The sequence below is a fragment of the Streptomyces hilarionis genome (genome assembly GCF_024539675.1).
Classification (GTDB): domain Bacteria; phylum Actinomycetota; class Actinomycetes; order Streptomycetales; family Streptomycetaceae; genus Streptomyces; species Streptomyces hilarionis.
Map to the genome: position 1 here is coordinate 1 of NZ_JAHHIT010000004.1, position 56,479 is coordinate 56,479.

53 protein-coding genes and 2 pseudogenes (1 of these 55 cut by a window edge) are annotated in these 56,479 nt (G+C 74.1%); 29 read left to right on the forward strand and 26 right to left on the reverse strand.

The genetic code is table 11. From position 1 onward, the window contains the following. The first annotated feature begins 96 nt into the window (after positions 1-96). Genes KMS84_RS01650 through KMS84_RS01660 form a run of 3 tightly spaced genes read left to right on the forward strand, consistent with a single transcriptional unit; the run spans position 97 to position 5,332 of the window. Complete coding sequence (locus tag KMS84_RS01650; protein ID WP_256914172.1) at positions 97-885, forward strand: polysaccharide lyase family protein; 789 nt, start codon at positions 97-99, stop codon at positions 883-885. A gap of 11 nt (positions 886-896) precedes the next feature. After that, the gene (locus KMS84_RS01655; RefSeq protein ID WP_256914173.1) at positions 897-3,278 is read left to right on the forward strand and encodes an alpha-galactosidase; all 2,382 of its coding nucleotides are present in this window, start codon (positions 897-899) and stop codon (positions 3,276-3,278) included. Between the two features lie 11 nt (positions 3,279-3,289). Continuing rightward, positions 3,290-5,332, forward strand: a complete 2,043-nt coding sequence (locus tag KMS84_RS01660; protein ID WP_256914174.1) for a PQQ-dependent sugar dehydrogenase — start codon at positions 3,290-3,292, stop codon at positions 5,330-5,332. A gap of 74 nt (positions 5,333-5,406) precedes the next feature. Here the strand turns inward: KMS84_RS01660 and KMS84_RS01665 are convergent, their stop codons facing one another. The 4 genes from KMS84_RS01665 to KMS84_RS01680 all read right to left on the reverse strand — a co-directional run bounded on the left by KMS84_RS01665 (position 5,407) and on the right by KMS84_RS01680 (position 10,613). After that, a complete protein-coding gene (locus KMS84_RS01665) occupies positions 5,407-6,966 on the reverse strand; it encodes a mucoidy inhibitor MuiA family protein (RefSeq protein WP_256914175.1) in 1,560 nt (519 codons plus the stop codon). 8 nt (positions 6,967-6,974) lie between these two features. Continuing rightward, positions 6,975-9,116: a DUF4139 domain-containing protein gene (locus KMS84_RS01670; RefSeq protein ID WP_256914176.1), complete on the reverse strand. Its 2,142-nt coding sequence runs from the start codon at positions 9,114-9,116 to the stop codon at positions 6,975-6,977. Between the two features lie 104 nt (positions 9,117-9,220). Further along, a complete protein-coding gene (locus tag KMS84_RS01675; protein WP_256914296.1) occupies positions 9,221-9,754 on the reverse strand; it encodes a TetR/AcrR family transcriptional regulator in 534 nt (177 codons plus the stop codon). A gap of 22 nt (positions 9,755-9,776) precedes the next feature. Continuing rightward, on the reverse strand, positions 9,777-10,613 hold the full coding sequence (locus KMS84_RS01680) for an alpha/beta fold hydrolase (RefSeq protein WP_256914177.1): 837 nt from the start codon (positions 10,611-10,613) through the stop codon (positions 9,777-9,779). A 602-nt stretch (positions 10,614-11,215) separates the two neighbouring features. Here KMS84_RS01680 and KMS84_RS01685 point away from each other — a divergent pair. The 5 genes from KMS84_RS01685 to KMS84_RS01705 all read left to right on the forward strand — a co-directional run bounded on the left by KMS84_RS01685 (position 11,216) and on the right by KMS84_RS01705 (position 15,487). After that, entirely contained in the window at positions 11,216-11,575 is a 360-nt protein-coding gene (locus KMS84_RS01685; RefSeq protein ID WP_256914178.1) for a MerR family transcriptional regulator, read from the forward strand. A 132-nt stretch (positions 11,576-11,707) separates the two neighbouring features. Beyond that, entirely contained in the window at positions 11,708-12,133 is a 426-nt protein-coding gene (locus tag KMS84_RS01690) for an SRPBCC family protein (RefSeq protein WP_256914179.1), read from the forward strand. A gap of 197 nt (positions 12,134-12,330) precedes the next feature. Next, complete coding sequence (locus KMS84_RS01695; protein WP_256914180.1) at positions 12,331-13,980, forward strand: PP2C family protein-serine/threonine phosphatase; 1,650 nt, start codon at positions 12,331-12,333, stop codon at positions 13,978-13,980. Next, positions 13,977-15,059, forward strand: a complete 1,083-nt coding sequence (locus KMS84_RS01700; protein ID WP_256914181.1) for a cobalamin B12-binding domain-containing protein — start codon at positions 13,977-13,979, stop codon at positions 15,057-15,059. The genes KMS84_RS01695 and KMS84_RS01700 overlap by 4 nt, the downstream gene beginning before the upstream one ends. Next, the gene (locus KMS84_RS01705) at positions 15,056-15,487 is read left to right on the forward strand and encodes an STAS domain-containing protein (RefSeq protein WP_256914182.1); all 432 of its coding nucleotides are present in this window, start codon (positions 15,056-15,058) and stop codon (positions 15,485-15,487) included. Before KMS84_RS01700 ends, KMS84_RS01705 begins: the two co-directional genes overlap by 4 nt. A gap of 11 nt (positions 15,488-15,498) precedes the next feature. Here the strand turns inward: KMS84_RS01705 and KMS84_RS01710 are convergent, their stop codons facing one another. Both KMS84_RS01710 and KMS84_RS01715 read right to left on the reverse strand, forming a co-directional pair. Then, a complete protein-coding gene (locus KMS84_RS01710) occupies positions 15,499-15,885 on the reverse strand; it encodes a VOC family protein (RefSeq protein WP_256914183.1) in 387 nt (128 codons plus the stop codon). Next, positions 15,882-16,175, reverse strand: coding sequence for an ArsR/SmtB family transcription factor (locus KMS84_RS01715; protein ID WP_256914184.1), 294 nt, complete (start codon positions 16,173-16,175; stop codon positions 15,882-15,884). Before KMS84_RS01715 ends, KMS84_RS01710 begins: the two co-directional genes overlap by 4 nt. Before the next feature lie 156 nt (positions 16,176-16,331). On the opposite strand from KMS84_RS01715, the gene KMS84_RS01720 reads away from it, so the two are divergent. Further along, on the forward strand, positions 16,332-17,522 hold the full coding sequence (locus KMS84_RS01720; RefSeq protein WP_256914185.1) for a PP2C family protein-serine/threonine phosphatase: 1,191 nt from the start codon (positions 16,332-16,334) through the stop codon (positions 17,520-17,522). Positions 17,523-17,543: 21 nt separating this feature from the next. On the opposite strand, the gene KMS84_RS01725 is transcribed toward KMS84_RS01720, so the two are convergent. From KMS84_RS01725 to KMS84_RS01745, 5 genes are all read right to left on the reverse strand, one after another. Continuing rightward, positions 17,544-18,365 carry a class I SAM-dependent methyltransferase gene (locus KMS84_RS01725; protein ID WP_256914186.1) on the reverse strand — a complete coding sequence of 274 codons (822 nt, stop codon included), beginning with the start codon at positions 18,363-18,365 and terminating at the stop codon, positions 17,544-17,546. 276 nt (positions 18,366-18,641) lie between these two features. After that, positions 18,642-19,778, reverse strand: coding sequence for a C40 family peptidase (locus KMS84_RS01730; protein ID WP_256914187.1), 1,137 nt, complete (start codon positions 19,776-19,778; stop codon positions 18,642-18,644). Positions 19,779-20,000: 222 nt separating this feature from the next. Further along, positions 20,001-20,483: an RNA polymerase sigma factor gene (locus KMS84_RS01735; RefSeq protein WP_285893027.1), complete on the reverse strand. Its 483-nt coding sequence runs from the start codon at positions 20,481-20,483 to the stop codon at positions 20,001-20,003. A gap of 109 nt (positions 20,484-20,592) precedes the next feature. Then, a complete protein-coding gene (locus KMS84_RS01740; protein ID WP_256914189.1) occupies positions 20,593-21,258 on the reverse strand; it encodes a M15 family metallopeptidase in 666 nt (221 codons plus the stop codon). 217 nt (positions 21,259-21,475) lie between these two features. Next, positions 21,476-24,595, reverse strand: a complete 3,120-nt coding sequence (locus tag KMS84_RS01745) for an AfsR/SARP family transcriptional regulator (RefSeq protein WP_256914190.1) — start codon at positions 24,593-24,595, stop codon at positions 21,476-21,478. A gap of 512 nt (positions 24,596-25,107) precedes the next feature. Between KMS84_RS01745 and KMS84_RS01750 the strand changes: the two genes are divergently transcribed. From KMS84_RS01750 to KMS84_RS01760, 3 genes are all read left to right on the forward strand, one after another. After that, the gene (locus tag KMS84_RS01750; RefSeq protein WP_256914191.1) at positions 25,108-26,163 is read left to right on the forward strand and encodes a hypothetical protein; all 1,056 of its coding nucleotides are present in this window, start codon (positions 25,108-25,110) and stop codon (positions 26,161-26,163) included. 204 nt (positions 26,164-26,367) lie between these two features. Next, positions 26,368-26,859 (forward strand): hypothetical protein, encoded by a 492-nt coding sequence (locus KMS84_RS01755; RefSeq protein ID WP_256914192.1) that lies wholly within the window; start codon positions 26,368-26,370, stop codon positions 26,857-26,859. A 145-nt stretch (positions 26,860-27,004) separates the two neighbouring features. Beyond that, positions 27,005-27,472, forward strand: a complete 468-nt coding sequence (locus KMS84_RS01760) for a hypothetical protein (protein ID WP_256914193.1) — start codon at positions 27,005-27,007, stop codon at positions 27,470-27,472. Positions 27,473-27,548: 76 nt separating this feature from the next. Here the strand turns inward: KMS84_RS01760 and KMS84_RS01765 are convergent, their stop codons facing one another. From KMS84_RS01765 to KMS84_RS01790, 6 genes and pseudogenes are all read right to left on the reverse strand, one after another. Then, a complete protein-coding gene (locus KMS84_RS01765; RefSeq protein ID WP_256914194.1) occupies positions 27,549-28,967 on the reverse strand; it encodes a DEAD/DEAH box helicase in 1,419 nt (472 codons plus the stop codon). A gap of 196 nt (positions 28,968-29,163) precedes the next feature. Further along, on the reverse strand, positions 29,164-30,078 hold the full coding sequence (locus KMS84_RS01770) for a phosphatase domain-containing protein (protein WP_256914195.1): 915 nt from the start codon (positions 30,076-30,078) through the stop codon (positions 29,164-29,166). A gap of 2 nt (positions 30,079-30,080) precedes the next feature. After that, positions 30,081-31,289: an RNA ligase gene (locus tag KMS84_RS01775; RefSeq protein WP_256914196.1), complete on the reverse strand. Its 1,209-nt coding sequence runs from the start codon at positions 31,287-31,289 to the stop codon at positions 30,081-30,083. 93 nt (positions 31,290-31,382) lie between these two features. Next, the gene (locus KMS84_RS01780) at positions 31,383-32,249 is read right to left on the reverse strand and encodes an NAD(P)H-binding protein (RefSeq protein ID WP_256914197.1); all 867 of its coding nucleotides are present in this window, start codon (positions 32,247-32,249) and stop codon (positions 31,383-31,385) included. 99 nt (positions 32,250-32,348) lie between these two features. Continuing rightward, positions 32,349-33,089 carry a hypothetical protein gene (locus KMS84_RS01785; RefSeq protein WP_256914198.1) on the reverse strand — a complete coding sequence of 247 codons (741 nt, stop codon included), beginning with the start codon at positions 33,087-33,089 and terminating at the stop codon, positions 32,349-32,351. A gap of 487 nt (positions 33,090-33,576) precedes the next feature. Beyond that, positions 33,577-33,801, reverse strand: a pseudogene (locus KMS84_RS01790) (MFS transporter); the annotation flags it as partial. A 3-nt stretch (positions 33,802-33,804) separates the two neighbouring features. Between KMS84_RS01790 and KMS84_RS01795 the strand changes: the two are divergent. Beyond that, positions 33,805-33,987 (forward strand): annotated as a pseudogene (locus KMS84_RS01795) (ArsR/SmtB family transcription factor); the annotation flags it as partial. Between the two features lie 142 nt (positions 33,988-34,129). Here KMS84_RS01795 and KMS84_RS01800 read toward each other — a convergent pair. From KMS84_RS01800 to KMS84_RS01820, 5 genes are all read right to left on the reverse strand, one after another. After that, the gene (locus tag KMS84_RS01800; RefSeq protein WP_256914199.1) at positions 34,130-35,242 is read right to left on the reverse strand and encodes an ABC-2 transporter permease; all 1,113 of its coding nucleotides are present in this window, start codon (positions 35,240-35,242) and stop codon (positions 34,130-34,132) included. Between the two features lie 91 nt (positions 35,243-35,333). Beyond that, a complete protein-coding gene (locus KMS84_RS01805; RefSeq protein ID WP_256914200.1) occupies positions 35,334-35,471 on the reverse strand; it encodes a hypothetical protein in 138 nt (45 codons plus the stop codon). Between the two features lie 212 nt (positions 35,472-35,683). Further along, entirely contained in the window at positions 35,684-35,962 is a 279-nt protein-coding gene (locus KMS84_RS01810) for a GlsB/YeaQ/YmgE family stress response membrane protein (protein WP_256914201.1), read from the reverse strand. A 134-nt stretch (positions 35,963-36,096) separates the two neighbouring features. Then, positions 36,097-37,197 (reverse strand): AI-2E family transporter, encoded by a 1,101-nt coding sequence (locus KMS84_RS01815; RefSeq protein WP_256914202.1) that lies wholly within the window; start codon positions 37,195-37,197, stop codon positions 36,097-36,099. Between the two features lie 94 nt (positions 37,198-37,291). Then, a complete protein-coding gene (locus tag KMS84_RS01820; protein WP_256914203.1) occupies positions 37,292-38,284 on the reverse strand; it encodes an ArsR/SmtB family transcription factor in 993 nt (330 codons plus the stop codon). 142 nt (positions 38,285-38,426) lie between these two features. Between KMS84_RS01820 and lxmK the strand changes: the two genes are divergently transcribed. From lxmK to KMS84_RS01850, 6 genes are all read left to right on the forward strand, one after another. Continuing rightward, on the forward strand, positions 38,427-39,521 hold the full coding sequence (lxmK, locus tag KMS84_RS01825; protein ID WP_256914204.1) for a class V lanthionine synthetase subunit LxmK: 1,095 nt from the start codon (positions 38,427-38,429) through the stop codon (positions 39,519-39,521). Continuing rightward, positions 39,518-40,477 carry a T3SS effector HopA1 family protein gene (locus tag KMS84_RS01830; RefSeq protein WP_256914205.1) on the forward strand — a complete coding sequence of 320 codons (960 nt, stop codon included), beginning with the start codon at positions 39,518-39,520 and terminating at the stop codon, positions 40,475-40,477. The genes lxmK and KMS84_RS01830 overlap by 4 nt, the downstream gene beginning before the upstream one ends. 94 nt (positions 40,478-40,571) lie before the next feature. Then, the gene (locus KMS84_RS01835) at positions 40,572-40,736 is read left to right on the forward strand and encodes a hypothetical protein (RefSeq protein WP_256914206.1); all 165 of its coding nucleotides are present in this window, start codon (positions 40,572-40,574) and stop codon (positions 40,734-40,736) included. A gap of 68 nt (positions 40,737-40,804) precedes the next feature. After that, a complete protein-coding gene (locus tag KMS84_RS01840) occupies positions 40,805-41,878 on the forward strand; it encodes a hypothetical protein (protein ID WP_256914207.1) in 1,074 nt (357 codons plus the stop codon). Continuing rightward, positions 41,866-42,606, forward strand: a complete 741-nt coding sequence (locus tag KMS84_RS01845; protein WP_256914208.1) for an SDR family oxidoreductase — start codon at positions 41,866-41,868, stop codon at positions 42,604-42,606. The genes KMS84_RS01840 and KMS84_RS01845 overlap by 13 nt, the downstream gene beginning before the upstream one ends. Before the next feature lie 134 nt (positions 42,607-42,740). Next, positions 42,741-43,199 carry a hypothetical protein gene (locus KMS84_RS01850; RefSeq protein ID WP_256914209.1) on the forward strand — a complete coding sequence of 153 codons (459 nt, stop codon included), beginning with the start codon at positions 42,741-42,743 and terminating at the stop codon, positions 43,197-43,199. A 108-nt stretch (positions 43,200-43,307) separates the two neighbouring features. On the opposite strand, the gene KMS84_RS01855 is transcribed toward KMS84_RS01850, so the two are convergent. Further along, on the reverse strand, positions 43,308-44,069 hold the full coding sequence (locus KMS84_RS01855) for an alpha/beta fold hydrolase (protein ID WP_256914210.1): 762 nt from the start codon (positions 44,067-44,069) through the stop codon (positions 43,308-43,310). 63 nt (positions 44,070-44,132) lie between these two features. Between KMS84_RS01855 and KMS84_RS01860 the strand changes: the two genes are divergently transcribed. Beyond that, entirely contained in the window at positions 44,133-44,564 is a 432-nt protein-coding gene (locus KMS84_RS01860) for a MarR family winged helix-turn-helix transcriptional regulator (protein ID WP_256914211.1), read from the forward strand. Between the two features lie 125 nt (positions 44,565-44,689). Further along, on the forward strand, positions 44,690-45,883 hold the full coding sequence (locus tag KMS84_RS01865; RefSeq protein ID WP_256914212.1) for a PP2C family protein-serine/threonine phosphatase: 1,194 nt from the start codon (positions 44,690-44,692) through the stop codon (positions 45,881-45,883). Positions 45,884-45,922: 39 nt separating this feature from the next. Here KMS84_RS01865 and KMS84_RS01870 read toward each other — a convergent pair whose 3' ends face one another. After that, positions 45,923-46,288 (reverse strand): STAS domain-containing protein, encoded by a 366-nt coding sequence (locus KMS84_RS01870; RefSeq protein ID WP_256914213.1) that lies wholly within the window; start codon positions 46,286-46,288, stop codon positions 45,923-45,925. A 168-nt stretch (positions 46,289-46,456) separates the two neighbouring features. Between KMS84_RS01870 and KMS84_RS01875 the strand changes: the two genes are divergently transcribed. After that, positions 46,457-46,939, forward strand: a complete 483-nt coding sequence (locus tag KMS84_RS01875; RefSeq protein ID WP_256914214.1) for an ATP-binding protein — start codon at positions 46,457-46,459, stop codon at positions 46,937-46,939. Positions 46,940-47,047: 108 nt separating this feature from the next. On the opposite strand, the gene KMS84_RS01880 is transcribed toward KMS84_RS01875, so the two are convergent. Beyond that, positions 47,048-47,968, reverse strand: a complete 921-nt coding sequence (locus KMS84_RS01880) for an NADP-dependent oxidoreductase (RefSeq protein ID WP_256914215.1) — start codon at positions 47,966-47,968, stop codon at positions 47,048-47,050. A gap of 160 nt (positions 47,969-48,128) precedes the next feature. Next, positions 48,129-48,767, reverse strand: coding sequence for an HD domain-containing protein (locus KMS84_RS01885; protein WP_256914216.1), 639 nt, complete (start codon positions 48,765-48,767; stop codon positions 48,129-48,131). 135 nt (positions 48,768-48,902) lie between these two features. On the opposite strand from KMS84_RS01885, the gene KMS84_RS01890 reads away from it, so the two are divergent. The 7 genes from KMS84_RS01890 to KMS84_RS01920 all read left to right on the forward strand — a co-directional run. After that, positions 48,903-49,868: a GlxA family transcriptional regulator gene (locus KMS84_RS01890; protein WP_256914217.1), complete on the forward strand. Its 966-nt coding sequence runs from the start codon at positions 48,903-48,905 to the stop codon at positions 49,866-49,868. A gap of 160 nt (positions 49,869-50,028) precedes the next feature. Then, positions 50,029-50,691 (forward strand): hypothetical protein, encoded by a 663-nt coding sequence (locus tag KMS84_RS01895; protein WP_256914218.1) that lies wholly within the window; start codon positions 50,029-50,031, stop codon positions 50,689-50,691. Between the two features lie 63 nt (positions 50,692-50,754). Next, complete coding sequence (locus KMS84_RS01900; protein ID WP_256914219.1) at positions 50,755-51,522, forward strand: YcnI family copper-binding membrane protein; 768 nt, start codon at positions 50,755-50,757, stop codon at positions 51,520-51,522. Between the two features lie 244 nt (positions 51,523-51,766). After that, positions 51,767-52,474 carry a hypothetical protein gene (locus tag KMS84_RS01905; RefSeq protein ID WP_256914220.1) on the forward strand — a complete coding sequence of 236 codons (708 nt, stop codon included), beginning with the start codon at positions 51,767-51,769 and terminating at the stop codon, positions 52,472-52,474. 314 nt (positions 52,475-52,788) lie between these two features. Further along, a complete protein-coding gene (locus tag KMS84_RS01910) occupies positions 52,789-53,445 on the forward strand; it encodes a sigma-70 family RNA polymerase sigma factor (protein ID WP_256914221.1) in 657 nt (218 codons plus the stop codon). Positions 53,446-53,703: 258 nt separating this feature from the next. Next, positions 53,704-54,822 carry an FAD-dependent oxidoreductase gene (locus KMS84_RS01915; RefSeq protein WP_256914222.1) on the forward strand — a complete coding sequence of 373 codons (1,119 nt, stop codon included), beginning with the start codon at positions 53,704-53,706 and terminating at the stop codon, positions 54,820-54,822. A 185-nt stretch (positions 54,823-55,007) separates the two neighbouring features. Further along, on the forward strand, positions 55,008-56,479 hold the 5' portion of the coding sequence (locus KMS84_RS01920; RefSeq protein WP_256914297.1) for an FMN-binding glutamate synthase family protein. The gene runs 85 nt beyond the window's last position; 1,472 of the gene's 1,557 nt are visible here — the first part of the coding sequence; the start codon lies at positions 55,008-55,010; its stop codon lies beyond the right edge, outside the window.

Below are 56,479 nucleotides of genomic sequence, written 5' to 3' on the forward strand. Positions count from 1 at the left end.
CCCCACCCCCTGCCACCGCTCGTCCCTGCGCGCCCCGCCGACCGTGCGTCCGCGAGGGCGTGGCATCCCCCCCCCGCAGAACGAGGTGAGTCAGCCATGAGCACATCTCGCAGAAGCCTGCTCGGCGCGGCGCTCGGCGGCGCCGCGGCGACCACGGTCGCCGGTCTGCCCGGCACCGCGCACGCCGCGTCCTGGCAGCAGAAGTGGGCGCCGTCCGCGAGCCGCGACGGTCTGCGCGCCTTCGAGACCGTCGAGGACGACCGCGCGAACTCCCACCCGTCGGCCCGGCCCCACATCTTCGCCACCGGCGACAACTGGCGCTTCAACATGCACACGTCCGACCGGGACACCTCCACCGACCGCCAGCGCCAGGAAGTCACCGGACTGCGCAACGGCAGCGGCGACGACTACCTCAAATGGACCTCGGGCCAGACCTGGCGGGTCACCTACTCGATGTACATCCCGAGCTCGCTGAAGGCCACCACGACCTTCACGCACATCATGCAGATGAAGCAGCCCGGCAACGGGACCTCCCCGATCGTCGTGCAGTCCCTGCGCCGCGTGAACGGCCGGCAGACCATCGAGCTGAAGCTCGCCGTCGACGACATCCTCGTCGGCCGCACCGACCTGGACCCGCTCCACGACACCTGGACGGACGTCGACTTCCAGATCAAGGTCGGCAACGGCTCGGCGGGTTCGGTCCGCTGGATCCTCAGGAACGGCGGCTCGACCGTCGTCGACGCGTCGAAGACCGGGGTGGACACCTTCCTCGCCGACCGGGTGCGCCCCAAGTGGGGCATCTACCGCTCCCTGGGCGACACCTCGGGCTCCCTTCAGGACACCTACCTCCTGCTCACCAACCTCCGCGGCTACCGACTCGGGTGAGGAGCCGGCCCATGAAACCCCCCACCGCAGAACCCCACACCCCCCTTCCGGGCAGGAAGGGCCGGCCGCCGCGACTGCGCGGCACGGGCCTCCTGCGTGTCAGAGCCCTGATCCCGGCCCTGGCCGGGATCCTCATCGCCTCGGCGGTGGCGCTCCCGGCCGCGGCCCGCCCGGAACCCGTCCGCCCGCACCCCGTCCTTCCGGCCGCCGCCCGGCAGGCCCCCGCGTCCGACAACGGCCGGTCACTGCGCCCCGCCATGGGCTGGAGCAGCTGGAGCTTCGTACGCCGCACCCCGACCGAGGCGAAGATCGAGGCCCAGGCCGACGCCCTGGTGTCCAGCGGCCTGAAGGACCACGGCTTCGTCTACGTCAACCTCGACGACTTCTGGCAGAAGTGCGACGACAACGGCTTCGTCGTCGACTCCTACGGCCGCTGGAGCGTGGACCCGGCCAAGTTCCCGGGCGGCATCAAGGCGCTGGCCGACCGCGTCCACTCCAAGGGCCTGAAGTTCGGCTTCTACGTCACCCCCGGCATCGCCAGGAACGCGGTCAGCCGGAACACCCCGATCGAGGGGACCCCGTACCACGCGAAGGACATCGCGGACACGTCGAAGACGGAGAAGAACTACAACTGCAAGAACATGTACGCCATCGACTACGACAAGCCCGGCGCACAGGAGTTCGTGAACTCGTGGGCCAGGCAGTTCGCCTCGTGGGGCGTCGACTACCTGAAGATCGACGGAGTGGGCAGCGCCGACATCCCCGACGTCGAGGCCTGGGACGAGGCGCTACGGGCGAGCGGACGGCCCATCGCCTTCGCCCTCTCCAACAACCTGCCGATCGCCGACGCCCCCACCTGGCGCAGACTGGCGAACAGCTGGCGCACCCAGGGGGACGTGGAGTGCTACTGCGGGCCGGGGAGCAACGGCAGCGGCTATCCGCTGACCGACTGGTCCCACGTCTCCAAGCGCTTCGACTCCGCCGCGGCCTGGCAGCCGTACGCGGGTCCGGGCGGCTGGAACGACCTGGACTCGCTGGAGATCGGCAACGGCGACCGGGTGGGCCTGACGGCCGACCAGCGGCGCTCGCACTTCACGCTCTGGGCGATGGCGGCGGCGCCGCTGCTGCTCGGCACCGACCTGACCCAGCTGGACTCCGTCGACAGGGCGATGCTGACCAACGACCGGCTGACCGGCGTCGACCAGGACGGGGTCGCCGCCCGGCGGATCGTCGACAGCGGCGCGAAAGAGGTCTGGAGCAAGAAGGAGAGCGACGGGCAGTACGTCGTCGCGCTGTTCAACACCGCCGCCTCGGGCAGCGCGACGGTGAGCGTGAACTGGTCGCAGGTCGGGTTCAGCGGGTCCGGTGACGTGAGCGACCTCTGGTCCGGGTCCCACAAGGGCGTGATCGCCGGCTCCTACAGCGCGACCCTGCGCCCCGGCGAGACCCGGCTCGTACGCGTCAGGCCCGTCGGCTCGGCGACGGCCGCCAAGGCCGCCGCGTCGCCCCCCGGCTTCGCCGTTGCCCCCTACGAGTACCTCGGCTGGGGCGACCCGCAGAAGCCCGCCTCCGTGATGTCGGCGACCGGAGTCAGGTGGTTCACCCTCGCCTTCATCCTCTCCGACGGCGGCTGCAACCCGAAGTGGGACGGCTCGCGCCCGCTCACCGGCGGCAGCGACCAGTCCACGATCAACGCGATCAGAGCCGCGGGCGGTGACGTCGTCGTCTCCGTCGGCGGCTGGAGCGGCGACAAGCTGGGCGAGAAGTGCTCCAGCGCCTCCGCACTCGCCGGCGCCTACCAGAAGGTGATCGACGCCTACCGGCTGAAGGCCTTCGACGTCGACATCGAGAACACCGAATGGTCCAACGCCACCGTGCGGCAGCGGGTCGTCGACGCGCTGAGGACGGTCAAGGCGAACAACCCCGGCCTGAAGACCGTCATCACCTTCGGCACCACGTCCGGCGGCCCCGACTCCACCGGCGTCGACATGATCAGGCGCGCCGCCAACTCCGGTCTGGCGAACGACGTCTGGTGCATCATGCCGTTCGACTTCGGCGGCGGCGCCACGGACATGGGCAGCCTCACCACCCAGGCCATGGAAGGCCTCAAGGCCCGGGTGAAGTCGGCGTTCGGCTACAGCGACGCGACCGCCTACGCGCACACCGGCCTGTCGTCGATGAACGGCAGGACCGACGACTCCGGTGAGCGCGTCCGCCTGGCCGACTTCCGGACGATGCTCGCCTACGCCCGGCAGCACCACATCGGACGGCTCACCTACTGGGCCGTCAACCGCGACCGGGCCTGCGGTCCGGGCGCCGACGGCGACTCGTGCAGCGGCGTGTCGCAGCAGCCGTACGACTACCTCAAGGTCTTCACCCAGTACACGGGCTGAGGGGAACTTCCGTGACCACCAAAGACATCAGAAGACTTCTGCCGTACGGCGTCGCCGCGGTCCTCGCGCTGCCGCTCGCCGTGCTCGGCCAGGGCGCCGCGCGCGCCGCCACCGACTACCAGGCCGAGGACGCCGTGATCTCGCAGGGCGCCGTGGCCGCCAACCACACCGGCTACACGGGCACGGGCTTCGTGGACTACACCAACGTCAAGGGCTCGTCCGTGGAGTTCACGGTGAGCGTGGCCTTTGCGGGCTCGTCCGCCCTCACCCTCCGGTACGCCAACGGCACCGCCGTCGACCGTCCGATGGACATCTCCGTCAACGGGACGGTCGTCGCCTCCGGCATCTCCTTCCCGTCCACCGCCGACTGGAACACCTGGGCCACGAAGACGGTGACCGTCCCGCTGACCGCGGGCACCGACAGGATCCGGGCGACCGCGACCACCGCCGGCGGCGGCCCCAACCTCGACCGCATCGGCCTCGACGCGGCCGCCGACGCCCAGGCCCCGACCCGCCCCGGGCAGCCCAGCTGCTCCGACATCGGCGAGAACGGCCTCACCCTGTCCTGGGGCGCCTCGACCGACAACGTCGGCGTGACGGCGTACGACCTCTACGAGCACGGCAACAAGATCGGGGAGGCGCCCGGGAGTTCGACCTCCAAGGCACTCACGGGGCTCACCCCGGACACCGGCTACGACCTCACGGTGATCGCCCGTGACGCCGCCGGCAACACCTCGCTCGCCAGCCCGGTCGTGGACTGCACCACGAAGCCCAGCTCCGACACCACCCCGCCGAGCAGGCCGGGCACGCCGTCCGCGAGCAACGTCACCGCGAACAGCGCCGACCTCACGTGGGGCGCCTCCACCGACGACCGGGCGGTCGTCGCCTACGACGTACGCAGCGGCGCCACCGTCTACGACACGGTCACCGGCGGCACGTCCACCACGCTCACCGGGCTCGCCTGCGACAGCCCGTACAGTCTGAACGTCGTCGCCCGGGACGCCGCGGGGAACGCGTCCGCACCGACGGACACGGTGAGCTTCACGACCAAGGCGTGCACGAACGACGGCGGCGTGCCGTCCTCGGTCACCACGTCCTCCACCGGCTGGACCATCCCCTGGGGCATCCACTGGATGCCCGACGGCAAGAGCGCCCTGGTCACCGAGCGGGACGACTTCCGGGTCTGGAAGGTCACCAAGGACGGCACGAAGACCCGGGTCGGCACCGTCCCGAACACGGTCACCACCGACGGCGAGGGCGGCCTGCTCGGCGTCGCCGTCGACCCCCAGTGGGCCTCCGACCACTACGTCTACTTCATGCACACCGCGTCCGAGGGCAACCGGGTCGTCCGCATGACGTACGACGGCGACTCGCTGACCGGCTACAAGATCCTGCTCCAGGGCATCAAGAAGAACCGCTACCACAACGGCGGACGGCTCGCCTTCGGCCCCGACGGCTACCTCTACGTCTCGACCGGCGAGGCCCAGACCCCCGCCCTGGCGCAGGACAAGAACTCCCTGAACGGCAAGATCCTGCGCATGACGACGGACGGCAGGGCCGCGCCCGGCAACCCGTTCGGCACCTACGTCTACAGCTACGGCCACCGCAATCCGCAAGGCCTCGCGTTCGACCGCAACGGACGGTTGTGGGAGGCCGAGTTCGGCAACAGCTCCAAGGACGAGCTGAACCTGATCAAACCGGGCGCCAACTACGGCTGGCCGACCTGCGAAGGCTCGTGCGACGTCGCCGGCATGACCAACCCGAAGAAGACCTGGAACGTCTCCGAGGCCTCGCCGAGCGGCATCGCCATCGTCCGCAACTCCGTCTACATGGCGTCGCTGCGCGGCGAACGGCTGTGGCGCGTCCCCATCGAGGGCGACTCGGAGAAGGTCGGCACGGCGACGGCCTACTACGTCGGCACGTACGGCCGCCTGCGGACCGTCACCAAGGTGCCGGGAGCCGACCAGCTGTGGCTGTCGACCACCAACTGCGACAACAACGGGGGCGCGGCGGACGGCTCGGACAAGATCCTCCGGGTGACCATCGGCAACTGAGGCCTCCCGCACGGCCGTTCTCCCGGGCCGGCGCCGCCTCCGCCTCCTGCGGATGCGGAGCCGGCCCGGCGGGATCAGAGCCCGGTGACCTTGGCACTCGCAGAAACCTCGTAGACCAGCGTGACCGTGCGCCGGCCGCCGGGCGGCAGGACGAGGTTCCAGCGGGCGATGCCGTCGGCGTCGACCCCGTCGGGAACCGGCGAGCAGGCGTCCTCCCGCACGCGGGTCTGCACCGCCGACACCTCCGAGACGGGGATCCGCTCGCGCACCACGACCGTCTGGTCGCCGTGCTCGCCGGGGGTGGAGAAGCGGGAGACGTGCAGCCGCACGGTGCGCGTGACGACGGTCCGCTGGGTGATCGCGGAGGTGTCGCGGGTCTCCTCGGTCTGCCGGACGACCCGGTGGTCGTCGCGGCTGCCGTAGGCGAGCTCCACGGCAGCGCCCGGGGCGGTGAACTCCAGTGCGCCGCGGCCGCTGAACCCGCTGTGGCGGACCAGGTCGACGGGGCCGGCCAGGAGCGCGTGGCCCGACCGGTTGTCGAACCGGACCACCTCGGTGACCAGCGGCGACAGCTCGGGCGCGCAGGCGTACTCGATGCCGGCGGTCGTGGTGAACGCCGACAGCGGCACCCGGTGGGCTCGCCCGTCGGCCGGCACGGAGACCGGTGCGGGGGCGCTCAGCACGCGGACTTCGCCGCCGTCGTCGACTCCCGGCAGGCCGAGCACCGGGGCCGGGCCGAGGTCGGCGACGTCCTCCTCGCGCACCTCCACCTCGACCGTGCGGCGTTCCGCCGAGGTGCGGTCCTGGAGGACGAGCCGGTTCTCGCCGAGCCGGGGCGGCTCGGTCGCGAGGGCGGAGCGCGCCGTCGACAGCGTCAACCGGACGTCCGACCAGTCCTCGCCGGTGCGTTGCCACACCATCGCGTCGGTCTCCAGCGCGAGGGAGCCGTCGTCGAGCACGGCCCGGTACGCGGGCCGCCACAGGGCGCACGGGGTGAGATGGCTCAGCCGCAGCGTGGCCGGACCGGCGGCCGCCGCCTCGACGGTCAGTTCGACGTGGCCGATCAGCTCGGGCGGTTCCGCCCCGGCGAGGTCCATGACCCGCCGGATCTCGTCCAGTTCGGCGTGCAGGGCGGCCGACTCGGCCTCCACGGCGCGCAGTCGCTCACCGTGGGCGTCGCGCTCGGCGTCCACCCGGTCGAGTTCGCGATGCCAGCGCGGTCCTTCGCTCTCCCCGAAGCCGGCGCCCTCGCCGATCTCCCGCAGCAGGTCGGCGGCGAGACGGCCGAGCACGTCCAGACGCGTCCCCAGTCGCTCGCGCTGCCGGCCGAGGGCCTCCAGCTCCGCTTCCAGGGCGGTCATGCGGTGGCGCAGTGCGCTGTCGTCGTCGGTCGGCCGCGGTCCGCGCGGCCGCCACCTGCGCACGATCCGCACGTCGAGCACGGAAGCGGTGCCGGGCGCGGTCAGTTCGGCGTGCAGCGTGCGGTCGACGGCCAGTGCGCTGACGGGCCCCAGCCGCAGGCGCCGGACCCCGGCCTCCAGATCGAGTTCGGCGGTGCGTTCGACGTGCGCGCGGTCCTCCAGGCAGGTGACGGCGGTGACGGGGAGGGGGATCGGCTCCGGTGCCGTGGACATGGGCGGTGTCAGCTCCTGCGGTTGCCGCCGGCCAGGGCCTTGGCGGACGGGATGCGGATCTCGTAGCCGCCGTCGAGGGCGGTGGCGCCGCCGGCGGGCAGGTCCACCCGCCAGACGCGGGTGCCGGGGGTGTGGTGCTCCGTGCCGGTGTCGTCGCGGGGGGCCGACCAGTCGGCCCGCTCCTCGATCCGCACGTCCGCGTCGGAGGTGACGGGGACGCGCTCGCGCACCTCCACGGTGACCGGCCCGGCGAGACGGTTGGCCAGCTCCACGTGGACGCGGTGATCGAGGACCGTCGTGGAGTTGCGCAGGCCCGAGGTCGACTCGTGCACCGTGGTGCGGCGGGTGACCCCGATGCCCTCGGCCGGGCCGAGCCCGACCCGGCAGACACCGCCCGGGGCGAGCGTGGGCAGCGCGGCGGTCAGCAGGAAGTCGTCCCCGACGACGACCTCCACCGGGCCGGCCAGCAGCGCCTGGCCGGTGGAGTGGGAGAGCACCAGCGTGCCGTACACCGTCTGCTCCACGGACGGCACGCAGAGGTACTCCGTGCGCAGGTCCACCGGGATCTCGCCGACGGTGACGGTGTGCCAGGCGCCGTCCGAGGGGATGTCGGTGCGGGCGATGGCGTCGAAGCGGTGGTCGAAGGATCCGGCGGACACCCGCGGCGGCACGGCGTGACCGGGCAGCGGCAGCGCGGCCACCGCCTCGGCGCGGCGGCGGTACTCGGCCGCCACCGGGTCGTACGGGACGTCGGGGAACAGCCGGCCGCGCCGGCCGCCCTGCTCCTCGGGGCCGCTCAGGACGAGCGCGGGGTAGTCCAGCTCGTCGCCGCTCGGCCGCGGCGGACCGGTCGGGGGCGTGGGCGGCGGCACCGCCGAGCCGGGGGCGGCGGGCGCGGCGGACCGTGGCGCCATCGGCCGGCCGGAGGCCGTCGGGACCATCGCGGCGGGCGCCGCCGGCATCATGCCGCCGCGCTGCCGCGCCCCGCCGCCCGGCCCGAAGGACGCGGCCGGGGCAGGGCCGCCGGCAAGCGGCGGGGGCGGGGGAGCGCCGTAGCCGGCGAAGCCGTCGTGGTCCGCGGACTCGCCATGGCCCGCCGGTGGTCCCGCGCTTCCCACCAGGACCGGCTCGCCCCGGCCCTTGGCCATCGCCCGGGCCATCGGAGCCTCGACGCCGTCGGGGCGGGTCCCTGCCGCGTCGTACCCGGCGAATAGGTCGGCCAGGCCGGCCGGCGGCTCGCGCCAGCCGGACGGCGCGGGGGAGGGCTGACGGCGTCCGATCCGCATCGAGCGGAGCCGGGGCAGGTCGGTGCGGCGTCGCAGGTCCGCGGTGGCCAGGGCGATGCGCACGCCGGTCCAGTCCTCGCCGGTGCGCTGCGCCACGGAGGCCCGCAGCACCAGGCGGCCGCTGTCCTCGCCCCGACGGTGGGTGAGCCGGTAGGCCGGAGCCCACACGGCGCCCGGCACCGCGTACTCGATCTCCACCTCCAGCTCGCCCTCGGGCTCGGCTGCTGCTCCGGCCCGCGCCCCCGCCGGCGTCGGGTCGACGAGGGCGCCGAAGGTCAGGACCGCCGAGACGGTCGTGCGCACCTGCGCGGGCGGCGCGTCGGTGGAGGCGCGGTCGAGCCGGTCGGAGGCGACCAGGAACGCGTGCTCGGCGCGCTCCAGGGCCTCTTCCAGCTCGGCGAGACGGGTGTGCAGCGACGTCAGCCGCTCGTCGACGAAGTCGGCGAGGCCCAGCCACGCGTCCACGGGGGTACGGCGGTGGGGGTCCTCCCGGCGGCGGGCGGGCGGGACCGGGCGGACGGCCCCGACCTCCTCGATCAGACCGAGCTGCCGGTCCCGGCGGCCCTGCGCCGCCGCCCACTCGTCGCGCCGCAGCTCCACCTCGCGTCGCAGCGCGTCGGAGTCGGCCGCGTCGAGCGGTTCGGCCTCCACCTCCAGCCGCGCCTCGACGACGCTCACCGCGCCGGAGCCGCTCACCCGGGCCCGCAGGGATCCAGGGTCCAGCGAGCGCGGCAGCCCCGTCACCCGGACGCGGCCGTCCGGCGGCACCGTGCCGCGGGCCAGCCGGCGGCAGACCGCCCCCTGCGCGTACACCACGACCTCGTCGAGGGCCGACCCCCACCGCTGTGCCGTCTCAGCCGTCATGTGCTCCGTCCCCCGTCACGCCGGTTGGAGGTGAAGCCTACTTGCGGCCCGTCGGCCGTGCGCACGGGAATGCCGTGCCCGGTGGTCGCCCCGCAGCGAGGGGCTCAGCCGGCGCGCAGGCCCCGGTCGGCGAAGGCGATCAGCCACTCGAAGCTCTCGTCGACGTCGGCGCTCCACTGGAAGCCGCCCGCCGCCTGAAGGGTGGCGAAACCGTGGCAGAGGCTGCGGAGCATGCGCAGGGCGTGGTCCACGTCGGACTCCGCCACCTCGTAGCCGCGCAGGACGGCGGTGAACGCGTCCAGCAGCCGGGCGCCCCCGGCGGCCAGCGGGTCGTCCGGCCCGGACGGCTCCATGCCGATCGTGGCCGCGTACCGCCCGGGATGCTCCACGACGAAGGCGCGGAAGGCACGGGCCGCGGCCGCCAGCGCGTCGCGTCCGGCGCGACCCTGCACGGCGACGCCGACGGCGTCGGCGGCCTCGCCCAGCGCCAGGGCCGCGATGCGGCGGGTGAGGTCCTCCTGGCCGCCCACGTGCTTGTACAGGGAGGGGGTGCGCACGCCGACCCGTTCGGCGAGCAGGCCCATCGTCAGCCGGTCGAGGCCCACCTCGTCGGCCAGGGCGGCGCCCGCCGCGACCACGGCGGCGGAATCCAGGCCGGCCCTAGGCACGGGCGGCGTCCGAGCGGAGGAAGGCGAGCACGAGGGAGACCACCTGCTCGGGGAACTGGTCGTGCGGGTAGTGCCCCGCGCCCTCGATCATCTCGACGCGGCCGAGGCCGGAGGGCAGGGCGTCGACGATCGCAGCGCCCTCGGCGCGCGGGTCGGCCCAGTCGGGGTCGAGCGTGCCCATCACGACCAGGACCGGGCAGCGGACGGCCCCGAGCTGGGCGCCGGCGTCGGTGGGGGCGCTGCGGCCCATGCCCTGCATGGCCTTCATCCGGCCCGGCTCGCGCAGCCGGGATTCGAACAGCGCGAGCCGCTCGCTCCAGTCGGCCGGCCGGACCCCGGGATAGGCGACGCCGAGGTAGGAGCGCCACAGCCGCACGCTGCCGAACGCGCTGGTGCCGAGCAGCCGCAGGATGCCCTGCCGGAAGCGCTTGACGCGCAGGTCGCCGAGGCGCGGCGACTGCTTGCGGGTGAAGGGCGCCAGCTCGACGACGGCGGTGATCAGGGAGGGCTCCCGGGCCGCGGCGATGGTGGCCGCACCGCCGGACACGGAGTGGCCGACGAGGACGGCCGGGCCGCCCAGGTGGCGGACGACGGCGAGCAGATCGCCCGCGATGGCGGTGCGGCTCCAGTCCGCCCAGTCGGCGCCGGACTCGCCGCAGCCGCGCAGGTCCACGGCGGCGACCCGGTAGCCCGCCGCGACGAGCTGGGGGACGACCGCACGGTAGGCGGCGCGGCTGTCGCCCATGCCGTGCGCGAGCACGATCAGCGGCCCGGAGCCCGCCACCTCGTAAGCGATCGTGCCGCCGTCGACGGTCAGATACTCGGTCATGGCTTCCCCAGATGCTCGGCTAATGGCGTTAGCCAAAAGCTAATCGCATTAGCCTGGGTTGTCCACGGCGTCGTTCTCCGAGGGGTCGGCCGGGCTCATCGCGGCGGCGGCGGGGGCGGCTCGGCAGGGCAGCGGCCGGCCGTCGGCGGTCCGTCGGCGGTCCGTTCGGTCCGGGAGAAAATCTGTAGTGGCCGGAGTAGACATGGACCCTCTCCAGGGCTAGAGTTTCTGGCATACCGAGAAAGTCGAAGGCGAACGAAGTGGGCGTGGCGGCACGATGCCGCCACGCAGGCAGAGGCGGCCCGTGCGGGCCGTGAGCAGTACCCGTGGAATCCAGCAGTGCAACCGATCAACCGAAGGTGAGGAGCGCACGCCATCAGGATCGCCCGGGCGAGGGAACAGTTCGCCCGGGTACCGCAGGCCCCCGATGGGAAGGTGGTCCCCGGTCACGCATCCGCGATCCCCGCAGCAGCACCCTCTCGGGTGTCCCCTGCGGAACAAAATTCCGGCGAAGTCGGCCGGCAGATGGTGTTGAAGGCTCGGGGCCCGGGTGCCGGCATGGCGCCCGGGCCCCCCGACGCGTCTTGTGGAAGAAGAGGTCTATGCCCCCTCGCAGTACCCCCTCCGTCGCCCCCATCGATGACGACGACTACCCCGCCTACACCATGGGCCGGGCTGCCGAGATGCTCGGCACCACCCCCGCCTTCCTGCGAGCCCTCGGCGAACACCGGCTGATCACCCCGCTGCGCTCCGGAGGCGGACACCGCCGCTACTCCCGATACCAGCTGCGCGTCGCGGGCCGCGCCCGCGAACTCGTCGACCAGGGCACGCCCATCGAGGCCGCCTGCCGCATCGTCATCCTCGAGGACCAGCTCGAGGAGGCCCAGCGCATCAACGAGCAACTGCGCGCCCAGGACGGCACGGCGCAGCCGGCGGGTCCGACCGCCGCCACCTCTTCCTGATCGCCGGCGGGCGGCGGTCCCGGTCGTCCCACGGGCCGTCGCCCCGCCGTGTGCGCCCCGGCGGTGCGGGTATCCGCTCCGCACACCGCGTGTTTCGGGGAACGGCCCCGAACCCGACCGGGAGAGGTGCACATGTCCGCGTCCCTCGTGGAGACCGTCGACGTCGAAGCCCCCGTCAGCGTCGCCTGGCAGTTGTGGAGCGACGTCACGCGGTGGCCGTCCTTCCTGAGCCACGTACGTCTGGTGGAGCCGATGGACGGCCGCCGTTTCGCCTGGCAGCTGCAACTGCCCGGAGCCGACAAGAACTTCGTGGCCGAACTGACCGAGGTCGTCCCCGAGGACCGCATCGCCTGGCACACCGTGGAGGGCGTCGAGCACGCGGGCGTGGTCACCTTCCACCGGCTGAGCGACACCGCCAGCCGCGTGACCGTGCAGATCGAGTACGACCCCAAGGGGTTCGTCGAGCATCTCGGCGCCCTCACCAACCTCGACTCCGTCCTCGCCAACTACGACCTCGGCCAGTTCCAGAAGCTCGCCGAGAAGACGGCGGCGTCCTGACCCGCGCGGTCGCCGGGCGCCCCGCGCCCCCCACGGCGGGCTCCCGCGCGCGCCTGAGCCGCCGGGCCCGATGTGGGGGAATCGGGGGGATTTCGGCCGGACGTTGCATGGGACCAGCGGATGAGGGATGGTTGCCGGACGGCAATTCTTTTCGAGTGGCAGAGAGGTGGTGGGGTGCGCTACGCGTTCCCCCGCTTGTGATTCCTTCTCCGGGTACCTCCGAGCGCCCGCGCGGCGCCGCATGGAGCGACGCACCCTGTCCCGTCGTCGTCCTGGACGGCGAGGGGAGCGTCGTCGAGGCGAACGACGCGGCCCGGGACCTCTTCGCCCGCCAGGCCGACGACGACACGGCGCCGGGCGGCCTTCCCCTCTGGCTCGCGCACGCCCACGGCCGCCTCGGATCGGCCGACGCGCCGCCCCTCGTCGCGGGCGCGGTGGCGCACCGCACCTTCGCGGCGCACCCCTCGCCCGGCGAGGGCGGGAACGTGGTCTGGTGGCTGCTGGAGGACACCGGTCAGCGCGCCGCCGAGCAGGCGCTGCGCAGCGAACGGGAACGCACGGCGCTGCTGGCGGAGGTGTCCGGCGCCCTGCTGTCGTCGCTGAACGTGGACCGCTGCACGGAGGTGACTGCGCGGATGGCCGCTGATCATCTGGCCGACGCGGCGCTCATCGTCGCCCCCGCCCAGGGGCGCCGCCACTGGCTGACGTACGCGCAGGCGGGCGGCCCGGTCACCCAGACCGCGGCGCACGTCGACGCCACGACCGTGCCCGGCCTCGCCGAGGCGCTCCAGGGCTTCCCGCCGGTCCCCACCCGCTGGATAGACCCCGACGGCCTCCCCGACTGGGTCGTCCCGCCCGGCTTCGACGGCCCGATCGGATCGGTGATCGTCACCCCGCTGCCCGGACACGGGGTGCCGGCCGGCGTGCTCGTCCTGCTGCGCTCCAGCACCCAACGCGCGTTCACGGACGGCGAGGAGGTCTTCGCCCGGCTGTTCGCGGCACGGGCCGGCGCGGCCCTCTCGGCGGCGCGCCTGTACGCCGAACAGGCGTCGATCACGGCCACCCTGCTGCGGGAGCTGCTGCCGCCCCGACTGGAGCGGGTCCACGGCGTGGAGTACGCGGGAGCCTTCCGCGCGTCGCAGGACCACGAACGCGTCGGCGGCGACTTCTACGACGTCCACCCGGCCGCCGACCCCGCCCAGGAGACCTTCGTCGTCCTGGGCGACGTGGCCGGCAAGGGCCTGGAGGCCGCCGTGCTCACCGGGAAGATCCGCACCGTGCTCCAGGCGCTCCTGCCGCTCGCGGACGATCACCAGCGGGTCCTCGGCCTGCTCAACGACGCCCTGCTGCACGCGCACCAGACACGCTTCGCGACGCTCGTGCTGGCCTCCGTGCGCCGCCGCTCGGGGCACGTGGAGCTGCGGCTGACCAGCGCCGGGCATCTGCCGCCGCTGATCGTCCGCGCCGACGGCCGGGTGGAGGAGGCCGACACCGGCGGCACCCTGGTGGGCGCGCTGCCCCACGTCACCGCGCGCAGCACGGACGTCGTCCTCGCGCCGGGGGAGACGTGCCTGCTGTACACGGACGGGATCACCGAGGCCCGCGGCGGCCCGCTGGGCGACCAGCTCTACGGCGAACCCCGCCTTCAGGAGGCGCTGCGCGAGTGCGCGCGGATGCCGGCCCAGGCGATCGTGGAGCGGGTGCAGATGCTGGTGGCGCAGTGGCTGGGCGAAGGCCGCCACGACGACCTGGCGACGCTGGCGATCACGAACCCCACAGGCGGCCACGGCGCGCTGCGCATCGTCGACGGCCACGAGGACCGGCGCCGTCGCCGGGAGCAGCGATGACGGCCGAGACCGCCCGCGTCGCCGACGCCGAGCGGCTCATGGACCGGCTGTGGGCCGCCGTGACCGACAGGGACGAGCCGGCCGCGGTGCGCACGGTGTGCGCGGCGGCCGACGCGGGAGCGGACGAGGAGGCGCTGCTGCTGGACGTCGTCGCACGGGTCCAGCACCGGGTGGGCGTCGAATGGGCCGCCGACCGGATCAGCGTGGCCGAGGAACACGCGGCCAGCGCGATCACCGACCGGGTCGTGGCCGCCCTCGCCCACCGCCGCGCCGCGGTGTCCGAGCCCGGCACGCGCGGGCGGGTGACGGTGGCCTGCGTGGACGGCGAGTGGCACGTCCTGCCCGCCCGGCTGCTGGCGGAGGTCCTCACCGGTCGCGGGTGGCGGGTCGACTTCCTCGGCGCCCACACCCCCACCCCGTACCTGATCGAGCACGTCCACCGGACCAACCCCGTCGCCGTGCTGCTGTCGGCGTCGATCCCGACCCATCTGCCCGCCGCGCACAAGGCGGTGACCGCCGTGCAGTCCCTGGGCGTCCCCGTCATGGTCGGCGGCGCCGCCTTCGGCCCCGGCGGCCGCTACGCGCGCCTCATCCAGGCCGACGAATGGGCCTCGGACGCCCGCGCCGCGGCGGACCGCCTCGCCGAGGGAGTCCCCGTGCCGCAGGCGAGCCGACGGCTCCAGATCGACGACCTCCCCCACCTGGCCGACCAGGAGTACACCTTCGTCAGGAACAGCCGCACCGTGCTGGTCCGGCAGGCGCTCGCAGCCCTGGACGAACGCTGGCCGGCCATGCGCTCCTACAGTGCGGTCCAACGGGAACGCACCGCCGAGGACCTCGCCCACATCGTGGACTTCCTGACCGCCGCCCTCTACGTCGACGACGGCGCGCTGTTCACCACGTTCGTCGCCTGGACCGCGGACGTCCTGACCGCCCGCGGCGTTCCGGCCCACGGCCTGGCGCTCGGGCTGAGCGTCCTGGCCGGGCAACTGCACGACTTCCCGCGCGCCCTCGCCTTCCTCGGCGCGGCCGCCGACACCCTGACGTCCGCCCCTCCCGTCCCAGGAATCCCCGCATGACCCGTTACCAGCCGACCGAATTCTCCGTGACCGTGTGCGCCGCCGACGCCCGCGCCCTGCGCGTGGCCGTCCGCGGCGACCTCGACTACGACAGCGGCGACGACTTCGCCCTGACGATGTTCGACATGCTGCGCGAGCACGCCGAGGAGCACGGTCCCACCCTGCGCGACCTCCACCTGGACTGGGCGGAGTTGAACGCCTTCGACTCCAGCGGGCTGTCCGTCCTGCTCGGCGTGCGCCGCCGCGCGCACGCCGCCGGGATCAGCCTGCACCTGCACCACCAGCCGGAGTTCCTGGCCCGCATGCTCCACGTCACCGGCGTCGCCGACTATCTGACGCAGCGTGCGCGCCCGGGCGCGGAGCCGGAGTCGGCGTCGGCGTCGTCCGCGATCGGTGACAGCGGCGGCGAAGCCGCCCCGGTGTCCTGAACGGGTCCGGGCTACTCGCTGTGCACGAGCTGGATCAGGTTGCCGCAGGTGTCGTCCAGGACCGCGGTGGTGACCGGGCCCATCTCCAGCGGGTCCTGGGTGAAGCGCACCCCGAGCCCGCGCAGCCGGTCGAACTCCGCGCGCACGTCGTCCACGGCGAAGGAGGTGGCGGGGATTCCGTCCTCGAACAGCGCCGACTTGTACGGACCCACCGCGGGGTGGCCGGAGGGCTCGAGCAGCAGCTCCGTGCCGTCGGGATCCTCCGGCGACACCACGGTCAGCCACCGGTGCTCGCCGAGGGGGACGTCGTGCTTCGTCACGAAGCCCAGCACGTCCGTGTAGAAGCGCAGCGCCCTCTCCTGGTCGTCCACGAAGACGCTGGACAGGTGGATCCTCATGGGGTGCTCTCCCGTGGGTCGGGCCTGAGCCACCGGGTCGCGATGCGCTCAAGGGGTTCGGTGTTCAGATCGTGGAACTTGTACCGGCCCTCGCGCCGGGAGACCACCAGCCCCGCCGACTCCAGAACGGCCAGGTGCTGGCTGATCGCCTGGCGGGACAGTCCGAGGCCGTGCCGGGTGACCAGCCGTGCGCATATCTCGAACAGTGTCTGGCCGTCCCGCTCCACCAGTTCGTCGAGGATGCGCCGGCGGGTGGGGTCGGCCAGCGCCCTGAAGACGTCCTCGGCCATGACGCCCATGATAGGCAAGCGTCGACTTGCCTATCAAGCGGAGTCGCCCCGCAGCGGGTGCTCGTGTCCCGTCGAGGTCGCGCGCCTCACATCCCGGTCGCGCATGTGAGGCGCGCGTGACGGGGGGAAGGAGAGTCGGTGACCGAGGAGGCGAAAGTGACACATGACCGGATCGGACTCGCGGAGGTGCTCGCCGCGGCGGAGGACGCCGCGCCGGTGGGCTCCCTCGACGTCGTCGCGCGCAACCTGCGCGACCGGTTCGGCGCGCGCTATGTGTCGTTCCTCTTCCTCGACGTGGTCGGCCGGCGACTGCTGCGGGTCAGCGACATGACCGCCGGGCAGGACGGACACCGCGCGGGGCAGGTCCCCCTCGCCGGCAGCAGCGTCTACGACGAGGTCCTGCGCACCCAGAAGCCGGTGCGGGCGCCGGAGGGCGGCCAGGGGCAGCGCGTGCTCGCGCCCGTCACGAACCGCGGCGACGCCATCGGCGTCCTGGAACTCTTCCTGGCCGACGTCACCGAGGACATCCTGGAACAGGTGGAGGAGGCCGCGCACGCGCTCGCGTACATCATCGTCACCGACCGCCGCTTCACCGACCTCTACCACTGGGGCAACCGCACCACCTCGGTGAGTCTGGCCGCCGAGATCCAACGTCAGCTGCTGCCCTCGGCCCCCTCCTGCGAGGCCGACGAATTCGCCCTCGCCGGCGCCCTGGTCCCGGCCTCCGACATCGCCGGCGACACCTACGACTACTCCCTGGACCAGGACACCCTGCACCTGTCCATCACCGATGCCATGGGCCATGACGTCGACGCCTCGCTCATGGCCACCCTGCTGGTGAACGCCTCGCGCGGCGCCCGGCGCGCCGGGGTGGACCTCGCCGAACAGGCCCGCCAGACCCACCAGGCGCTCCTCGACCACGGCCGGCGGACCTTCGCCACCGGACAGCTTCTGCGCGTCGCCCTGGACGGGACGGGCGCGCAGCTCGTCAACGCCGGCCACCCCTGGCCGCTGCGGCTGCGCGACGGAACGGTCGAGGCGCTGCGCCTGACCGTGAACCTGCCCTTCGGCGTCGTCGGACAGGGCCGGTACCTGGTGCAGGACGTCGACCTGCGGCCCGGCGACCGCCTCCTGCTCTACACCGACGGCATGCAGGAACGCGAGGCGGAGACGGTCGACCTGCCCGCGCTCCTGCGCGGCACGGCCTGCGAGCACCCGCGCGAGGTGGTGCGCGCCCTGGTCCAGGAGGTCGCCCTGGCCTGCGGCGGCCGGGTGAGGGACGACGCCACCGTCCTGTGCCTGGACTGGCACGGGCCCGACGGCGGCGGACGCGCCGCCGTCCGTTGACCCCGGCCCGCCGCGCGGGCGTCACCGGTCGCCCGGCTTGCGGCCCCAGGCGGTGAGCATGCCGGCCGACAACGCGGCGCAGTCCTCGGAGGCCAGGTAGCGGACCGCCGCGTCGACGCCGTCGTCGTCGACCAGCCCCGTGGAGATCATCGCCGTCCTGCTGCGCTCCCAGGTGTCCGCCCAGAAGCGGCTGAGGGGGCTGCCCGGCGTCAGCGGCGGCACATGGATCTCGGCGGCGACCCCGAGCAGCCCCGCCCCGCGCAGCAGCGCCGGGTAGGACGGCACCCACGAGACGTCGGTGCCGATGGTGGCCCGAAGCCCCTGCCACATCGCGCGCATCGCCGTGCTGTACGGCGTGGCCGGGGCCAGGTCGCTCGTCAGGTCGACCGCGTCGCTGAGCACCAGCAGGCCGCCGGGCGCGACGAGTTCGGCCAGCGTGCCCAGCAGGCGGTCGCGCTCGGGCAGATGCATGAGCACGAAACGGGCGTGTACCAGGGAGAACCGGCCCGGCACCGGCCGCGGACCGGTGATGTCGGCCTCCAGCACGTCGAGCCCCGGCGTGGACCGGGCGTCGAGGAAGCGTGTGTCGCGGTCCACGGCGAGCACGCTCGCCACGCCCGCCTCCTCCAGGAGCCGCCGGGAGACCGTGCCGGTGCCCGCGCCCACGTCGAGGCAGTGCCACCCCGGGCCGACCCCGAGCGCCCGCAGCCGCGCCATGGTGATGTCGTCGTAGGCGAGCGCGCCGAAGTCGATGCGCTCGCCCTCGCCCGCCTGCTCCGGACGGAAGACGGCCTCGCCGTACCGGCCGTCGCCCTGAGCGTCCCCGGGCCGGCCGGCGGTCACGGCGTCGTCCGCGGGCCGGCGGACGACAGGTGGTCGGGGGGGCCGCCGACGCGGCGGGCGCGGGAGCCGTCGGGTGGCGGGGCGGCGGACACGGTCATGGCGGGCCTCCTCACACGGGCGGGCGGTACCGGGGCGGCGCCCCTCGCGGGCCGCCGCCCCGGCGATCCTCCACCAGCGGCCGCCCGGCCGCCCGAGGCTCGCCGCGTCTGGGCCGATCGGCCCTGCGGCCGTTCCGCCGACCGCACGGCCCCGGGCCGTCCGCCGGCGCGCGCGGCCTCAGCAGGTGGGGACGTCGGAGAGCCAGGCCGGGCCCTTGATGTAGATGTTGGTCAGCCAGGAGCCGTCGGTCAGCTTCGACCAGGCGTCGTTGGTGTACCCCTCCGCCGTCACCTCCTGGGCGTGCGCCTGGCACACCACGTTGATCGTCGTCGGCTGCGCGAAGTAGTCGACGACCGCGGCGTTCACGTTCGGCTCGCCGTGGGTGCGCACCCCGGTGCCCCAGGTCTGGTGCGCCTTGCTGCCCCCGGTCGGCGGCGGGGTGGTGCTGCCGCCGCAGTCCGGGATGCCGGGCAGCTCGGCCGGGCCCTTGATGTAGATGTTGGTCAGCCACGAGCCGTCGGCCAGCTTCGACCAGATGTCGTTGGTGTAGCCCTCGGCGGTCACCGTCTCCGCGTGCTCCTGGCACTGCACCGACACCTGCGTCGGGCCCGCGAAGGTGTCCACGACCGAGGAGCGCACGCTCGGCGTGGAGTGGGTGCGCACCCCCGTGCCCCAGGTCTCGAAGGTCGTGCCGCCGTCCGCGGGCGGCGGGGTCGGCGTGCCGGAGCCGTTGATCCGGACCGCGCCGGCGTAGTCGCCGCCGGTGCGGACCGGCGCGACCCGGATGTGCGTGCCCGACTCGTACGCCTCGACCATCTGCCCGCCGCCCAGGTACATGGCGACGTGGTGGATGTGCCCGGCGCCCCAGAACATCAGGTCGCCCGGCAGCAGCGGCGCGGTGCCCTGGGCGGCGGAGAACCGGGCCGAGGCCTGCGCGCTGTGGAACTGGTCGTTCGCCGTGCCGTTGAGCAGGTCCTTGCCGGTCGCCCGGTAGTAGGCGTAGCGCATCAGACCGGAGCAGTCGAAGCCCTTGCGCTCGTTGTCGTGGGCGCTGTCGGGGTCGGAGCCGTCGTAGTAGCCGTAGGTCGCGCCCGGCGTGGCGCCGTGGCCGCCGCCCCAGCTGTACCAGACGCCGATCTGCGAGCAGGCCGCGGACACGGCGGCCTGCGCGGTGGTCGACGCACCCGGCGCGAGGACGCCGCAGGAGGCGTCGGGCGCGGCGTGGGCCGGGGCCGAGAAGAACGCGGAGAGGGCCAGTACCGAGGCGCCCAGGACCGCGCCGCTGGTCCGGCGGCGCGTGCTGGTGATCTTCAAGGAACTCTTCCTTCGTCGTCGTGCGTCACCGGCGTCTGCGGTGACGGCGGGGAGGAACGGGTGTGTCGCACCCACCCCCGTGGGATGCGACACGCGGCTTGAGGACGAGTGCTGCGGGTGACTCGAGGACGAGTACTGCGGGTGGAGGAGTGCCGGTGTCGGACGGACGCTGCGGGTGGACGAGTCGGTGGGTGTGCGCGTGCGGCCGTCGGACGCGTGCGGCTAGCGGACGAGTGCCGCGCGCATCTTGGCCAGGCCGCGCATGCGATTGCGCTGGACCGTGCCGCGGTGCGCGCCGAGCCGCTGCGCGGCAGTGTCGTGGCTGAGGCCTTCCAGATCCACGAGAATCACCGCGGCGGCCTCCTTTTCGGACAGCACGCTCAGCAGCGAGAGCGCCGTCGCCGAGGCCTCGTAGACGCCGAGTCCGCCGTCCCAGCCGGCCTCCGGCAGCCGGTCGGTGGTGTGCTCGCGCCGGGAGGGCCGGGCCCAGGAGTCCCGCAGCAGGTTGGCCGCGACGGCGCACGTGTAGGCGTACGGGTGCTGCTGCTGGGTCAGGCTCTGGGCGCGGGCCCGCCGGGAGAGCCGCAGGTACGTCTCCTGGACCAGGTCGTCGGCGTCGTGCGGATTGCCCGTCAGCGCCAGGAGCCGCCTGCGCAGCCGCGGCATGTCGGCCGTGAACGAGGCGTCGAACTCGCCCGGGCTCATTCCCTCGTCGTCGTCCGCGCGCGATGGCGTCGGACAGGACGCGTTGCTGATCTCCACTTCTTCTCCCCCTCGGTGGGACGTGTCCGGTGGTGCGCCGTGCCGACGGTGGTCAGGCCGTCGTGCGGGGCGGGGCGGCGGGGCCGTAGCGGGCCGCCGGGGCGTCGACGAGCAGGGCCCAGTAGCGGTCGCCGTAGGACCAGTGCCACCACTCGGTCGGGTAGTTGACGAATCCGGACGACGTGAGCGCCCGGGCCATCAGCGCCCGGTTGGCACGCGCCTCGGCGGCGATGCCGGGCGCCGCGGTGCGACAGGCGCCCGCGCTCTCCTCCGGGGTGGCGTTGACCTCCGTGCCCAGGGGCAGTTCACGGCCGTCCCGGTCGCACAGCGTCAGGTCGACCGCTCCACCGCTGACGTGCGGGGCGACCTCCGGCGGGGAGATGTAGGCACTCGCCAGCTCCCGTATGCGCTCGGGCGCCGCGTCGGGATGCGCCCGTCGCATCGTCGCCGCGTACTGCTCGAAGTAGCGCCGCTGGAGGTCCGGCGGCCGGTACCCCTCCACGACCAGGAACCGGACGCCGGCCGGCAGCAGCCGCTGCGCCCGCACGAGCCGCCGCAGCACGCCCGACCTCAGATGGGCGTAGCTGCCCCGGTCGTCGGCCTGCCGGAGGTCGAGCCGCAGGCCGCCGCTGCCGCGCAGGTCGACGAGCGGCTCACCGCATTCGTCCTCCGCGACCGCGGCGACCCGGGGATCCGAGAGCGTGATGATGTCTGTCACGGGAGAAGCGTCCCGCGGACCGCTGCAAATGCTCTGCAGATCGCCTGCAAGCAGTCGACCAGGCCTTTTGCAGCGAGCCGGGCCGCGGCCGGTGATCCCGCCGCCCCCGCCGTCGGCGCCGTCCGCCGGACGGGCCGCCGAGTCGGGGCCCGCCGCGTCCCGCCGCCGCCCGCAGCAGCGGGGCAGCCGGGCCGGTGACGCCAGGGCGTGTTTCGCCCTAGCCCGCCGCCCCGGACCGCTCGCGGGCCTCGCGGCAGTCCAGTTCCCGGAAGACCGCGAGTGCCGCGGACCGCGCGGCCCGCGCCCGGGCCTCGTCGCCGTCCGCCGTCCAGACCTGCGCCAGGTCCCAGGCCGTGCGCGCCCGCCACAACGGCAGCCGCAGCGCCTCCCAGCCCGCCAGCGCCCGCTCCAACGGCGCCCGGGCGCGGTCGGGTTCACCCGCCGCCAGGTGCCGTTCGCCGAGGGTGCGCAGGACCAGCGCCTCGCCGAAACGGTCCTCTCGCTCGCGGGCCACCGCCAGGCACCGGCCCAGCCGCTCGGCCGCCTCCGCCTGCCGGCCCTGTCGCAGCTCCACCTTGGCCAGCGACTGTTCCGCGTACATCACGCCGAACGTGTCGCGCAGACCGGTGAAGATCCGCAACGCGTCGTGCAGCAGCTCCTCGGCCTGCTCCAGCGCGCCCTGCGCCCGGTGACACAGGGCGAGCGAGCGCAGCGTGAGCGCTTCTCCGTGCCGGTCGGCCTGCGCGCGGTACAGCTCCAGCGCCCGGCTCAGCGCCTCCCAGGCCTGCGGAGCGCGGCCCTGCTCCCGGTGCACGTAGCCGATTCCGTAGAGCACGCGGGCCCGGGCACCGCGCTCGGCATCCGGCCCGTACCGGTCGAGCGCCGCGTCGAGCAGCTCGAGCGCCTCGGTGTACCGGGCCTGCTCACGCCGGGCCGTGCCCATCCCCGCCAGCGCCACCGCCGCCCCCTGCGACGGCCCGCCGCGCTCCTCGAACAGCCGCAGGGCCTCGCTGAAGCGGGCGTACGAGTCCTCGAACTCGTCCTGCTCGTAACAGAGTTGCCCCAGGCCGTTGAGGAGCCACGCCTCGCCCTCGCCGTCCTCGCTGCGGCGCACGGCCGCGATGGCCGCGGCATGCGAGCGCGACCAGGCGTCGAACTGGTTGTACAGCGCGGCCGAACTCGCGATCAGCGCCCCGGCCAGATCCCGGGCCGGCCGGTCCAGCCGGTGGCCGGCGCAGTACTCCACCGCCGCCAGCAGGGAGGCCTGTTCGGCGGCGAACCAGGCCGCGGGCCGCTCCAGCAGCGACTCCTCGGTGCCGGCGTCGAGGGGGTGCACGGTCGCCGGCTGCGGGAAGTACCGGACGGCACCGCCCGGGCCGCGCGCGGCCGCCTTCCTGGCGAGCCCCAGCCAGCAGCCCACGAGCCGCAGCACGGCGGCCTCGCGCTGCTCCGCGCTCTCCTCGGACAGGCAGCGCTCCCGGGCGTGTTCGCGGGCCAGGTCGTGGATGCGGTAGCGGTTGCGGCCCGTGTCGTCGACGCCGATGACGTCGATGAAGTGACAGTCCACCAGCCGCTCCACCGCCTCCTCGGCGTCCTCGGTGTCGATGTCCAGCAGGGGAGCGGCGATCCAGCCCGCGAAGTCGGGCAGGTCCAGCAGGGCGAGCCGGCGCAGCGCGCGGCGCTCCTGCGCGTCGAGGTCGGCGTAGCCGAGTTCCAGACTGGTGCGCAACTCCAGGTCCCCGGCCCGCAGTTCGTTCAGCCGGCGCCGTTCGTCGCGCAGCCGACCGGCGAGTTGCCCGGGCGCCCAGTGCGGGCGGGCGGCCAACCGGGCTCCGGCGATGCGCACGGCCAGCGGCAGCCGGCCGCACAGCGCCACGATCTCGGCCGCCCGCTCCGGCTGCGAGCCGGTCCGCTCCCGTCCGGCCACGCGCCGCAGGAGTTCGAGCGCCTCCTCCCCGTCCGGCACCGTCAGGTCCAGGTGGGCCGCGCCCTCCAGGGCCACCAGCCGGCGGCGGCTGGTCACGAGCACCGCCGAACCGGGGCCCGGCGGCAGCAGGGGCCGCACGTGCGCCTCGCCGGACGCGTTGTCGAGGATCAGCAGGACGCGCCGGTGCCCGATGTGCGTGCGGTACAGGCCGGTGAGCTCCTCGGCGGAGCCCGGCAGCGTCTTGGGGTCGGCGCCCATGGCGCGCAGCAGCCGGGCCAGCGCGTCGGCCGGCTGGAGCGGAGCGGCGTCGGCTGCCCGCAGGTCTATGAACAGCCGGCCGTCGGGGAAGAGTTCGGCGGTGCGGTGGCCGACGTGCACGGCCAGCGCGGTCTTGCCGGTGCCGGAGCGTCCGGAGATCACCCCGATCGGCGGCGCGGTGCGCTCGGCGTCGTCGACGCCGTGCAACAGCGTCTCGGCCCACCGGATCTGCTGCGAGCGTCCGACGAAGTCGGCGATGTCCGGCGGGAGATGGGAAGGCGCGGGCGCAGTCGGACGTACGGTCTGCCGGGGAGCCGGCACGGGGACGTCGCCGGACCGCTGCCGCGCCGTCGCGATCCCGGCGGGCGGCGCGACGGACGACGGGCCGGCGTCCGCGCCGAGCACGGCGGTGTCGTTGGTCAGCACCGCCTGGTGCAGGGCCCGCAGTTCGGGACCGGCGTCGATGCCCAGCTCGTCGCGCAGCGCCGTGCGGCCCTCCTGGTACGTGCGCAGCGCGTCGGAGACCCGGCCCGTGCGGAACAGCGCCGTCATCAGCTGGCCGCGCGGCCGCTCCCGCAGGGGATGGGCGGCCACGTGCGCGAGCAGCGGGGCGATCGTCCGGTCCGCCCGCCCCAGCGTCAGCTGGAGTCCGAACGACTCCTCCTGCGCGACCAGGCGCAGCTCCGCCAGCCGTGCCGCCTCGATCCGGGCGAACGACTGGCCGAGTCCTTCGAGGGCCTCCTGTCCCCGCCACAGGCCCAGCGCCGAGGCCAGCAGGTCGGCCGCCTCCTGGGGGCGGCCGCCCGCGGCCGACGCACGGCCCGATGTGAGGAGGCGCTCGAACCGGCGGGCGTCCACCTGGGAGGGGTCGAGTGCGGCGAGGTAGCCGGGCGGCCGGGTCCGGACGGTGTCGGCTCCGCCCACGTGGGCCAGCGCACGGCGCACGGCGGAGACATGGGTGGCGACCAGCGCGGCGGCGGTCGCGGGAGCCTGCTCGTCCCAGACGAAGTCCACGAGCCGTTCGGTGGGGAGCACCTGGCCGAGATGGACGACGAGCGCGGACAGCACGGCGAGCGGCCTGACCCCGTTGAGCGGGGCCCGCCGGTCCCCTTCCCACACCTCGACCGGACCGAGTAGGCGTACCTCGAGCATGAGTCCCCGATCGCTGTACCGTTCCCGCACCGCGGAGCGCGACAACGATATCGGCGGGCCTCTGCGGCGGGATGCCGGGCGCCGGGGGGCCTGGCCGGATCCGGCCGGTGCGCCGAGGCGGACCCGCCCGGGTGCGGGCCGGGCGCCGGGGCGGACACGGCGGCCCGTCCGTTCCCGCGCGGCCCGGCACTTGGCTTGATCCGGCGTGCGCGAGACGGGTGGCTCGCCCGAGGGACGGTCCGCGCGAGGCGTTCGTATGAGCCCGCCGGACCGGGAAAACCGTTCGGATCCGGCGTCATACGAACGCGCCGTCCAGGGCGTCAACGGCTCGAAAGCACCGCCTCCGCACGATCGGGCCGCGCTCGACCGGCTTCCGCTTCCCCTCCGTCGCGGTCGCCCGCGCACCCGCCCGACCGCACGGTCGCCCGCCCGTTCCGTGCTCGACCCGCCCCTGTTCCACCCGTCTCCGTTCGATCCGCCCGAACCGTTCGATCCGCCCCGGGAGGGAGCCGATGAAGCGCACCGACGCCGCCCGCCGGCCGGCCGTCACCACCGTCGCCGAGACCCCCGCGACCGCACCGCCCCCGGTGGCGCGACCCGCAGAACCCCCCTGTCCGCCGCGGTGGGCGCCAAGGCGCGCGGCCGTCGCGATGGGCACGGTCGCCGCCGTCGCCGCCCTCGTCCTGACCGCCTGCACGGCGGACGGAGGCCCGTCCGCCCCCGCCAACCGCGGCCCCGTCGCCGCGGCCTCCGCGGCGCAGCCGGAGCTCAGCTGGGCCGAGGACCTGCGGATCTCCGACGCCGAGGAGCACCTCGTCACACGGTGCATGACGGCGCACGGATTCCGCTTCTGGGACGGGCAGCGGCTGAGCCTGGCCGAAAGACGCCCCCTCGGCTATGTGCAGGACGACGTGCGCTGGGCGCGCACCTACGGCTACGGCAGCCGGATCCTGGCCAAGGAGGACCGCGCCCGCCTCACCAACCCCAACCTCCTGTACCGCAAGACCCTTTCCGCCGACCGGCAACGGGCCTACGACGTCGCGATGGACGGCGGCCGCGAGGCCGAGGTCCTGAGCGCCGCGGCGCCCACGGGCGGCACGATCACCAAGCAGTCCGGCGGCTGCACCGCCGCGGCCGAGAAGGCGCTGTACGGCGACCCGGCGGCCTGGTTCGCCGCCGACACGACCGTCAGCAACCTCCGCCCCCTGTACGTGGACAAGCTGCTGAAGGACGGCGGCTTCACCCGCGCGGTCCGCGCGTGGTCGCGCTGTATGCGGGACGCCGGTCACCCCTACGCCGACCCGGCCGCGGCCCGCCAGGCGACACGGGAGCACAGCGCCCGGCAGAGCCCGGCCGAGGAGGCGCGCTCCTTCGCCGCCGAGACCCGTGTCGCGGTCGCCGACGCGACCTGCGCCCGCACGGTCTCCCTCCGGTCGATCGGCCGGCGGCGCGAGGCCCACTACGTCGCCGGACTCGGCGGTGAGTACGCACAGGCCCTCGACGCCCACGCGCGGATGAAGCGGCTCGCGCTCGGCCGCGCCGAGCGGATCGTCGCCGCGCGCACCTGACCCGCCTTCCCGGCCCGGCCGATCCGGCCTCCAGCCCGGCCGACCCGCCCTCCCCGGCCCGTCGGATCCCGTCTTCACCCGCCCCTGGCGACCGGGCCTTCCCCCTGCCGCTCCGCGTTCCGCGCCCACACCCGAGCTGCTTTCGACCCGCACCGACCCGCTTCCCACCCGCACCCGCCCGACCGGGCAGACAGGACTTCCCCCATGCGCACACCGACCGTGTCCCTCGCCTCCCTCGTCCCGCTCGGGATCGCGACCCTCGCTCTCACGGCCCTGGGCGTGGCCCTGCCCGTGACCGCCCAGGCCAGCGCGCCCTGCGACGCCAACTGGAACAGCCACGGCCGCGACGGCAACGTGCGGGCCTGGCGCGACATCGACTGCCAGGGAGAGCTGCTGGGCGTCACACCCGGCAGCGACCCGGACTGGTGGGACACGACGGGCCCCTTCCAGGGCAGCGACGGCGACGCCGCCTCCTCCGTCATGAACAGCGGATACGTCGGCGGCAAGGACGTCGTCGCCTTCTACTTCCGCCTCAACTACCTCGACACGGCGTACGGCTGCCTCAAGCCCGGCGAGAAGTACGTGGACGACCTCACCCGCAACCGGTTCACCAACGGACACACCATGAACGACAGCATCGTCTCGCACACCTGGGTGAGGGAGAGCGCCTGCGCGCCGGGCTCCTTCATCAGCTGAGGCGCGCGGGCCACGGCCCCGCCTCCCCCTGCTTCCGGGCCCCCGCGCCCCGGATCACGCTCCGCGACGACCTTCGCGGCGTTTCACCCCGCTCACCCGCTTCACCCTCAGCACGCCTCCGACGAGGCAGAACAGGACATCCGCCATGCGCACACTGACCCTCTCCGTCGCCACGCTCGGTCTCGCCGCCCTGGGCGTCGCCCTCCCGGCGACCGCCCACGCCGGCCCCGGCTGCAACGCCGACTGGAACGCCCACGGCCGCGACGGCAACGTCCGCGCCTGGGACGGCACCGACTGCGGCGGCACGCTCCTCGGCGTCACCCCGGGCAACGACCCCGAGTGGGGCGACGCCCTCGGCCCCTTCCAGGGCACCGACGTGAACCGCGCCTCGTCCGTCATGAACAGCGGTTTCGTCGGCGGCAAGGACGTCGTGGCCTTCTACTACCTCAAGGAGTACAACGACACGGCGTACGGCTGCCTCAAGCCCGGTGAGAAGTACGTGGACGACCTCGCCCGCAACCGCTACACCAACGGCGCGTTCATGAACAACACCATCGAGTCGCACGCCTGGGTCACCGCGAGCGCCTGCGCGCCGGGTTCGTTCATCAGCTGACCCGCGTGCGGGCAGGGCCCGCCGGCCTCGCGTCGGCGGGCCCTGCCGACGGTGCCACGGGAGGGCCCCGGCCCGGTCAGCGACTCTTGCGGACCCGGGCCGCGGCCCGGGCCTCCGCCGCCTTGCGGGCCTCGGCGGCTTTGCGGGACTCCTTGGCGGGGCGGCCGGGACGGGTGCCCATCCCGCGGAAGGGGGCGTTGCCCCCGCCGGTCTTCGCCCCGGCGGGCGGCCGCTTCGCCCCCGTGATGGCCGTCAGCCTCTCCTCGCCGGAGCGCACCTGGGTGACGGTGGGCCGGATGCCGGCCTCGGACATCATGCGGTTCACGTCGCGCCGCTGGTCGGGGGTGACCAGGGTGACCACGCGCCCGGACTCCCCGGCGCGCGCCGTGCGCCCGCCGCGGTGCAGGTAGTCCTTGGCGTCGGCCGGCGGGTCCACGTTGACGACCAGGTCGAGCGCCTCGACGTGGATGCCGCGTGCCGCGACGTTGGTGGCCACCAGCACCGTGATCTCGCCCTCCTTGAACCGGGAGAGGGTGTGCGTGCGCTGCGGCTGCGACTTCCCGCTGTGCAGGGCGGCGGCCCGGACGCCGGCGGCCCGCAGGTGGCGGGTGAACTGGTCCACGCCGGCCTTGGTGTCCAGGAACATCAGCACCCGGCCGTCGCGCGCCGCGATCTCGGTGGCGGTGGCGTACTTGTCGGCGGCGTGGACGTTCAGCACGTGGTGGTCCATGGTGGCCACCGAGCCCGCGATCCGGTCGACCGACACGACGACCGGGTCGTGCAGGTGGTCGCGCACCAGCTGATCGACGTTCCGGTCGAGCGTGGCCGAGAACAGCAGCCGCTGTCCGTCGGCGGGGACCTGCGCCACGAGGTCGGAGACCTGCGGCAGGAACCCCAGGTCGCACATCTGGTCGGCCTCGTCGAGGACCGTGATCCGCACGTGGTCCAGTCGGCAGTCGCGCCGCGAGACCAGGTCGGTCAGCCGCCCCGGCGTGGCGATGACGACCTCGACGCCGGCCCGCAGCTGCGCCTGCTGACGGTTGATGGACAGACCGCCGACCACCGTCGCCAGCCGCACCCGCAGCGCCTGCGCGTACGGCGCCAGCGCCTCGCCGACCTGCTGGGCCAGTTCCCGGGTCGGCACCAGCACCACCGCGAGGGGCCGCTTCGCCTCCGCGCGCGCACCCGCGGTCCGGGCGAGCAGCGCCAGGCCGAAGGCGAGCGTCTTGCCCGAGCCCGTCCGCGCCCGGCCGAGCACGTCACGGCCGGCGAGCGCGTTCGGCAGGGTCGCCGCCTGGACGGGGAAGGGCTCCGTCACGCCCAGCCCCTTCATCGTCTCCACCAGCGCCGCGGGCAGCCCGAGCGCGTCGAAGGACGCGGCCGGCGGCAGGCCCGGGGACACCGCGTCCGGCGTCGACGGATCGTCGTCGGGAGCCGTCGCCCGCCGGAGCCTGCCGGCCTGCGGGAGTCCGGGTTCCGGCAGCTGCGCGTTCATGGGGGAGCCTTCCTGGTCTGACGCCCGGAACGCGCCGGGGCCCGTACCCCTCGGTACGGGCCCCGGCGGTGTCGAAGCGTGCCCCCAGTTTACCAGCGGCCGACGAGCCCCCGCCCGGCCCCGCGCACGCCCGGCCCCGCGCATGCGGAGGTGCGCACGCGAACGTGCGGGCGCCCGCCGCGCCGAAGCGGGCCGGTCAGAAGCTGCCGTAGTTGACCTGCCAGGTCGGCAGGCCCATCCGGCGCCACACGGCGACGACCCGGTCGCGGTCGTCGAGGGAGACCCGCACGGCGAAACGGTGACGCACATGACGGTCGAAGAGCTCGGCCTTCACCACGTCGTCGCGGCGGCCGTCGCCGGCGGCGCGCATCCACAGCTCGTCGTAGGGGACCTCGTGCGCCCGCAGCCACGCCTCGGTCCGGCCCCGGTGCTCCTCGCCGCGGCCGGAGAGCAGGACGACGGCGTCGCCGTCCGCGTTGCGGAAGGAGCGCAGCGCCCCGCGCACCGACTCGTTGAGCAGGTCCTCCTCGCAGCGGGTGAAGTCGAAGGGGCCCCGGGCGCCCCGGAGGGCCAGCGTGCCGTCGATGTCGCACATCACGGCCGACGGCAGCGCCGGGTCGGGCGTGTACGGCTCGACGGGCGGCTCGTCGTTGAACCACTCCGCGGTCAGCCGCCACCCGCCCCGCCGCGACGCGGCGTGCTTGTCGGCCAGGATGCGGATGATCTCCTCCCCGACCGGCCGCTCGCGTGCGGCGTCACGCCGGATGCACTCCTCCACCGGGACGTCGGTGAAGTCGTGCACGACGAACGTCGCCTGTCCCGCCACCGCCGCCTTCAGCCGCTTCGGGATGTGGGGCGTCATGTGCGTGTTGTCCACCACGACGTCGAAGCCGTCGTCGACGGCCGCCCGCACCGCCGCGTCCTGGATCGCCAGCACGGTCTGCTCGTGCGCGTACGACCGGCCCCGCTCGGGGGCGGGGACGTCGAGCATCGCCCGCAGGTCGTCCAGGTTGACCCGGCGCATGCGGCCCTCGGCCTCCGTCTGCATCCTGCGCGCCTCGGTCGTCTTGCCCGAGGCGGGCAGGCCGGTCATGACGTGTACAACGGGCACGGTCAGTTCTCCTCGTCGGTCTGGAACGGGTCGGACGCCTCCGGCCGGACGGAACGGTAGGTCACGAGCTCGGTCGGACGCCCGTCCAGGCGCAGGAACATGGCGGGGCGCAGAGCCGGATCGGGCAGCGCCCGCACGGCGCGCGCGAACGCCCCCCGGTCCCCGGCGAGCGGCGCCAGCGAGCGGAACGCCTCGTCGATCTCCCGCTCGCGGTCCTCCACCTGCTTGTCGAACCCGTCGACGAGGCCGCGCACCCACGCGTCGAACTCGTCGGGCACCTGCTCCAGCAGCGCGTCCAGGGGTCGGCCGCCGGCCTCCTCGATGTCGGCGGCCGAGCAGCCGAGCGCCTGCGCCACCTGCTTGGCCGGCAGACCCGAGAACCGCTGGACGCCGTGACCGCGCCAGACGTCGCGCTCGCTCACGCCGGTGAGGACCTTGTGGAGCCGGACGTACTCGGCGAGCTTCGCCTTGGCCCGGACCCCCGAGGCGAAGCGCAGCACGAACCCCTCGGCCTCGGTGCCGGTGGCCGGCCGGCCACCGGGCAGCCGGTTGGCCTCGGCCAGCGCCAGCAGCTCGGCCAGCGGCATGGCGGGCCACACCGTGACGACCGACCCGATGCCCCGCCAGTGCGGCGCGGCGTCGGCCAGGGGTATCTCCGCGCCGGTCCTGCCGAACGCGGCCAGCAGCACCAGATCCCGACGCTCGCCGTAGTCGACGACGATCCGGTTCTGCGGGTACAGGATCTCGGCGAGGTAGGTCACCCCGGGCACGAGGGCGGAGGTGTCCTTGCCGTCGAGCAGTCGCTGCGCCCACGTGGCCTGGGCGCTGACGAACGAGCCCTTGGACGCGACGCGCCACCGGTCGGCGTAGTGGAAGACCACGGCCAGGCTGCCGTCGACCTTGTCGTACACCTCGAACGGCTCGTCGGGCAGGCCGGGCGCGTAGGGGCGGCCGGCCGCGTGTTCACCGACGTTGAAGAACTTCGGCAGCGGCAGCGCGACGATCTCCCCGGTGCCGTCGTCGGCCACCAGGCCCCGGCAACGGGTGGTCACGCTGTTCCACACCTGCTCGTACTGGCATGCCCGCGTGTATGTGTACAGCGACAGCGGCAGTTCCGGATGCGTCTTGCGCGTGACGTGTCCCGCGTCGAGCGCCGCCGCCAACTCCCGCTGCGGCAGCAGCTCATGAAGAGTCAGGTGGTCCTGGCTCATGGTGTTCCTCCCCTTGCCGGTGACTGATTCTCACCCGCGCGGCCACCGGGGGGACACCCGATTATCCGTCGGGCGGCGCGGGAGCGGCGCAGGTCACGACGTTCCTGGGCCCGCCGGTCGGGCGTCCGGGGAGCCGGGACGGGGGTGGCCGAGGAGCGCGGCGACCGCCGCGTCGAGGGAAGTGGGCGGACGGCCGAGGACGTGGCGGAGGTCGTCGGTCTGCCGCTCCAGGGCGCCGGCCCGGACCTGCTCCTCGAGCCAACCCCGGGCTCCGGGCGCGCGGTCGGCCCGGTTCCGCCGCACGACGGGCCGGCCGCAGACGCGGCTGAGCGCCTCGGCGAGCTCGTGGTGGTCCCAGAGGTTCCCGGTGAAGTCGTAGGCGCGGCCCAGGTGGGCGTCCTCGGTGAGGACGCGGGCCGCGGCCTCGGCGAGATCGCCGCGCAGGGCGGTGTTGAGACCGCGTCCCGCGGTGCCGTCCGCCAGTTCGCCCGCGGCGACGGCGTCGCGCAGGCCGGGGTGGACGAAGGCCTCGGTGTAGAAGGGGTGGCGCAGCACGGTGTGCGGCAGCCCGGACGCGGCCAGGGCGCGCTCGGTGGCGTGGTGGGCCGCGGTGAGGCCCTCCGCCCGGGTGTCCGCGCCCAGGAAACTGGTGTACACGAGCGAACCGACCCCGGCGGCGCGGGCCGCGTCGACAGCCGCCCGGTGCTGGGCGGTTCGGCGGGCGGTGTCCAGCTCGGGGGAGGAGATCAGCAGCAGCCGGTCGGCTCCCGCGAACGCGGTGCGCAGCGTCGCCGGATCGTCGTAGTCGCCGTGGCGGACGGTCACGCCGCGAGCGGCCAGATCGACGGCCTTCTCGGGTCGCCGCACGGCGGCCACGACGCGACCGGCGGCCCCGCCCTCCAGCAACCGGTCGACGACCAGCCTGCCGAAGGCTCCTGATGCGGCCGACACCACGATCATCCACGACTCCCTCATTGGTGACGCGGTCGCCGCCGGACGGCGGCCCGGGCCGCTCGGCCCGGACGTCGGGCCCACCTTCGGCGAACGGCGAACGGCACGTCAAAACCTTTTCGGCGCACGGCAGTCCGTCCGGCCGCCGGGCGTGGGGGAGAGCCGCGGTGTTCTTGGACGGGCCCACAACTGCCCACCGGACGAACGCACTTCGGGGTCCCGGTATATCCTGCCGCCTTCACACCACCGGCTCGTGCGGGGAACGACCCAGCCGGCGGAGCAGGGGGAGATCGGTCCCGTCCAGCCCGGCTTCCGTAGACGGGTTCGCTCGGCCGGCCGGCGCAGGGCGGCGACGGCGCGCTCGTCGAGCTGCGCCCCGCTGTAGCCGACGTACGCCACGACAGCGGGCGCGGGCTCCCAGGCCAGCGCGCCGTTGCCGCCGAGGGCGGAGGTGAGGACGGCGGGCCTGCCGCGCACGGTCCCCGCCGCCCGCACGGGAGCGGCGTGCAGTCCGTCCTCCAGGCCGCCGCACCGGGCGACGCCGGTGAACGTGAGGCCTCCTGACAAGGCGCCGGACTCGCCCGTCGCCTTCGAGCTGTAGCGGGCTTCGAGCAGCCGGGCCGGGCGGGCGGGCCCTTGGGAGACGACGGTCAGCCCCGGCGGCGGGTCGACCGCGGGACGTCCCGAGGCGACACGGGTGGCCGCGGCGACCGCGAGCAGGTCGGAGCGCGGCAGGTCCCCCCTTGTGCGTGCGTGCGCGCCGGAGACCGGCCAGGTGATCTCGGGCCCGCGGGCCCGTCCCGCGGCGTCGCCGACCCGGACGCGACGTCCGTCCGGCGGCGCCGGCACCGGGAGGTGACCACCGCGCCGTGCCGTCCCAGCGACCCCTGCGCGCGGTGTACGACCACGGTCCAGGGGCCGGCGTCCGCGCTCCGGTCCCGTCTGACCAGCGTGGCGTCGCGCGGCAGCGGCATTCCCGTGATCACCGGGCCGGGGGTGCGGCCCGCGGTGACGACGGCGTCCGGGCCGGCGGGGAAGGGGCTGCCGGACGGCGACGGCGTCGGTGGGCTCCCGGTGGCGGCGGCCCGGCCGTCCTCGCCGGACCCGCCCACGGTCACGATGCCCGCCACGAGCGCGGCGGACAGCGCCGACGCCGCGGTGACGACGACGAGCCGGCGCGACGGTCTCCAGGGCGGCCGGTCGGGGCCGCCGCCGAGCTACTCCATGGCGGCAGTCCGTCCCACACGGCCGCCCGCCGCGAGCCCCCGGTCGTCGGCCGCCCCCCAGGTCGCAGGCGTCCGCGTCGCGGCCGGACTCCGTTGGACCCGGGGCCGGTTCAGTGGGCGACGGCGGCGGCGGACAGCAGCGTCGCCATGGCGAGGCTGCCCCACAGGGCGGCGGAGCCGTGCGGGGCGAGAGCGGTGATCGCGGCCGGGGAGACGGCGAGGCCGAAGCCGGTGGAGAGCTGGAAGCGCGCCAGGGCGCGGCCCAGGGCGCGGGGCGGGGCGAGAGCGGTGACCAGCGCCGTGGCGCTGCCCGCGTAGAGGATCTCGCCGACGGTGCCACGACCCGCGAGCTCGCGCACACCTGGGAGTTGACGCCCCCGGAGGTCTCACGGCATCTCGCCGTGCTGCGGCGCGCCGAGCTGCTGACGGCCCGACGCGACGGGCGTTACGTCCGCTACGCCCTCGACGTGCCCGCGCTGACGGCCCTGGGCACGGACCTGCTGTCCGCCGTCCTGCGCTGAGCACCGGCCGTGCCAGGGCCGGGGGAGCGGACGCGACGGCCGACCGCCGCGGCACCGCCCGTGCACACGTTCTCGGACCGGCGGGCGGTGAACGGCGGTCACCGGCCGCGCGACCGGTGACCGCCGTGCCCCGGTGGGGTCGTCAGCCCGCCGGCGCGACCGGTGACGGCGTGCCGGCCTCGGCGGCCGGGCCGCCCGGACGACGGCGTTCGTTGCGCCAGGACGCGGCCCAGGCCAGTACCGCGCCGCCGACGGCGTACGCGCCGAGCACCCACAGCGCGGACGTGACGGCGTGGGCGGAGAAGTAGACCGTGTTGCGGACCAGGGTCGTGCCGGCGCCGGGTGGGAGGAGCTGCCCGATCGCGCTCCAGAACGACGGAAGCAGCGGAGCCGGATAGACGCCGCCCGAACTCGGGTTGCCGAGGACCACGAAGAGCAGGATGACCAGGCCGGTGCCCAGGAGGCCCAGCAGGGTCTGGAGGGCGAGCGCGGTCGCCGCCGAGGCGAGGACGACGAGGGCGCCGATGCCGCTCAGGGCCCAGAAGTGACCGCCCAGCGCGTCGAACACCGGCCCCACGACGGCCGCTCCCGCGACCCCCGAGACGACCGCGTACAGCGCGAGGACGGCCAGACGGATCAGCGTGCGCCGGCGGTTGGCGGGACGGGAACCGCCCGCCATGCCCATGATCGTCGCGGTCAGATAGCCGCCGATCACCCAGCCCAGCACGAGATAGAAGGAGGTCATGCCGCGCCCGTCGCCGGCGTTGGGGGGCCGGATGTCGGTGACGGTGATCCGGCGCTTCTGCGCCGTCTCGATCTTCTGCGCGATCTGTGTGGCGGTCTGCGACACCGACGGCCCGCCCGCCGAGGCGACCAGGAGGGTGTCCTCGGCGCCGTTCGCGTCGAAGAGGAAGGCGGCGTCCGCCTTCCTGGTGAGGACCCACTGCCGGGCCGCCGCCGCGTCCGGCGCCGCCGTCGCCTCGACCGGGGCGCCGGCGAGGGCGTCGAGCTGGGCGACGATCTTCGCGGACGCCTGCTGCGGGGCGACCACGGCGACCGGTATTCGGTGCGGGGTGGGGGAGTGGAAGGCCCCGACGTAGGACACGACGAAGGCGAGCTGGACGAGCAGGCCGCCGAGCACGAGCCCGAAGGCCCGCAACGTGACCGCGTCCTTGAACTCGGCTGCGAAACCGGGCGACTTGGCGCCGCCCTCGACTGAAGACTCGCCCGAAGACGGGCTGGAGGGTGCGTTCACGGGCGAATGATCGCACAGACAGGTGAATCCGACGCTCCGCTTCGCCCGGCCCCGTCGGGGCCGGCCCCCGCCCCGACGGCGCGGTATCCGGTCATCGTCTGTCGCGGCGGCGCATGCGCCACGCCATCACTCCGAAAGCCGCCAGGATGATCAGAACCTCAGCCCAGAGAGGCACGAAGTCCGGTGCCCGTCCGCCCGCCGCCGTCACCGTGATCTCTTCGATGGACATGGGGTCTCTTCCTCCCGTGGTCGCTTCTGGCGGTGGTCTGTTCCTTCGAGCGCCCCTCGGCGTCCCGGCCGTGTGGGCGCGCGTCCGGCGCCGACCGCGCGTGCCTGCGTGCCGGTCTCGCGCCGGGCACCGGGCCGGACATGGCGGCGGCTCCCGCCCTGCGCACAGGGGGGAGCCGTCCAGCCGGCCGTATGTGGTGCGACGTCAGCGCGTCAGGCGTGACGGTGCGAGTGCCGGTTGCCCGTGACGAGGCGGTAGAGGGCGAGCAGGATGAAGGATCCGACGATCGCGGCGACCCAGGTGGAGAGGTCGAAGAACCCGTCGATGGAGTCGACGCCGAAGATCACCTTGCCGAGCCAGCCGCCGAGGAGGCCGCCCGCGATGCCGATGAGCATGGTGATGATGATGCCGCCCGGGTCCTTGCCCGGCATCAGAGCCTTGGCGATGGCGCCGGCGATCAGGCCGATGAGGATCCACGCGATGATGCCCATGATGTGTCTCCGCTTCATCTTGTAAGAACGGTGTTAGCTCACGTGTGCACCGTCCGCGCCCGTACAAACGTCCCTTCTTCTCGAATCCTTCACCGAAGAGCGGAAGATCTTGAGCCGCGCGAGATGAAGCGCCGTCACCGAGGGGCGTCGGCGGGGCCGCGCAGGGCCTGGCGGACGGACCAGGCCACGGCCACCAGCGGCACGGCGACCACGGCGCCGATGACCCCGGCCGCGACCGCTCCGCCGACGACGGCCAGTGCGACCACGACCGGGTGCAGGCGCACGGCCCAGCTCATCACGAGCGGGTGCAGCAGATGGCCCTCGATCTGGCCGATGACCACGATCAGGATCACGACCAGCAGGGCGATGAACACCCCCTTCGCCGCCAGGGCGACCACGGCGGCGACGGCCAGCGCGATCGGCGAGCCGATCAGGGGGACGAAGGCGGCCAGGAACTCCAGCAGCGCCAGCGGCACGGCGAGCGGCACCCCGAGGGCGAACAGCGCGACGCCCACCAGGACCGCGTTGGTCGCCGCGACCAGCAGGATGCCCTGCGTGTACCCGGTGAACGTCCGCCAGGCGGCCCTCCCGGCCACGGTCAACCGCTGCCGCCCCCCGGCGGGGAACTGGTCGCACAGCCACTGCCACTGCCGGTCCCCGGAGTGCGTGAAGAAGACCGAGCAGAACACGGCCAGGGCGAGCACGGTCAGCACCTCCACCAGCCTGCTCGCACCGCTGAGCGCCGTGCTGAAGAGAGCCGAGCGGTGGCTGGACAGCAGGTCGCCGAGCCGGGACTGGAGATCGTCGAACGCGTGCCGGGGGAGCCGGAAGGGCGGCCCTTCGAGTTGACGCTCGATGCGGTCGACGCCCGTCACGAACTCCTTCTGGAGCACGTCGCGCTGGCCGGCCGCGGACTCGCCCACCAGCGTCAGCACGCCGAGGACCAGGACGACGCACCCGATGAGCGCCGTGGCCACGGCGAGCGGACGGGGCATGAACCGGGCGAGCAGGCCGGTCACCGGGCGCAGCACCGCGGTGAAGACCAGCCCCAGGAAGACGGCGACGGCGATCTGGTGGAACTGCCCGAGCACGGAGAAGACGACGCGGACGACGACGCCGACGGCGATGATCCGCCAGGCGTAGGCGGCCGCCGTCCGCAGCGGCCCCGGCACACGAGGATCGCCGCCGCTTCGGCGTCCGGGCGGCGAGGCGGGCGGATCCGGGGGTGTGGACATCTCATGCCCGTACCACCCGCCGGACCGTCGATCGCGGCCCCGGCGCGGAGTTCCCCCGAAGGCCGGTACCGCTCGGGTGAACCGCGGCCGCGCGTCAGCGCGTGAGCAGGTCGAGCAGGTCACTGCCCCGTTGGGTGCGCAGCACCACCACGTGCTGGCCCTGCCGGCGGCGGTGGACGAGCCCGGCGTCCTCGAGCCGGGAGCAGTGGTGGGACAGCGTGGCGGGCGCGTAGCCCAGCGCCGACGAGAGGCCGCCCATGTGCGTGGCCGCGCCGGTCGCCCGCAGGATGGCGGCCCTCGCGTCGCCCAGGATGAGCTGCGCCGGATCTTGGCGACTCGCCCCGGGTTCCGCCCGGCGCCCCGCCCAGAGCGCGTCCAGGCCGGGCAGCGGATAGCCCACCCAGACGTTGTCCGGCGCGTCGAAGGCGAACAGCGAGGCGTCGCTGCCGGAGGCCACGGGCACCAGCAGCAGCCGGCGTCCGAGGAGGTCGAAGTCCTCGGGGTGCTCGTCCGGCAGTCGCAGCACCGAGCCGTCCAGGCGGTAGCGCGGGCTGAGCGTGGACAGCGCCAGTTCGGGACGGCCGTAGGCCAGGGAGCCGCCCACCCGCTCGGCCTCCCGGCCGAGGGTCCGGCCCGCCGCCGTCCACACCGGTCGCACGGTCCTCCATGCGCAGCGCATCACCTGGGCGTACGCGTTCAGCCATCCCTTGGGGCGCTCGATCACATGACGCCACTGCGGGGGGACGTGACCGCCGAAGTCGGCCTCCAGATCCGCCAGCAGCATGTCGCTCGACACGTCCTGCAAGTACTCCAGGTGATGGGCCGCCCCCTCGTGGGACATGGTGCCCGTCGGCGTCAGACAGTCCGGGATCGCCGGGTGCTCGGGCGCGAAGAGCGGGCGGAGCGTCGCCTGGGCGTGCGCAGGAGTGTCGGAGAGAACGGCCCTGCGCGCCGAGTGCGGGACGGCGTGCCGCCGCCGGCCGAACGCGTCCGCGACGAGCGAGAGAAGGCTCGCTCCGGGATGCGGGACGACCTGGACGCGGAGATCGGAAGGGTTTCCCAGCTCAAGCGTGGAAAAGGTGGTCATTTCTGCCCCCGTTCACGCCGCGCATCCCCGTCGCGCGCGGCTGTCACGAGCTTACGCCTTGTCATCCAGCCCTCGACCAAACGCTTTTCGACGATTCTCAAAATGCTTGATCCGGCATCTCGTCGACCCGCAGAGTCGAGACATGCCGGATGCGGAGATAGCAGAATTCATTCGCCGGGCGGGATACGGGGAGTTCCTGCCCGACACCGTCGTGACCTTCCCCGGGCGCAACCAGAACATCGCCGGTACGACCACTGCCGGGGCCGACCTGTTCGCCAAGCGGGTTCGGGGCTCGGACCAGGTCGGAGCCGGTGTGCGGCGGGCCGCGCAGTTCGAGCGACTGGCCTGCGGACAGCCGCTCCGGCACCTGCGCTGGCCGGTCCCGCTGGCCGGCGATCCGCTGCGCGGCATTCATGTCACACGTTGGCTGAAAAACTGTCATACGGCAGCCGACGAGGTCGCCGACGGGACTTTCGCACCCGAGTCGGCCCGGGAACTCGGACGCGCACTCGGTGAACTGCATTCGCTTCGCACGCCGAACCAATTGCTGCCCCGCGAGCCAATGCCGCTGCCGAACCACCGCATCCTGTCCGCCCTCTCCCTGGACCAGTTCGTGGAGAGCAGCGCGGGGTTGATCGCCTTATGGCGCATCGTCCAGCGGGACCCCGCGATCGCGGAGTCCGTGCGGCGCCTGAGGGAGGCCGAGAGTTCCGCGGCGGCCGTTCCCGTCCACGCCGACCTGAGGCTGGACCAGGTCCTGGTCGACGGGGACGAGTTGGTCGTCTGCGACTGGGAGGAGTTCCGCGGCGGCGACGCGGCGCGCGACGTCGGCGCCGTGGTCGGCGAGTTCCTGTTCCGGAGCGTGGTGGGCATCGCCGACGAGGAGTTCCCCTCTGTCGGGGCCGATGCCGGGGCCGCGGCCGATGCAGGTGGCACGTCGAGCGCGGGGCGGGCCCATGAGGAGGTCATGAGCAGAGGCGTCCGCAGACTGGAGGCGGCGCGCCCCGCGCTGACCGCCTTCGCCGAGGGCTACCGGTCCGTGCGCACCGCCCCCGACCGGGGACTCGCCGTCCGTGCCGTCGCCTTCGCCGGATGGCACCTCTTCGACCGCGTCCTGGCCGCGGCCGCCTACCGCTCCGACCTCTCACCGGTGCACCGCGCCGCCGCGGGAGTGGGCCGCACCGCACTGGTCACCCCGGCCGCCTTCGTCGCCGTTCTCGGTCTGGAGGCGGTATGACCCCCGCCCCCGGACTGGCCGAGATCACCGAGGTGACCACCGTCCACGCGGACAGCCTGAGGGCGCGTGTCGCGGGGGCCGAGATCCGCGCCGACACGCTGCGCGCCCTGCGTGAGCGTCTCGCGGACACCCTCTACCGCACCCTGCACCAGGGCGCGGCCGACACCACGGCCCACCCGCGCGACCTGTCCGACGACGCCTTCGCGGCCGGTCTGAGAAGCGCGATCCCGCACTCCGCGTGCCGGGTGCCGGCCCGGTCGGCGGTCGACGCCACCGAGGACGACGACGAGACGACCGTCGTCGTGCAGGGGGTACGGGTCCGCGTCCCCCGAGCGCTGGTGCACCCCGCGCCGCACGGGGACGCGGCAGTCGGCGCCGACGTCACCGTGGAACTTCCGCCGTGGCGGCCCGCGCTCTCCCCGGGCTTCCTGGCCGTCCTCGGCACGCGGCAACCGCCCGGTCAGGCCTCGCCCGTGCTGCGGGTCTACCTGCACATCGCCCGCGCCGAGGCGGCCCGCACCGTCTGGGGCACGGCACTGCGCCTTCTCGAGGACCTCCAGGTCCCCTACCAGGCGAAGGCGCTCGCGCACCCGGCCCGGTATCCGCGCAAGGACGCGATGGTCGTCTACCTGGGCGGTGGCACCGACACGGCCCTGCGCGCCCTGGTCGACATGGCGGCGCGCGCCGACGCGGGCGACCTGGCGGGCCCCGTCTCCCCGTTCGCCCGCGGGATCGCTCCCGGCGTCGCGATCGCCTGGGAGCCCCGCACGGACTCCGGGGCCGTCCGGCGTCCGAGCTTCGGTCAGCACCGCGCCCGCGCCTACGCGGACGGCCTCGTCGACCACTCCCTGCACGGGACACCGCTCGCGCAGTCCGTCTCCCGGGCCCTGCGCGCGGCGGGGGCCGACCCCGACCGTCCGTACCGCAATCCCGACAGCCCGCCTGTCGCCCTATGACTCTCCGCCCCGCCGACGCCGGTCACGGCCGAGGCGGGACGGAGGAACCAGAAAAAGAACAGAGAAATCGAAAACCGTCAACACAGGAGGAACCATGAAGATCGAGAACCCCGCTGAGGCCCTGGTCGGCGGCTACCGCACCTACACCGACGGCGACCAGGTGGCCCAGGTGGCCGGCACGGAGGGCCCGGACGCCACGGCCTCCATCTCGACCGCGACGCCGGTCATCACCACCACCACCCTGATCTTCGACTGCTGATCCCGGTCGAAGGCCGCCCCGGAAGGTCCCTCACCGGGCCTTCCGGGGCCTTACCGAAAGGCCGCGAGGTGGCACCCCCGACAGACGAGCCGGCCGTCGTCTCCTACGGCACGCGCGCATCGACGACCCGCGTCGTTCGCCGCGGCCCGCACCTCTTCCACTGGCACCGGACGCCGGGCGGGACCGCGCTCAAGGCCGTGGGCCCGCCCCCGGGCGCCGTGCTGCGGCTCCTCGAGGGGCAACGCGCCGGGAGCGCCGTCCACTTCGCCGTGCCCCGCTGGGGCGACCACGTCCCACAGCACCCGGCGCCGCATCCCCGGCACGGGCGCGAACTGGTCTACGAACTGCCCGACAGCGTCAGCATCGGATGGCACATGCTCGCCGGAGCGGCCGTACCGCGGCAGTACGTCGACGTCATGCTGCGGGTCGGCGAGGCCACCCGAACGCTCCACGAGACACGGCAGACACGGCAGACGCGGCAGATGCGTCAGACCCAGAACACCCGTCTGCCCCACGTGACTCACCGGGCCCAGCAGAGCGAGGGCAGCCGGACCCCCGGCGCGCGATGCCGGCCCGTCCCCTGGCTCGGCGGACTGCGGGACTGGCTGCTGCGCCGGCCCGACGCGCTGTCCGAACGGCTCGTCCGCCGCCTCGGCGGCGACGGTTGGGGACGGCTCGTCCAGTGGGCCGAGGACGCGGCGGCCGTCCCGGGCGGCGTCGTGCTGGGCACGCTGTCCCCCGGAGTGATCGTGGTGGACGCCCGCGATCGCAGCGCGCACGTCCTGGTCGGCGCGGAGGCCGGGCAGGGAGGGCCCGAGCTCGACGTCGGGGCCCTCGCCGAGGCGCTGTCCACCTCGGTCGACGTCGCCCGGGCCGGCGCCCACCACGGACCCGACGAGCTCGACTACCCCTGCTTGTGGCAGGCCTTCGTCTCGGGCTACGGACCGGGCCGCCCCGGCGGCGTCCTCGTGCGGCGCGCGGCGGTCCTCAGGCGGGTCCACCGGCTGCGCGGCATGAGCGGTCACATCGGCGACAACGCCCCCCTCCGGGACCTGATCGACCGGCTGCCCGAGCTCGTCGAGCGGGAGGGCGGCCCTCTCATCCCCGCACACGGACACGGAGCGACTTCATGGGAACGCTGAACGGACGGACGGCCCTGGTCACCGGAGGCTCGCGCGGCGTCGGACGGGCCGTCGTCCAGCGGCTCGCCGCCGAGGGAGCGGCGGTGGTCTTCGGGTACCACCGGGACACCGCGGCCGCGGACGCCTGTGCGGCGGAGGTCCGCGACGCGGGCGGAACGGCCCACGCCGTACGGGCCGATCTCGCCGACCTCGCGGAGGTCCGGCGCCTCGTCGACACCGCGGACAGCCTGCTGCGGGGACTGGACGTCGTCGTCAACAACGCCGCCGAGCCGGAGCAGTTCGCCATCGCCGACGCCACGCCGGAGCACTACGACAGGCTCATGGCGGTGAACGCCCGGGCTCCGTTCTTCGTCATGCGGCACGCCCTGGGCGTGCTGCGCGACGGCGCTCGCATCGTCAACGTCTCCAGCATCGCCGCCTCCATGGCCGCTCCGGGCGCCGCCGTGTACGCGGGCGGCAAGGCCGCCCTGGAACGGTTCACCACGACCGCCGCCCAGGAGTTCGGTCCGCGGGGCATCACCGTCAACGCCGTCGCCCCCGGCGCCGTGGACACCGACATGCTCCGCGATCTGCACGACGAGCGGTCCCGGCAGGCTCTCGCGGCGGTGACGCCGCTGCGGCGCCTGGGGCGCGGATCCGACGTCGCCGGCGTGGTGGCGTTCCTGGCCGGGCCGGACGCCGCGTTCGTCACCGGGCAGGTCATCCCCGTCAACGGAGGCCTGCGGTAGCCGGACCCGGCGGACTGTCACAACCCCGTGAAGGCCCGGTCACAGGCCTCCGCCGAAGCCCGTCCACCCCGCGTCCGCGCCCGGCCGCCGTGGCACCATGCTCGTTCGAGCACCACGTCCAGGGGGGACACACCATGCGCACGCGCGCCACCATCGTCACCGCGGCCCTGCTCCTCGCCGCGCTCACCGCCTGCTCCTCGTCGTCCGCGCCGGACGACTCCGCGACGGCCGCCAACGACTCGGGCACGCCCGTCGCCGAACCCACCGTCAGCGTGCCCGCCGCGCACGAGGGGGACGACCTCAAGGCGGCTGTCGCCGTCTACACCGCCTCCTACTTCGCCGGGGACGCGGACACCGCGTACAGCATGCTGTCCACGCGCTGCGCCAAGAAGATCGCCAAGAGCTCGTACACCGCCGTCGTCAAGCAGGCGTCGGCCGACTACGGCGAGGACCACGCGGTGGGCGACGTGCAGGCGGAGGTGTCCGGCACGATGGGCCGCGCCACGTACGAGGTGACGGGACTGCCGAAGTTCGACCAGAAGTCGCAGCCGTGGGCGCTGGAGGGCGAGGCCTGGAAGTACGACGCGTGCTGACCCGCTGACACGGGCCCAGGGGACGACCGGCCGGGGCGGGCGTCGCCGCGGACGTCGGACCGGGTCGCGGCGGGCCGTGCGCCGCCGTGACGGCGACGGGTCCGGCTCTCAGCGGCGGCCGGTCTCCGCGGCGAAGGCGTCGAGCAGGGCGAAGGTCCGCTCCGGCTGCTCCAGATGAGGCAGGTGCCCCGCTTCCGGCACGAGGGCGAAGCGGGCGTCGGGGAACGACGCGGCGTACTGCTCGCCGTAGGCCGGGGTCGCGATGCCGTCGCTCTCGCCCCACACGACGAGGGTCGGGACGGTGACGGCCGCGAGACGGGGACGCAGGGCGGGGTCGCTCATGGCGGGACCGCCCGAGAACACGCGCAGTGCCGCCATGTTGGCCCGCATGCCGGCGAGCCGCTCCGCCGGGACGGTCGCCGGGTCGACGTAGAAGCGCTCGGAGTCGTGGTAGGCGTGCTCGGCGACGCCGCGCGCGTCGAGGGAGAAGAAGTCGCGCACCGGTTCGCCCTCGACCTCGATGCCGACCGCGTTCACCAGGACCAGCCCGCTGATCAGGCCCTCCGTGTCCGCCGCGGCCAGCTCGGCCCCGATCCACCCGCCGAGTGAGGAGCCGATCACCAGCACGTCGGACAGCTCGCGTTCGCGCAGCATGCCGAGGTAGGCCGCGGCCAGGCCGCCGACGGTGGCGAGTCCGGCGGGCCGGGCTGTGCCGTTCCAGCCCGGGTGGGTGGGCAGCAGGGTCTGCGCGGCGCCGGCGAAGTGTTCGGCGAGGGGGGCGACGGTGAGGGGACCGCCTCCGCCGTGCAGCACGAGGACGGGGCGGCCGGTCGCGGGGCCGGAAACGCTGAGCGTCAGTTCCGAAGTCATGACCGGACCATAACTAAAGATGTTTAGCTAAGCAAGCTTAGTCACGGTGGTAGTGTGACGGGCATGGCTGTGGAACCGCAGATCCTCGGAAGGGCCGTGAAGGCCGTTCAGTACCGCCAGCACCGGGCGCTGGACAGCCGTCTCGCGTCCGTCGGCAGCACGCTCGCCCAGTGGGACGCCCTCAGGGCGATCGGCCGGACGCCGGGAGCCAGCGCGCGCCTGCTGGCGGCGGCGACGTTCCAGAGCGAGCAGGCGTTCGGCACCCTCGCGGGACGACTGGTGGCGCAGAACCTGGTGGAGCGGCGCCCCGGACGCGGCCGGCGCATCGAGCACCACCTCACCGCCGAGGGCGAGCGGGTGCTGAACGCGGGCCGCGAAGTGGCCGACTCGGTGCTCCGGGAGTGCTTCGAGAACCTGACGGAGCCGGAGCGCGAGACGCTTCTGCGTCTGCTGCTGAAGGCCGGCGAACCGGGGTCGGAGGCCGGGACGGGCTGAGCGCCCGGTGTACCCAGGTTGACGGACCGGGCCGCACGGCACGTCCCCGACCAGCCGAAACGGACACATCAGGTGACGTTGCGGAGATCCGGGGAAGAAGGTGCGGCAACCGATGGGAGGTTGCCGTGGAGGGTGGGGATCTGGAACTGGGCGAATTGCTGGCCGCTGCGGAAGCGGCCCCGCCCGGTGAATCCGTGAACGTGGTGGCGCACGATCTGCAGAAGCGGTTCGGCGCCGAACGCGTCTCGTTCCTGTTCGCCGATCTCGTCGGCCGGCGGCTGGTACGCCTGGCCGCGTCCGGCGACGACATCGCCGACGACACCGCGCCGATCGACTTGCAGGGCAGCGTCTACGACGACGTCCTGCGCAGCCAGCGCCAGCACGTGGAAGCCGACGGGCAGGGCGGGCAGTGCGTCATCACGCCCGTCACCAACCGCGGTGACTGCATCGGCGTGCTGGAGGTGACCCTCCAGGCCGTGCACGACACCGTGCTGCGCCAGGTCCGCGACGCGGCCCACGCGCTGGCGTACATCATCGTCACCGACCGCCGTTTCACCGACCTGTACCACCTGAACCGCCGCACCACCGACACCAGTCTGGCCGCGGAGATCCAGCACCAGTTGCTGCCGTCGGCCCCCTGCTGCGAGGCGGACGAGTTCACGCTCGCCGCCGGGCTCATCCCGGCCGACGATATCGGCGGCGACACCTACGACTACACGCTCGACCGCGACACGCTGCACCTGTCCATCACGGACGCCATGGGCCACGACACGAACTCGGCGCTGCTGGCCACCCTGCTGGTCGGCGCGCTGCGACGGGCCCGCCGCAGCGGCTGCGACGCGCTCAAGCAGGCCGAGCACGCCCACCAGGCCCTGCTGACCCACAGCAGGGGCCTGGCCACCGGGCAGTTGCTCTGCGTCGATCTCGACACCGGCCTGTGCGAACTGGTCAACGCCGGTCACCCCTGGCCGATGCGCGTGCGCGACGGGGCCGTCGAGGAGGTCAGACTCGCCGTGAACCTGCCGTTCGGCGTGGCGGCGCCCACCTCGTTCCTCGTCCAGGAGCTGCAACTGCTCCCCGGCGACCGCCTGATCCTGCTCACCGACGGCATGCAGGAGCGCGGCGCGGTGGCCGCCGACCTGGCCGCGGTCGCCCGAGACACCCGCACGCTGCACCCGCGCGAAGCCGTCCAGAGTCTGACCGCCGCCGTGATCGAGGCCTGCCACGGCAGTCTCAGGGACGACGCCACGGTCGTGATACTGGACTGGCACGGCAACCGACGCCGGCCGGCCGGCAGAAGACCGGACCCGCGACCCTGACCGCGAGCGCTGCGGACCGGCCGGGCCCGGAGCGCTCCGTCACTCGCGCAGGGCCTGCTCGACCGTGGGGCGGCAGGGGATGAGCGTGTCGATGCCGACCAGATGCAGCACCCGGGCCACCGGAGCCTGCGCGCCGGCGACGCGCAGCCACCCCTGGGCGTCGCTCGCCCGCCGGTGGGCGGCGACCAGGACGTTGATCCCGCTGGAGTCCATGAAGGTCACACCGCTGAGATCGGCCACCAGCCGGGGCGGGGCGGGGCCGTCCTCGCACGTCAGCGCCCGGTCGAGCACGTCCGTCACGTCATGGTCGATCTCGCCGCGCACCCGCACGACGCGGACGCCGTCGACCACTTCGGGCCGGACGGAGAGCCGCTGCGGCCGGTCCATTTGCTGGTTGTCGGTCACTGTCTCCTCGACTGCGCTTAGGCTGGCCCCCGGAAAACGGGCGTGCGCGGAATTCTGCCCCGATGCCACGGCGGCATGCACCCGGGGGGCTGCGCTGAGAACACCCCTGGCATGAACGACGCCGTTGCGGGTACCGGCGCACGTGAACGGGGGAGTGAGGGCTAACGCGTGGAATCCCATGCCGACGATGACGGCTGTAGCAGTCCGGACGAGTACCTGATGCGGGCCGGCTACGCACTGGGGGCGGACGACGGCTGCATCGCCGACGCCCGCCACCACGCCGTTGCCTTCCTGGACCGGGCCCACGCGGAACACGGCGTCCCCCTGTCGGCCCGCGCGAGGGACCTCACCCAGCTGGTGGTCAGCGAACTGGTCACCAACGCCCGCAAGTACGCCCCCGGACCCGTCCTGATGGAACTGCGCGTCACCGCGGGCATCGTGGACGTCGTCGTCTGGGACAGCGATCCCACCGTTCCCGCGGCCCGGCCCGCCAACCCCGGACGCATCGGCCAGCACGGCCTGGAGATCGTCAAGGCCGTCACGGAGGGCCTCTTCGTGGAACAGGAGGCGGTCGGCAAACGCATCACGGCCCGCATCGCCCTGGCCGAGACCCCCGGCAGCGGCGCGCCCACGGCCCGCACCCTCACCTGAGCCCTGTCCCGCGAGATCCGCGGGACCCCCGCGATCCGAGGGTGTCCGTGTCCCCGAGGGTCCCGATGACGGGCGGTCACCCGGACGTGTAAGGCAGCCGCGCCCCGCTCAGTCCCTGGCCACGCGGATCACGGTCCGGCCCGGGACCCGCCTGCCGGGAGCGAAGGCGGCGACCGCCTCGGCCAGCGGCAGCACCTCGCCGACCCGCACGGAGAGCCTTCCCTCGCGCACCCGCCGGGCGAGGTCCGCGAGGCGCACGCGGTCGGGTTCCACGACGAAGAAGACCGCTCGCCCGTTCTCGGGCCGCACGGTCGGGGGATGGGCGATGGTGACGAGGGCGCCGCCCGCGCGCACGAGCGCGGCGGAGCGGTCGAGGACGTCGCCGCCGATCACGTCGAACACCACGTCCACCGGGCCGGCGTCGCGCAGCCACTCGGTCTCGAGGTCGAGGAACGCCTGCGCGCCGAGCCCGAGGACGGTCTGCCGGTCGGCGGAGCGGCCCGTGCCGATCACGCGGGCTCCCGCCTCGCGCGCCAGCTGGACCGCGAGCGAACCGACGGCGCCGGCGGCGCCGTGGACCAGGACGCTCTGCCCGGCGGTCAGCCCCGCGTGGTCGAACAGACCCTGCCAGGCGGTGAGTCCGGAGATCGGCAGCGCGGCCGCCGTCACATGGTCGACGTCGGCGGGCAGCGGGGCGAGATTGCGGGCCTCTACGGCGACGTACTCGGCCAGCGAGCCGTCGCGGGCCCAGTCGGTGAACCCGAACACGTGCTGGCCGACCGACAGGCCGGTCGTGCCGTACCCGAGGTCCGTCACGACGCCCGAGACCTCGTGGCCCGGCACGCTCGGCGTCCGGTCCCGGCCCGCGCGATCGGACCAGGTCGCGGGCCAGTCGAGCTCTCCGCGCGTGAATCCGGCGGCGTGCACCCGCACGATGACGTCGTTCTCGGCGGCATGGGGACGGGGCAGGTCCGTGACCTTCAGCCCCCTGTCGGTCGCGTCGCGGTCGGTGACGATGACGGCTTTCACCCTTGGTTCCTCTCTGATGGAGCGTGCAGGTCTGATGGTGTGCGGCGGAAGGCGTGCCCAGGACGGTGCGTGGCCCGTGGGGCTCGCCGGCGGGCGCGGCCCGGAGCGACCGGGTGCGGTGCGGGCGCGCGGGTCGGGGGCGCCCGCCGCCGGCCCCGGTTCACGTCGGCCAGGGCGCGCCGGTGATGCGGTCGACCATCGACGTGCGGCGGAAACCCGGCACGAAGTGCTCCAGCACGTCCGCGTTGACGGTGCTGTAGACGGTGTCCGGACGGTCCTTCAGGCCCTCGACGAACACCCGGGGGAACTCCTTCTTGAACGCGCCGCGGGGATGCGCGGCGACGATCTCCTGCACCCGGCCGCCGTCCAGGGCGTCCAGGCCCCAGCCCACCGCGTCGGTGAGGACGCCGTAGTGCGTGGCCGCCGTCTCCGGGCCCATCCGGCCGGGGATCCCGGGCGTCGTGTGCAGGGCGACGGCCGTCCAGACCGCCTCGGCGGCGGCGGGCGCGAACCCGTGGGCGAGCAGGAACGCCCGCGCGTGGTCGGCGCCGTCCAGCTCGAAGCGCTGGCGGCCGGCGGAGAACGGGGTCAGGAGTCCCGAGTCGTGGAACATCGCGGCAAGGTAGAGCAGCTCAGGATCGGGCTCGAGCCCCAGCGCGTGCGCGTGGAGAGCGCCGAAGAAGAACACCCGCCGCGAATGATGGAAGAGGAGCGGGCCGGTCGACTCCCTCAGGAAACGCGTCGCCTCCGCCACTGCCGCCGTTTCGGGTACTTCCACTTCTGCGATGATGTCGGCCATGATGTCCGCGCCTTCCGGTCCGGTGCCACGAACGGACGGTGCGTCCGCCTTCCCCACACTGCCGGTCGCCCGACCGCGGCCGCCGCACGAGGACGGCCATGAACCACTCGAATCCGGACTCCTGAGGGACGGACCGTGAACGTCGCCCCCCACCGCGTCGTGATCCTCGTCTACGACGGCGTCAAGCTGCTGGACGTCGCAGGACCCGCGGAGGTGTTCGCGGAGGCGAACCGGCTGGGCGCCGACTACCGCATCGCCCTGCTGTCGACGACCGGTGCCGACGTCGCCTCGTCGACCGGCATCCGGGTCGCCGTCGACGGCGACCCCGCCTCCGAGCCTGCCCCCGACACGTTCGTGATGCCAGGCGGGGACATCTATCCGAGAACGCCGGTGACCGGCGCTCTGACCGAGGCGGCGGGGGACCTCGCGAGGCGCTCGGGCCGCGTGGCGTCCGTGTGCACCGGCGCGTTCGTCCTCGGGGCCGCCGGACTCCTGGACGGCAAGCGCGCCACCACCCACTGGAAGGTCGCGCCGGAACTGGCCGCCCGCCATCCGAGGACACGCGTCGAAGCGGACGCCATCTACGTACGCGACGGCGACACGTACACCTCGGCGGGCGTCAGCGCCGGCATCGACCTGGCGCTGGCCCTCGTCGAGGAGGACCACGGCCCCGACGTGAGCCGGGAGGTGGCGCGCGCCCTCGTGGTCTACCTCCAGCGGGCCGGCGGCCAGTCGCAGTGCTCCGCCCCGCTCCAGGGGCCGCCGCCCCGGTCCCCGGTCCTGCGCACAGTGGTCGACCTCGTGACGGGAGACCCCGCCGGGAACCACTCCCTCGGCGACCTCGCCGCGCGTCTGCACCTCAGTCCCCGCCACCTGACCCGGCTGTTCCGCGAGGAACTGGCGACGACGCCCGCCCGCTACGTCGAGTCGATCCGGTTCGACATCGCGAAGGCCCTCCTGGACCAGGGGCACACCGCGACCAGGGCGGCGGAACTGGCGGGGTTCCCGAGCTACGAGAGCCTGCGGCGCGTCTTCGCCCGCGAACTCTCCCTCACCCCCGCCGCCTACCGACACCGCTTCGGCACGGCCCACCGCACGTAGGCTCGCCGTCGCGGACCCCGCTGAACTGCACGGAACTGAACGGCGCGCGGGTGCGACTCGTAAGGAGGAGGCGGGGCGGAGCGATCGGGGGGCCAGGCCGGTGGTGAGCGTGCGCGGACGTGGGCGGAGGCCTTGCGCGGGCGTGACACCGTCTGCCGGCATGAGTGCCTCGCCGGCGGTGCGCAGTCTGCGCGCGGGGGTGTTCGCCGTTCTCTGCGTGCTGCTGGCGGCGGGCGGACACGCGCTGGCCACCGGTGCGGCGCCCTCGGCGTGGGTGCAGATCGTCGCGGCGGTGCCGGTCTTCGCGGGTGCTTGCCTGCTGGGCGGCCGGGAGCGGTCCCCCGTCGGCATCGGCGCGAGCACACTGGCCTCGCAGGGCGCGCTGCATGTCGCCTTCCACGCCGCCCGGCCGCACTCGGCCACGGTCGTGCACGGGATGCGGATGTTCCCTTCCGCCGCACACCACCTCGGCCGCCACACGCCGGCCTCACCCGCAGTGACCTCGCACGCGCCGGCTGCGCACGCCCTGGCCGCGCATGCCGTGACGCCCCACGCGACCGTCGCCCACCTTCTCGCCGCCCTGGCGCTGACCTGGTGGCTGTGGCGCGGCGAGGCCGCGCTGTGGTCGCTGCTGCGGTGGGCGGTCGCCCTCGTGCCGGGACTCGCCGCTTGGTGGCGCCTGGTGCGGAGCTTCCGCGGCGGTGGGGGGACGCCCGGCCGGGTGCGCTTCCCGGCCGACGGGGCGCGACCGCCGCGCCCGGCGCGGCTGCGGCACGCCGTGCACCGGCGGGGACCGCCGACGGGGACGTCGTACGCGCTCTGATCACCGGACGCTCGTCGTCCCTCGTCCCAGTCCCTCGCTTTCCCGTACGGAGACCCCTCAGTCATGTCCACGACTCGCCCCACCACGCTGCGCCGCGCCGGCGCCGTCGTCGCTCTCGCCGCCGCCTCGGTCCTCACCACCGCCGGCGCGGCCTTCGCGCACGTCACCGTGCACCCCGAGGCCTACGCCAAGGGAGCCACGGACGGCCTCCTGACCTTCCGCGTCCCGAACGAGGAGAACGCGGCCGCCACCACGAAGGTGCAGATCTTCCTGCCGACCGACCACCCCGTCCTCGGCGTGCTCGTCGCGCCGCGCGACGGCTGGACCGCCAAGGTCACGAACACGAAGCTCAAGACGCCGGTCAAGACCGACGACGGCACCATCACGGACGCCGTCTCCGAGATCACCTGGACCGGCGGGAAGATCGAGGCCGGGCAGTTCGAGGACTTCGACGTGGCCTTCGGCCGACTGCCCGACAACGCCGGTCAACTCGCCTTCAAGACCTTGCAGACCTACTCCGACGGCAAGACCGTCCGCTGGATCGAGGAGGCGGAGTCCGGCGGCGACGAGCCCGAGAACCCGGCCCCGGTGCTCAAACTCACGGCCGAGGGGGCGGAGGGGGCGACCGCGGGACAGGCGCAGGACGGCAGTGCCGCCCCGGCCGCCTCGGGGGCCGCGAAGAGCTCCGGCGGCTCCACGGCCACCGCGTCCGCCGACGACTCGACCGCCCGCGGACTCGGTGTCGCCGGCCTGGTCGTGGGCGTGCTGGGACTGGCGGCCGCGGCCTTCGCCGTCGTCCGCGGCCGTTCCGCCGGGTCCCGGCCGGAGTAGCCCCCGCAGGCCGTCCGGTCGAACGGCCCGACGGCCGTCCGCTCCGCCGCCGGGTGTCCGACGGCGGAGCCGGCCTCGGCTCGCGTCGCTCCGCGGGCCGGCACGGCGGCGGGGTGCCGTCGCCCGGTCACGCCCGCCCGCAGTCCTGTGACCTGTATCACTCTCCTCGACGTGAGTGGCGGCACCGGGTTCTGCGCGTACCCACCCGTGAAGGGCGGGGGCCGGATGCGAGGATGAGGCGGTCATGACGGCTGGGTGGGGTGCGCGCACGGTGCGGGCCGCGGTGTTCGCGGCCGTCTGCGTGCTGCTCGCCGCCCTGGGCCACGCGCTGATGGCAGGGTCCGCCGTGCCGTGGTGGACCGTGTCCGCGGGCTTCGCCGCCACGGCCGCCGTCGGGTGGGCCCTGGCCGATCGTGAGCGCGGGCTCACGACGGTGGTGTCGGTCGTGGTGGTCGCCCAGGGGGCGCTCCACTCGGCCTTCTCCTGGGCCCTGCAAGCGGCGCCGGGAGCCGGCGCGGCCCCCTCGGCGTCCGGCACGAACCACCTGCACGGCATGCATCACCAGCACGGCAGGCGCCCCACGGACGTCATGGACGGCATGGTCATGGACGGTATGGACGGCATGTCCATGGAGTCGATGGCCGACGGGCATCTCGGCAGCACGGCCCACGGCGACGGCATGTCGTCGCTGGGCATGCTTGCCGCCCACACCGCGGCCGCCCTGCTCACCGGCCTGTGGCTGGCGTACGGCGAGCGCGCGGCGTTCCGTCTCCTGCGGACCGTCGCCGCCCGACTGGCCGCGCCGCTGCGGCTCCCCCTCGCCGTCCTGCCCGTGCCGGCGCGCCGGCCCAGGGTGCGTCCGACGCGTGAACGCGCCGAGCGGCTCCCACGGCTGACGCTCACGCACACGATCATCTCCCGGGGGCCTCCGGCCGCGACCGCTGTCATCTGAGACAGCCGGTTCCCCCGAGGCCGTCGCGCCGACGCCGTGACGTCGGCTCCGACGCCTCGGGTGCGGGCGTGCCCGAGGCGCGCCCCCTTCCACTCCTCCCGTCCCGGAACCCTCCGCAGCGGCGCGTCGCCCTGTCGCGCGCATGCCCGCACGCCCGCCCGGTGTCCACCGCACCCACCGCCCGCACGTCCGCCTGTCCGCGCGCCTGCCGACGGGCTGCGCGGACCGCGTGCCCGGCGGGTCGGCGGCGTCCGCTCACCCGTATGTCGCGCCGCGCGCGGGGCCGGTCCCGGACCACCCGAGAAGGACATCAGGTGATCACTCCTGTCCTGCCCCCGCCGTCGCAGACGCGCGGGACGACGTCCGCCACAGCGGACTGCGCCGCTGCCGCTGCGACGACGTCGGCCGCCGATCCGGCGACCCTCTGGGCCCTCGCCGCCCGCACCGGTGACGTCGACGCCGTCGAACGCTTCGTGCGCGCCCTGCGTCCGGACGTCGTCCGCCACATCACCTATCTCTGCGGCGACCGCCAGCTGGCCGACGACCTCGCCCAGGACACCTTCCTGCGGGCGCTCGGCAGCCTGCACCGGTTCGAGGGGCGCTCGTCGGCCCGCACCTGGCTGCTGTCGATCGCGCGCCGCACGGTCGTCGACAGCCTTCGGCGCGCCGCCGCCCGGCCGCGGTCGGCAGACGTGGACGACTGGACGGTCTGGGCCGAGCGCGCCCAGCCCGGAGGTCTGCCCGGATTCGACGACGGCGTCGCCCTGCTCGATCTTCTGAACGCGCTGCCGGCCGAGCGGCGAGAGGCGTTCGTCCTCACCCAGCTGAGGGGGCTGCCCTACGAGGAGGCCGCCGCGGCGAGCGGCTGCCCGGTCGGCACGATCCGCTCACGGGTGGCGCGGGCGCGCGCGACCCTCGTCGTGCTGCTCGACGAGGCCGAGGGGCTCGGCTCCCGGGGCGCCGCTGCCTGACGCGACGGGGAGCGCCGGCGTCCACCCGAGCGGGGACGCCGGCGCTCGTCGGCGATCACCACCGTGCCCGTCACGCACGGCCCGGTTCACGGCCCGGCCCACGGCCTCGTCCTGCCCGTCGACCTCCCGCGGCGGGCGGTGTCGGTGATCTGTCAGGGCTGTCGGCGGAGTATCGGCGGGCTGTCGGCGAGGCCTGGGACCTTTCGGGAGATCCCGCCGGTGTCCGTCCGGCGGACCTGCGAACCGTGAGGAACCACGATGACCACTGACGTCACCATCATCGGCGCCGGACTCGGAGGGCTGATCCTCGCCCGTGTCCTGCACCTCCACGGCATCCCGGCCACCGTCCACGAGGCGGAGACCGCGCCGACGGCTCGTGCGCAGGGCGGCATGCTCGACATCCACGACCACAACGGCCGGGCGGCGCTGCGGGCGGCGGGTCTGACGGCCGAGTTCCGGCGGCTCATCCTGCCCGGCCGCCAGGCCCTGCGCCTGCTCGACCGCGACGGGACCGTCCTGTTCGAGGAGCCCGACGACGGCGCCGGGGGCCGCCCCGAGGTGCAGCGCGGCGAGCTGCGGCGGATGCTGCTGGACTCCCTCCCGGCCGGCGCCGTCCGCTGGGGCCGCAAGGCGACCGGCGTGCGTTCCCTCGGCGAGGGACGGCACGAGGTGACCTTCGCCGACGGCTCCACCGTGGCCACCGGTCTGCTGGTCGGCGCGGACGGCGCGTGGTCGCGCGTCCGCCCGCTGCTCTCCGACGCCGCCCCCCGCTACTTCGGCCGGTCGTTCGTGGAGACCTACCTGTACCACTGCGACACCCGGCACCCGGCCGCCGCGAAGGCGGTCGGCGGCGGATCGATGCTCGCGCTCGCCCCCGGCAAGGGGATCCAGGCCCACCGCGAGAGCGGCGCGACCCTGCACACTTATGTGGCGCTCACCGAGACGCAGGACTGGTTCGCCGCCGTCGACTTCACCGACCCCGCCGCCGCGATCGCCCGGATCGCCGGAGAGTTCGAGGGCTGGGCGCCGGAGCTCACCGCGCTGATCACCGACAGCGACACCGCTCCCGTCCTGCGCCCCCTCAACACGCTGCCCGTCGGACACCGCTGGGACCGGGTGCCCGGGGTCACCCTGGTGGGGGACGCCGCCCACCTCTCGGCCCCCGACGGCGAGGGCGCCAACCTGGCCATGCTCGACGGGGCCGAACTCGGCGAGGCCCTCGCCGCGCACCCCGACGACGTCGAGGCGGCGCTCACCGCCTACGAGCACGCCATGTTCGACCGCAGCGCCGAGACCGCCGTCGACGGCGCCTGCCTGCACGCGCTCATGTTCGGCGACGACACCCCGCACGGCCTGATCGCCGCGTTCAGGGGGTAGGCCGGGCGCGCGTGATGCGCGCGGTCGCCGGTGCGGCGGGACGCACCGGCCGGTGACCTGGAGCGTTCCGGCGTCACGGCGCGTTCCTTGACCATTTCATGAGCCGTTCGGGCAGCCGCCGCGTGCATGGGAGACGCGTGGCGGGCAAGGTGCGAGAGGTGACACGCGTAGGAATCGTTCTCGTGATGTGGATCGCCGCCCTCGCGGCGGTGGCGGCGGCGGTCGGGATCTCGCTCTTCTGGCTGTTCGCCGCCGTCCCGCTGCTCCTGCTGGGGCTCCTGGGGGCCTGGGACCTGTTGCAGCGCCGCCACTCGGTGCTGCGGAACTATCCCGTCCTCGGCCATGCCCGCTACCTCATGGAGCGGATCCGCCCCGAGCTCCAGCAGTACTTCATCGAGCGCAACTACGACGGGCGCCCCTTCGACCGGGACGTGCGCAGCATCGTCTACGAGCGGGCCAAGGGCACCGCCGCCGAGGAGCCCTACGGCACCGAACGCGACGTCTACCTGCCCGGTTACGAGTTCCTGGTGCCGTCGATGGCGCCCCGCGAGGCGCCCCGGACGCCCCCGCGCGTGCACATCGGCGGCCCCGACTGCACGCGCCCCTACGACATGGCGCTGCTCAACGTGTCGGCCATGAGCTTCGGCTCGCTGTCCGCCAACGCGATCCTCGCGCTCAACGGCGGCGCCGCGGCCGGCGGCTTCGCCCACGACACCGGAGAGGGCGGCCTGTCGGAGTACCACCTGCGTCCCGGCGGCGACATCGTCTGGGAGATCGGCACCGGCTACTTCGGCTGCCGGACCCGGGACGGTGACTTCGACCCCTCCGAGTTCGCCGACAAGGCCGCGCACGACCACGTCAAATGCGTGTCCCTGAAGCTGTCGCAGGGAGCCAAACCGGGCATCGGAGGAGTCCTGCCCGGGGCCAAGGTCAATGCCGAGATCGCCAAGGTCCGGGACGTCCCCCAGGGGCAGACCGTCGTCTCGCCGCCCTACCACCGGGTCTTCTCCACCCCGCGCGAACTCGTCCGCTTCATCGCCCGCATGCGGGAGCTGGCCGACGGCAAGCCGACCGGGTTCAAGCTCTGCGTGGGATCCCGCCGGCAGTTCCTGGCCGTGTGCAAGGCCATGCTGGAGGAGGGCGTCACCCCCGACTTCGTCATCGTGGACGGCGCCGAGGGCGGCACCGGCGCCGCGCCGCTGGAGTTCGCCGACCACGTCGGCACCCCGCTCACCGAAGGCCTGCTCACGGTGCACAACGCGCTGGTTGGCACCGGCCTGCGGGACGTCGTCAAGGTCGGTGCGAGCGGCAAGATCGCCACCGGCACCGACCTCGTCAAGCGCATGGTCCAGGGCGCCGACTACGGCAACGCCGCACGGGCGATGATGTTCGCCGTCGGCTGCATCCAGGCCCAGCGCTGCCACACGAACACCTGCCCCACCGGCGTCACGACCCAGGACCCGCGCCGGGCCCGCGCCCTCGACGTCCGCGACAAGACGCCCCGCGTGCAGCGTTTCCAGGAGGCGACCGTGGCGAGCGCCCTACAGATCATGGCCTCCATGGGCGTCACCGATCCGGCCCAGCTGCGTCCGCACATGCTCCGACGACGCATCGACCCCTACACCGAGCGCTCCTACGCGGAGCTGTACGAGTGGCT

Coding starts and splice junctions, on each gene's coding strand:
- KMS84_RS01690 (WP_256914179.1), top strand. CDS start 11,708: ATGTCCGCGTCCCTCGTGGAGACCGTCGACGTCGAAGCCCCCGTCAGC.
- KMS84_RS01805 (WP_256914200.1), bottom strand. CDS start 35,471: ATGTCCATCGAAGAGATCACGGTGACGGCGGCGGGCGGACGGGCACCG.
- KMS84_RS01685 (WP_256914178.1), top strand. CDS start 11,216: ATGCCCCCTCGCAGTACCCCCTCCGTCGCCCCCATCGATGACGACGAC.
- KMS84_RS01775 (WP_256914196.1), bottom strand. CDS start 31,289: ATGAGCCAGGACCACCTGACTCTTCATGAGCTGCTGCCGCAGCGGGAG.
- KMS84_RS01710 (WP_256914183.1), bottom strand. CDS start 15,885: ATGAGGATCCACCTGTCCAGCGTCTTCGTGGACGACCAGGAGAGGGCG.
- KMS84_RS01900 (WP_256914219.1), top strand. CDS start 50,755: ATGTCCACGACTCGCCCCACCACGCTGCGCCGCGCCGGCGCCGTCGTC.
- KMS84_RS01820 (WP_256914203.1), bottom strand. CDS start 38,284: ATGACCACCTTTTCCACGCTTGAGCTGGGAAACCCTTCCGATCTCCGC.
- KMS84_RS01860 (WP_256914211.1), top strand. CDS start 44,133: ATGGCTGTGGAACCGCAGATCCTCGGAAGGGCCGTGAAGGCCGTTCAG.
- KMS84_RS01705 (WP_256914182.1), top strand. CDS start 15,056: ATGACCCGTTACCAGCCGACCGAATTCTCCGTGACCGTGTGCGCCGCC.
- KMS84_RS01755 (WP_256914192.1), top strand. CDS start 26,368: ATGCGCACACCGACCGTGTCCCTCGCCTCCCTCGTCCCGCTCGGGATC.
- lxmK (WP_256914204.1), top strand. CDS start 38,427: ATGCCGGATGCGGAGATAGCAGAATTCATTCGCCGGGCGGGATACGGG.
- KMS84_RS01885 (WP_256914216.1), bottom strand. CDS start 48,767: ATGGCCGACATCATCGCAGAAGTGGAAGTACCCGAAACGGCGGCAGTG.
- KMS84_RS01765 (WP_256914194.1), bottom strand. CDS start 28,967: ATGAACGCGCAGCTGCCGGAACCCGGACTCCCGCAGGCCGGCAGGCTC.
- KMS84_RS01845 (WP_256914208.1), top strand. CDS start 41,866: ATGGGAACGCTGAACGGACGGACGGCCCTGGTCACCGGAGGCTCGCGC.
- KMS84_RS01715 (WP_256914184.1), bottom strand. CDS start 16,175: ATGGCCGAGGACGTCTTCAGGGCGCTGGCCGACCCCACCCGCCGGCGC.
- KMS84_RS01895 (WP_256914218.1), top strand. CDS start 50,029: ATGAGTGCCTCGCCGGCGGTGCGCAGTCTGCGCGCGGGGGTGTTCGCC.
- KMS84_RS01700 (WP_256914181.1), top strand. CDS start 13,977: ATGACGGCCGAGACCGCCCGCGTCGCCGACGCCGAGCGGCTCATGGAC.
- KMS84_RS01750 (WP_256914191.1), top strand. CDS start 25,108: ATGAAGCGCACCGACGCCGCCCGCCGGCCGGCCGTCACCACCGTCGCC.
- KMS84_RS01760 (WP_256914193.1), top strand. CDS start 27,005: ATGCGCACACTGACCCTCTCCGTCGCCACGCTCGGTCTCGCCGCCCTG.
- KMS84_RS01680 (WP_256914177.1), bottom strand. CDS start 10,613: ATGACCGAGTATCTGACCGTCGACGGCGGCACGATCGCTTACGAGGTG.
- KMS84_RS01780 (WP_256914197.1), bottom strand. CDS start 32,249: ATGATCGTGGTGTCGGCCGCATCAGGAGCCTTCGGCAGGCTGGTCGTC.
- KMS84_RS01855 (WP_256914210.1), bottom strand. CDS start 44,069: ATGACTTCGGAACTGACGCTCAGCGTTTCCGGCCCCGCGACCGGCCGC.
- KMS84_RS01850 (WP_256914209.1), top strand. CDS start 42,741: ATGCGCACGCGCGCCACCATCGTCACCGCGGCCCTGCTCCTCGCCGCG.
- KMS84_RS01830 (WP_256914205.1), top strand. CDS start 39,518: ATGACCCCCGCCCCCGGACTGGCCGAGATCACCGAGGTGACCACCGTC.
- KMS84_RS01810 (WP_256914201.1), bottom strand. CDS start 35,962: ATGGGCATCATCGCGTGGATCCTCATCGGCCTGATCGCCGGCGCCATC.
- KMS84_RS01815 (WP_256914202.1), bottom strand. CDS start 37,197: ATGTCCACACCCCCGGATCCGCCCGCCTCGCCGCCCGGACGCCGAAGC.
- KMS84_RS01835 (WP_256914206.1), top strand. CDS start 40,572: ATGAAGATCGAGAACCCCGCTGAGGCCCTGGTCGGCGGCTACCGCACC.
- KMS84_RS01665 (WP_256914175.1), bottom strand. CDS start 6,966: ATGTCCACGGCACCGGAGCCGATCCCCCTCCCCGTCACCGCCGTCACC.
- KMS84_RS01905 (WP_256914220.1), top strand. CDS start 51,767: ATGACGGCTGGGTGGGGTGCGCGCACGGTGCGGGCCGCGGTGTTCGCG.
- KMS84_RS01915 (WP_256914222.1), top strand. CDS start 53,704: ATGACCACTGACGTCACCATCATCGGCGCCGGACTCGGAGGGCTGATC.
- KMS84_RS01735 (WP_285893027.1), bottom strand. CDS start 20,483: ATGAGCCCGGGCGAGTTCGACGCCTCGTTCACGGCCGACATGCCGCGG.
- KMS84_RS01670 (WP_256914176.1), bottom strand. CDS start 9,116: ATGACGGCTGAGACGGCACAGCGGTGGGGGTCGGCCCTCGACGAGGTC.
- KMS84_RS01745 (WP_256914190.1), bottom strand. CDS start 24,595: ATGCTCGAGGTACGCCTACTCGGTCCGGTCGAGGTGTGGGAAGGGGAC.
- KMS84_RS01655 (WP_256914173.1), top strand. CDS start 897: ATGAAACCCCCCACCGCAGAACCCCACACCCCCCTTCCGGGCAGGAAG.
- KMS84_RS01650 (WP_256914172.1), top strand. CDS start 97: ATGAGCACATCTCGCAGAAGCCTGCTCGGCGCGGCGCTCGGCGGCGCC.